General features: G+C 62.7%; 57 protein-coding genes and 1 tRNA gene (1 of these 58 cut by a window edge). 39 read left to right on the forward strand and 19 right to left on the reverse strand.

Annotated elements, in window-relative coordinates:
- From G3574_RS11985 to G3574_RS12020, 8 genes are all read left to right on the forward strand, one after another.
- On the forward strand, positions 1-786 hold a 786-nt coding region (locus tag G3574_RS11985; protein WP_328804781.1), incomplete at its 5' end, for a DNA polymerase III subunit gamma/tau C-terminal domain-containing protein.
- Between the two features lie 48 nt (positions 787-834).
- Positions 835-1,161 carry a YbaB/EbfC family nucleoid-associated protein gene (locus tag G3574_RS11990; protein WP_163963392.1) on the forward strand — a complete coding sequence of 109 codons (327 nt, stop codon included), beginning with the start codon at positions 835-837 and terminating at the stop codon, positions 1,159-1,161.
- 9 nt (positions 1,162-1,170) lie between these two features.
- Positions 1,171-1,767 (forward strand): recombination mediator RecR, encoded by a 597-nt coding sequence (recR, locus tag G3574_RS11995; RefSeq protein WP_163963394.1) that lies wholly within the window; start codon positions 1,171-1,173, stop codon positions 1,765-1,767.
- Positions 1,768-1,809: 42 nt separating this feature from the next.
- Positions 1,810-3,048: a CaiB/BaiF CoA transferase family protein gene (locus G3574_RS12000; protein WP_163963396.1), complete on the forward strand. Its 1,239-nt coding sequence runs from the start codon at positions 1,810-1,812 to the stop codon at positions 3,046-3,048.
- Positions 3,049-3,105: 57 nt separating this feature from the next.
- Positions 3,106-4,146 (forward strand): ABC transporter substrate-binding protein, encoded by a 1,041-nt coding sequence (locus G3574_RS12005; RefSeq protein ID WP_163963398.1) that lies wholly within the window; start codon positions 3,106-3,108, stop codon positions 4,144-4,146.
- An 82-nt stretch (positions 4,147-4,228) separates the two neighbouring features.
- On the forward strand, positions 4,229-5,038 hold the full coding sequence (locus G3574_RS12010) for an ABC transporter ATP-binding protein (protein WP_163963401.1): 810 nt from the start codon (positions 4,229-4,231) through the stop codon (positions 5,036-5,038).
- Between the two features lie 26 nt (positions 5,039-5,064).
- Positions 5,065-5,916 carry an ABC transporter permease gene (locus G3574_RS12015; protein ID WP_163963403.1) on the forward strand — a complete coding sequence of 284 codons (852 nt, stop codon included), beginning with the start codon at positions 5,065-5,067 and terminating at the stop codon, positions 5,914-5,916.
- 184 nt (positions 5,917-6,100) lie between these two features.
- Entirely contained in the window at positions 6,101-6,691 is a 591-nt protein-coding gene (locus G3574_RS12020; protein WP_163963405.1) for a HupE/UreJ family protein, read from the forward strand.
- Positions 6,692-6,786: 95 nt separating this feature from the next.
- Here the strand turns inward: G3574_RS12020 and tal are convergent, their stop codons facing one another.
- From tal to G3574_RS12035, 3 genes are all read right to left on the reverse strand, one after another.
- Entirely contained in the window at positions 6,787-7,722 is a 936-nt protein-coding gene (tal, locus tag G3574_RS12025) for a transaldolase (RefSeq protein WP_163963407.1), read from the reverse strand.
- Between the two features lie 100 nt (positions 7,723-7,822).
- Positions 7,823-11,203 carry an EAL domain-containing protein gene (locus G3574_RS12030; protein ID WP_163963409.1) on the reverse strand — a complete coding sequence of 1,127 codons (3,381 nt, stop codon included), beginning with the start codon at positions 11,201-11,203 and terminating at the stop codon, positions 7,823-7,825.
- Complete coding sequence (locus G3574_RS12035) at positions 11,181-11,582, reverse strand: response regulator (RefSeq protein ID WP_163963411.1); 402 nt, start codon at positions 11,580-11,582, stop codon at positions 11,181-11,183. The genes G3574_RS12030 and G3574_RS12035 overlap by 23 nt, the downstream gene beginning before the upstream one ends.
- A 591-nt stretch (positions 11,583-12,173) precedes the next feature.
- On the opposite strand from G3574_RS12035, the gene G3574_RS12040 reads away from it, so the two are divergent.
- Entirely contained in the window at positions 12,174-13,415 is a 1,242-nt protein-coding gene (locus G3574_RS12040) for a cystathionine gamma-synthase family protein (protein ID WP_163963413.1), read from the forward strand.
- 37 nt (positions 13,416-13,452) lie between these two features.
- On the opposite strand, the gene G3574_RS12045 is transcribed toward G3574_RS12040, so the two are convergent.
- The 5 genes from G3574_RS12045 to G3574_RS12065 all read right to left on the reverse strand — a co-directional run bounded on the left by G3574_RS12045 (position 13,453) and on the right by G3574_RS12065 (position 17,572).
- On the reverse strand, positions 13,453-14,043 hold the full coding sequence (locus G3574_RS12045) for an LOG family protein (RefSeq protein WP_163963415.1): 591 nt from the start codon (positions 14,041-14,043) through the stop codon (positions 13,453-13,455).
- A gap of 55 nt (positions 14,044-14,098) precedes the next feature.
- Positions 14,099-14,872, reverse strand: a complete 774-nt coding sequence (locus G3574_RS12050) for a tetratricopeptide repeat protein (protein WP_163963417.1) — start codon at positions 14,870-14,872, stop codon at positions 14,099-14,101.
- Between the two features lie 4 nt (positions 14,873-14,876).
- The gene (locus tag G3574_RS12055) at positions 14,877-15,548 is read right to left on the reverse strand and encodes a TetR/AcrR family transcriptional regulator (protein ID WP_163963419.1); all 672 of its coding nucleotides are present in this window, start codon (positions 15,546-15,548) and stop codon (positions 14,877-14,879) included.
- Between the two features lie 95 nt (positions 15,549-15,643).
- Positions 15,644-16,867 (reverse strand): patatin-like phospholipase family protein, encoded by a 1,224-nt coding sequence (locus G3574_RS12060; protein ID WP_163963421.1) that lies wholly within the window; start codon positions 16,865-16,867, stop codon positions 15,644-15,646.
- A gap of 120 nt (positions 16,868-16,987) precedes the next feature.
- Positions 16,988-17,572: a phasin family protein gene (locus G3574_RS12065; RefSeq protein ID WP_163963423.1), complete on the reverse strand. Its 585-nt coding sequence runs from the start codon at positions 17,570-17,572 to the stop codon at positions 16,988-16,990.
- Between the two features lie 328 nt (positions 17,573-17,900).
- Here G3574_RS12065 and G3574_RS12070 point away from each other — a divergent pair, with 328 nt between their 5' ends.
- Positions 17,901-19,889 carry an SDR family oxidoreductase gene (locus G3574_RS12070; RefSeq protein WP_163963425.1) on the forward strand — a complete coding sequence of 663 codons (1,989 nt, stop codon included), beginning with the start codon at positions 17,901-17,903 and terminating at the stop codon, positions 19,887-19,889.
- Positions 19,890-19,936: 47 nt separating this feature from the next.
- On the opposite strand, the gene G3574_RS12075 is transcribed toward G3574_RS12070, so the two are convergent.
- The gene (locus G3574_RS12075; protein WP_163963427.1) at positions 19,937-20,419 is read right to left on the reverse strand and encodes a fasciclin domain-containing protein; all 483 of its coding nucleotides are present in this window, start codon (positions 20,417-20,419) and stop codon (positions 19,937-19,939) included.
- A 107-nt stretch (positions 20,420-20,526) separates the two neighbouring features.
- On the opposite strand from G3574_RS12075, the gene G3574_RS12080 reads away from it, so the two are divergent.
- Together G3574_RS12080 and corA are read left to right on the forward strand one after the other, a co-directional pair.
- Positions 20,527-21,186 (forward strand): VOC family protein, encoded by a 660-nt coding sequence (locus tag G3574_RS12080; protein ID WP_163963429.1) that lies wholly within the window; start codon positions 20,527-20,529, stop codon positions 21,184-21,186.
- Positions 21,187-21,257: 71 nt separating this feature from the next.
- On the forward strand, positions 21,258-22,223 hold the full coding sequence (gene corA / locus G3574_RS12085) for a magnesium/cobalt transporter CorA (RefSeq protein WP_163963431.1): 966 nt from the start codon (positions 21,258-21,260) through the stop codon (positions 22,221-22,223).
- Here corA and G3574_RS12090 read toward each other — a convergent pair.
- The 3 genes from G3574_RS12090 to G3574_RS12100 are packed head-to-tail and all read right to left on the reverse strand — an operon-like array spanning position 22,220 to position 25,410.
- Positions 22,220-23,188 carry an esterase/lipase family protein gene (locus G3574_RS12090; protein ID WP_163963433.1) on the reverse strand — a complete coding sequence of 323 codons (969 nt, stop codon included), beginning with the start codon at positions 23,186-23,188 and terminating at the stop codon, positions 22,220-22,222. The genes corA and G3574_RS12090 overlap by 4 nt on opposite strands.
- 24 nt (positions 23,189-23,212) lie before the next feature.
- Entirely contained in the window at positions 23,213-24,862 is a 1,650-nt protein-coding gene (locus G3574_RS12095; protein ID WP_163963436.1) for a GMC family oxidoreductase, read from the reverse strand.
- 17 nt (positions 24,863-24,879) lie between these two features.
- Positions 24,880-25,410 carry a twin-arginine translocation signal domain-containing protein gene (locus G3574_RS12100; RefSeq protein WP_163963438.1) on the reverse strand — a complete coding sequence of 177 codons (531 nt, stop codon included), beginning with the start codon at positions 25,408-25,410 and terminating at the stop codon, positions 24,880-24,882.
- Positions 25,411-25,560: 150 nt separating this feature from the next.
- Here G3574_RS12100 and G3574_RS12105 point away from each other — a divergent pair, with 150 nt between their 5' ends.
- Positions 25,561-26,265, forward strand: coding sequence for an FFLEELY motif protein (locus tag G3574_RS12105; protein ID WP_163963440.1), 705 nt, complete (start codon positions 25,561-25,563; stop codon positions 26,263-26,265).
- 26 nt (positions 26,266-26,291) lie between these two features.
- Here G3574_RS12105 and G3574_RS12110 read toward each other — a convergent pair whose 3' ends face one another.
- The 4 genes from G3574_RS12110 to G3574_RS12125 are packed head-to-tail and all read right to left on the reverse strand — an operon-like array spanning position 26,292 to position 28,455.
- On the reverse strand, positions 26,292-26,786 hold the full coding sequence (locus G3574_RS12110) for an RDD family protein (RefSeq protein ID WP_268958881.1): 495 nt from the start codon (positions 26,784-26,786) through the stop codon (positions 26,292-26,294).
- A gap of 10 nt (positions 26,787-26,796) precedes the next feature.
- Complete coding sequence (locus G3574_RS12115) at positions 26,797-27,483, reverse strand: DUF3106 domain-containing protein (RefSeq protein WP_163963442.1); 687 nt, start codon at positions 27,481-27,483, stop codon at positions 26,797-26,799.
- Position 27,484: 1 nt separating this feature from the next.
- Positions 27,485-27,889, reverse strand: a complete 405-nt coding sequence (locus G3574_RS12120) for a DUF3619 family protein (protein WP_163963444.1) — start codon at positions 27,887-27,889, stop codon at positions 27,485-27,487.
- Positions 27,886-28,455 (reverse strand): RNA polymerase sigma factor, encoded by a 570-nt coding sequence (locus G3574_RS12125; protein ID WP_163963445.1) that lies wholly within the window; start codon positions 28,453-28,455, stop codon positions 27,886-27,888. Before G3574_RS12125 ends, G3574_RS12120 begins: the two co-directional genes overlap by 4 nt.
- Positions 28,456-29,003: 548 nt before the next feature.
- Between G3574_RS12125 and G3574_RS12130 the strand changes: the two genes are divergently transcribed.
- From G3574_RS12130 to G3574_RS12160, 8 genes are all read left to right on the forward strand, one after another.
- On the forward strand, positions 29,004-30,728 hold the full coding sequence (locus G3574_RS12130; RefSeq protein ID WP_163963447.1) for an acetolactate synthase 3 catalytic subunit: 1,725 nt from the start codon (positions 29,004-29,006) through the stop codon (positions 30,726-30,728).
- A complete protein-coding gene (gene ilvN / locus G3574_RS12135; protein WP_163963449.1) occupies positions 30,728-31,219 on the forward strand; it encodes an acetolactate synthase small subunit in 492 nt (163 codons plus the stop codon). The genes G3574_RS12130 and ilvN overlap by 1 nt, the downstream gene beginning before the upstream one ends.
- Before the next feature lie 83 nt (positions 31,220-31,302).
- Positions 31,303-32,319, forward strand: a complete 1,017-nt coding sequence (gene ilvC / locus G3574_RS12140; protein ID WP_163963451.1) for a ketol-acid reductoisomerase — start codon at positions 31,303-31,305, stop codon at positions 32,317-32,319.
- 118 nt (positions 32,320-32,437) lie between these two features.
- Positions 32,438-33,193, forward strand: a complete 756-nt coding sequence (locus G3574_RS12145; RefSeq protein ID WP_163963548.1) for an SIMPL domain-containing protein — start codon at positions 32,438-32,440, stop codon at positions 33,191-33,193.
- Positions 33,194-33,301: 108 nt separating this feature from the next.
- Complete coding sequence (locus G3574_RS28690) at positions 33,302-33,433, forward strand: hypothetical protein (protein WP_268958882.1); 132 nt, start codon at positions 33,302-33,304, stop codon at positions 33,431-33,433.
- 28 nt (positions 33,434-33,461) lie between these two features.
- Entirely contained in the window at positions 33,462-34,343 is an 882-nt protein-coding gene (gene pssA, locus G3574_RS12150) for a CDP-diacylglycerol--serine O-phosphatidyltransferase (protein WP_163963453.1), read from the forward strand.
- Positions 34,344-34,451: 108 nt separating this feature from the next.
- Entirely contained in the window at positions 34,452-34,958 is a 507-nt protein-coding gene (lysM, locus tag G3574_RS12155) for a peptidoglycan-binding protein LysM (protein WP_163963455.1), read from the forward strand.
- 319 nt (positions 34,959-35,277) lie between these two features.
- The gene (locus G3574_RS12160; RefSeq protein WP_163963457.1) at positions 35,278-36,816 is read left to right on the forward strand and encodes a 2-isopropylmalate synthase; all 1,539 of its coding nucleotides are present in this window, start codon (positions 35,278-35,280) and stop codon (positions 36,814-36,816) included.
- Positions 36,817-36,949: 133 nt separating this feature from the next.
- On the opposite strand, the gene G3574_RS12165 is transcribed toward G3574_RS12160, so the two are convergent.
- A complete protein-coding gene (locus tag G3574_RS12165) occupies positions 36,950-37,420 on the reverse strand; it encodes an Hsp20/alpha crystallin family protein (RefSeq protein ID WP_163963459.1) in 471 nt (156 codons plus the stop codon).
- Between the two features lie 95 nt (positions 37,421-37,515).
- Entirely contained in the window at positions 37,516-38,031 is a 516-nt protein-coding gene (gene bamE / locus G3574_RS12170) for an outer membrane protein assembly factor BamE domain-containing protein (protein WP_163963461.1), read from the reverse strand.
- 184 nt (positions 38,032-38,215) lie between these two features.
- Here bamE and rpsO point away from each other — a divergent pair, with 184 nt between their 5' ends.
- Both rpsO and pnp read left to right on the forward strand, forming a co-directional pair.
- The gene (gene rpsO, locus G3574_RS12175) at positions 38,216-38,485 is read left to right on the forward strand and encodes a 30S ribosomal protein S15 (RefSeq protein WP_136418149.1); all 270 of its coding nucleotides are present in this window, start codon (positions 38,216-38,218) and stop codon (positions 38,483-38,485) included.
- Positions 38,486-38,686: 201 nt separating this feature from the next.
- Positions 38,687-40,828, forward strand: a complete 2,142-nt coding sequence (gene pnp / locus G3574_RS12180; protein WP_163963463.1) for a polyribonucleotide nucleotidyltransferase — start codon at positions 38,687-38,689, stop codon at positions 40,826-40,828.
- A 123-nt stretch (positions 40,829-40,951) separates the two neighbouring features.
- Here pnp and G3574_RS12185 read toward each other — a convergent pair whose 3' ends face one another.
- Entirely contained in the window at positions 40,952-42,874 is a 1,923-nt protein-coding gene (locus G3574_RS12185) for a diguanylate cyclase domain-containing protein (RefSeq protein ID WP_163963466.1), read from the reverse strand.
- Between the two features lie 270 nt (positions 42,875-43,144).
- On the opposite strand from G3574_RS12185, the gene G3574_RS12190 reads away from it, so the two are divergent.
- The 16 genes from G3574_RS12190 to nuoL all read left to right on the forward strand — a co-directional run.
- Positions 43,145-44,128, forward strand: a complete 984-nt coding sequence (locus G3574_RS12190) for an NAD(P)H-quinone oxidoreductase (protein ID WP_163963468.1) — start codon at positions 43,145-43,147, stop codon at positions 44,126-44,128.
- A 147-nt stretch (positions 44,129-44,275) separates the two neighbouring features.
- Complete coding sequence (gene tpiA / locus G3574_RS12195) at positions 44,276-45,025, forward strand: triose-phosphate isomerase (protein WP_163963470.1); 750 nt, start codon at positions 44,276-44,278, stop codon at positions 45,023-45,025.
- Between the two features lie 45 nt (positions 45,026-45,070).
- A complete protein-coding gene (secG, locus tag G3574_RS12200; protein ID WP_163963472.1) occupies positions 45,071-45,466 on the forward strand; it encodes a preprotein translocase subunit SecG in 396 nt (131 codons plus the stop codon).
- An 85-nt stretch (positions 45,467-45,551) separates the two neighbouring features.
- A tRNA-Leu gene (locus G3574_RS12205) sits at positions 45,552-45,636 on the forward strand.
- A 100-nt stretch (positions 45,637-45,736) separates the two neighbouring features.
- Positions 45,737-46,096, forward strand: coding sequence for an NADH-quinone oxidoreductase subunit A (locus G3574_RS12210; protein WP_163963474.1), 360 nt, complete (start codon positions 45,737-45,739; stop codon positions 46,094-46,096).
- 3 nt (positions 46,097-46,099) lie between these two features.
- Complete coding sequence (locus G3574_RS12215; RefSeq protein ID WP_163963476.1) at positions 46,100-46,576, forward strand: NuoB/complex I 20 kDa subunit family protein; 477 nt, start codon at positions 46,100-46,102, stop codon at positions 46,574-46,576.
- Between the two features lie 17 nt (positions 46,577-46,593).
- Positions 46,594-47,190, forward strand: a complete 597-nt coding sequence (locus tag G3574_RS12220) for an NADH-quinone oxidoreductase subunit C (protein ID WP_163963478.1) — start codon at positions 46,594-46,596, stop codon at positions 47,188-47,190.
- A complete protein-coding gene (locus tag G3574_RS12225) occupies positions 47,190-48,443 on the forward strand; it encodes an NADH-quinone oxidoreductase subunit D (protein ID WP_205609759.1) in 1,254 nt (417 codons plus the stop codon). The genes G3574_RS12220 and G3574_RS12225 overlap by 1 nt, the downstream gene beginning before the upstream one ends.
- Before the next feature lie 54 nt (positions 48,444-48,497).
- Complete coding sequence (gene nuoE / locus G3574_RS12230; RefSeq protein ID WP_235953355.1) at positions 48,498-48,977, forward strand: NADH-quinone oxidoreductase subunit NuoE; 480 nt, start codon at positions 48,498-48,500, stop codon at positions 48,975-48,977.
- Complete coding sequence (nuoF, locus tag G3574_RS12235; protein ID WP_163963482.1) at positions 48,974-50,272, forward strand: NADH-quinone oxidoreductase subunit NuoF; 1,299 nt, start codon at positions 48,974-48,976, stop codon at positions 50,270-50,272. Before nuoE ends, nuoF begins: the two co-directional genes overlap by 4 nt.
- A 102-nt stretch (positions 50,273-50,374) precedes the next feature.
- On the forward strand, positions 50,375-52,711 hold the full coding sequence (gene nuoG / locus G3574_RS12240) for an NADH-quinone oxidoreductase subunit NuoG (RefSeq protein ID WP_163963484.1): 2,337 nt from the start codon (positions 50,375-50,377) through the stop codon (positions 52,709-52,711).
- The gene (nuoH, locus tag G3574_RS12245; RefSeq protein ID WP_163963552.1) at positions 52,711-53,775 is read left to right on the forward strand and encodes an NADH-quinone oxidoreductase subunit NuoH; all 1,065 of its coding nucleotides are present in this window, start codon (positions 52,711-52,713) and stop codon (positions 53,773-53,775) included. The genes nuoG and nuoH overlap by 1 nt, the downstream gene beginning before the upstream one ends.
- Before the next feature lie 17 nt (positions 53,776-53,792).
- Entirely contained in the window at positions 53,793-54,281 is a 489-nt protein-coding gene (gene nuoI / locus G3574_RS12250; RefSeq protein WP_163963486.1) for an NADH-quinone oxidoreductase subunit NuoI, read from the forward strand.
- Between the two features lie 62 nt (positions 54,282-54,343).
- On the forward strand, positions 54,344-54,994 hold the full coding sequence (locus G3574_RS12255; protein ID WP_163963488.1) for an NADH-quinone oxidoreductase subunit J: 651 nt from the start codon (positions 54,344-54,346) through the stop codon (positions 54,992-54,994).
- 11 nt (positions 54,995-55,005) lie between these two features.
- Entirely contained in the window at positions 55,006-55,314 is a 309-nt protein-coding gene (gene nuoK, locus G3574_RS12260; protein ID WP_163963490.1) for an NADH-quinone oxidoreductase subunit NuoK, read from the forward strand.
- 26 nt (positions 55,315-55,340) lie between these two features.
- Positions 55,341-56,584, forward strand: partial view of an NADH-quinone oxidoreductase subunit L gene (nuoL, locus tag G3574_RS12265; RefSeq protein WP_163963492.1) — the 5' portion only. 841 nt of this gene lie beyond the right edge of the window; the window shows 1,244 of its 2,085 coding nt (coding positions 1-1,244); its start codon is at positions 55,341-55,343; its stop codon lies off the right edge, out of view.

A 56,584-nucleotide genomic window follows, 5' to 3' on the forward strand; every position in this document is an offset into this window, starting at 1 on the left:
GCCCCGGCGCGCGCATCGACGGCGATGAGCCCGGCGCGCGCGGCGCTGGAAGCCGCCCGTTCCGGCAAGCCCATGCCCGCCATGCCAACCCGGAGCGCACCCGCCGCGACGCCTGCAAGCGCGGCGTCCGCGGAGGCGCCCCAGCCGGCCTCGGCCCATTCGTCCTCCGCCGTGCCTGACATGCCCGAGCCGCCGCTCGCGCCGCCGCCATGGGAAGACGATGAGTCCGCCGTGCCGGCCGTCCAGATCCGGCCCGCGGCTCAAAAAAAAACTGAACAGTCAGCCATGACGGCAGAGCCGGCGCATGCGCCCGCCTCGCCGGTCAAGGTCCATGAAGTCCTGGAGGTCCAGGCCGCCGCGCCGCGCGCGAAGCCGCGCCCGGCGGGCCCCGTCGCCGAACTCGGCTGGGATGGCGACTGGCCGGCGCTGGCGGCGGCCCTGCCGTTGCGCGGCGTGGTGCAGCAGCTCGCCCAGCAAAGCGAACTCCTCAACATCCAGGCCGAGCGCGAGGGCGCGCAATTCCACCTGCGTATCCCGCTTGAAACGCTGCGTTCCGCGGGTTCCGTCGACAAGCTCTCGTCCGCGCTCACCGAGCATTTCGGCAAGCCGGTGCGCGTGCATACCGAGATCGGCGCAGTGGAACTGACAGCCAATGCCGCCGCCGTGGCCGAGCGCGAGGCGCGCCAGCGCCGCGCCGAGGAAGACATGCAGCGCGATCCCTTCGTCCAGACCCTGATCCGCGAATTCGGCGCCACCATCGTGCCGGGTTCGATCAAGCCGGCCTGAGGCCGCGCCGGTTCAGCGATTACCCTAACCACCACACAGGAGTCCATCATGATGAAAGGCCAACTTGCCGGCTTGATGAAGCAAGCCCAGCAAATGCAGGAAAACATGAAGAAGATGCAGGACCAGCTGGCCCAGATCGAAGTCGAGGGCCAGTCGGGCGCAGGCATGGTCAAGGTCGTGATGACCTGCAAGAACGTGGTCAAGCGCATCACCATCGATCCGTCCCTGCTCGGCGACGACAAGGACATGCTCGAAGACCTGATCGTGGCCGCCTTCAACGACGCCTCCAAGCGCGCCGCCGAGACCTCGGAAGAGAAGATGTCCGGCATGACTGCCGGCCTGCCGCTGCCCCCCGGCTTCAAGATGCCGTTCTGACGCCGCACCGTGAAGACGCCGTCCAGCCTTTCCTTTCTCACCGAAGCCCTGCGCCGCCTTCCCGGCGTGGGACCGAAATCGGCGCAGCGCATGGTCTATCATCTGCTGCAGCATGACCGCGAAGGCGCGTCCATGCTCGGCCGCGCGCTGCTGCAGGCGGTGGAGAACATCCATCACTGCGCCATGTGCAACACCTTCACCGAAAACGAGATCTGCGATACCTGCGCCGATCCGGAACGGGACGCCGCCCTGCTGTGCGTGGTCGAGACGCCCGCCGACCAGCTCATGATCGAACAGACCCTGACGTACCGAGGCCTGTACTTCGTGCTGCTAGGGCATCTCTCGCCGCTGGACGGCATCGGCCCGAAGGATATCCACCTGGAAAAGCTGGTGCCGCGCGCGACCGACGGCATCGTGCACGAGGTGGTGCTGGCGACCAACTTCACCAACGAGGGCGAGGCGACCGCGCACTACATCAGCGAAAGCCTGAAGTCGCGCGGCCTCAAGGTGAGCCGGCTTGCGCGCGGGGTGCCGGTAGGCGGCGAACTGGAATACGTGGACGCCGGCACCATCGCCCGCGCCATGCTCGACAGGCGATCCACCTGATCCCGGTTCCTGCCTTCCGTCCAAGCTCACCTTTCCGCGCACATGACCCAAGACTTCCAGTCGCCATCCACATCCAAAACGCGCGGACCGCTCGCCGGCATCAAGGTCCTCGAACTCGGAACGCTGATCGCCGGCCCGTTCTGCTCGCGAATGCTGGCGGAGTTCGGCGCCGAGGTCATCAAGATCGAATCCCCGGACGGTGGCGACCCGATCCGGCAGTGGCGCATCCTGAAGGACGGCACCTCCCTCTGGTGGTACGTGCAGGCGCGCAACAAGAAGAGCGTCACGCTCAACATGAAGGAGCCGCGCGGCCAGGAAATCGCCCGCAAGCTCGCGCTGGAAGCAGACGTCATCATCGAGAACTACCGTCCCGGCGTGCTCGAGAAATGGGGCCTCGGCTACGAGGCGCTGAAGGCGCTCAACCCGGCCACGATCATGGTCAGGCTGTCCGGCTACGGCCAGAGCGGGCCGATGAAGGACTTGCCCGGCTTCGGCGCGGTCGGTGAATCGATGGGCGGCATGCGCTACATCTCCGGGCACCCGGACCGCCCGCCGGTGCGCATCGGCATTTCCATCGGCGATTCGCTTGCGGCGCTGCATGGCGTCATCGGCGCGATGATGGCGCTGCGCCACCGCGACGTCACCGGCGGACGCGGCAAGGGGCAGGGCCAGATGGTGGACGTCGCCCTGTATGAAGCGGTGTTCAACATGATGGAGTCGCTGGTGCCGGAATACGACCATGCCGGCGTGATCCGCGAGCGCACCGGCGGCGCCTTGCCGGGCATCGTTCCCTCCAACACCTACACCACCGGCGACGGGGAAAACATCGTGATCGCCGGCAACGGCGACGCGATCTTCCGGCGCCTCATGCTCGCCATCGGCCGCGATGACATGGCCAGCGATCCGCAGCTCGCCCGCAATGACGGCCGCGTGCCGCGCACCGCCGAGATCGATGGCGCGATCCAGGCCTGGTGCCATACCCAGACCATCGACCAGGCGCTGGCCGCGCTCAAGGCGGCCGACGTGCCGGTGTCCAAGATCTATTCCGTCAGGGACATGCTGAGCGATCCGCAATTCCTCGCACGCCGCATGTTCGAGCAGCATGCCTTCGCCGACGGCACTCCAATCAAGATGCCCGCGATCACGCCCAAGCTGTCCGAGACGCCGGGAGAAACCCGCTGGCTCGGTCCGGCGCTGGGCGAACACACGGATGAAGTGTTGAAAGAGCTCGGGTATGATGATGCTGAAATAATGCAGCTCAGGCAACAGCGGGTCGTCTGACCGATTGCGCTTCCGGCGCGCCGCGGCTCGGCCTGGGCCATCATCACAGGAGACAACATGAACAAGACATTCTGGAAGCAATTCGCGATCGCGCTCGGGCTCTTCCTGCTCGGCTACCTCACCTTCAACGGCAAGCTCTTCGCCCAGACCCTCGAGAAGCCCAAGGTGTCGATCGCGGTCGGCGGCAAGAACCTGTTCTACTACCTGCCGCTGACCATCGCCGAGCAGCTCGGCTACTTCAAGGACGAAGGGCTGCAGGTCGAGATCAGCGACTTCGCCGGCGGCGCCAAGGCGCTGCAGGCGCTGGTGGGCGGCAGCGCGGACGTGGTATCCGGCGCCTACGAGCACACCATCAACATGCAGGCCAAGGGGCAGATCATTACCGCCTTCGTGCTGCAGGGGAGGGCGCCGCAGATCGTGCTCGGCGTCTCCAACAAGACCATGCCGAACTACAAGGGCATCGGCGACCTCAAGGGCAAGAAGATCGGCGTCACCGCACCCGGCTCTTCCACCAACATGATGGCCAACTTCGTGCTGGCGAAGGGCGGCCTCAAGCCGACCGACGTGTCCTTCATCGGCGTCGGCACCTCGGCCGGCGCCTTGTCCGCCATGCGCTCCGGCCAGATCGACGCGATGGCGAACCTCGACCCGGTGGTCACCATGCTGCAGCAAAAGAACGAGATCCGCGTGGTGGCCGACACGCGCACGCTGAAAGACACCAACGACATCTTCGGCGGCCCGATGCCGGCGGCCACGCTCTACGCTTCCGAAGCCTTCCTCAAGAAGAACCCGAATACCGCGCAGGCCCTCGCCAACGCCATGGTGCGCGCGCTGAAGTGGCTGCAGAAGGCCGGGCCTTCCGACATCGTCAAGGTGGTTCCGGAAAGCTACCTTCTCGGCGACCGCGCTCTCTATCTCGAAGCCTTCATGAAGGTGCGCGAGGCCATCTCGCCCGACGGCGTCTTCCCCGCCGAGGGGCCGGCCACCGCGCTCAAGGCGCTGCAAGCGTTCGAGCCGGATCTCGCGGGCAAGCAGATCGACCTGAGCAGGACGTTCACCAACGATCTGGTCAAGAAGGCCAACGCCAAGTACAAGTAAAGGCATGCAGCGGCGTGAAAAGAGGCACGGCAAGGTGCCTCTTTTCACGTCCGCCAGACCAAACCCGCCTCACGGAAATTCCATGGTTCCAGCCCTTTCGCTCGACAACATCACCTGCACCTTCGTGTCGCGGGACGACCGCGCGCAGCGCTACACCGCCGTCGCCAACACCACGCTGGACATCGCGCCGGGCGAGTTCGTGTCAGTGGTAGGCCCCACCGGCTGCGGCAAGTCGACCCTGCTCAACGTCGGCGCCGGCCTGCTGCAGCCATCCTTCGGCAACGTCAATGTCTTTGGCACGCCGCTCTCCGGCATCAACCAGCGGGCGGGCTACATGTTCCAGGCGGAAGCGCTCATGCCCTGGCGCAGCGCCTTGCAGAACGTCGTTGCCGGATTGCAGTTCCGCGGCATGGACGAGGCGCAGGCGAGGCGCCTGGGCGAGGAATGGCTGACGCGCGTCGGCCTGCAGGGCTTCGGCGACCGCTATCCGCACCAGCTATCGGGCGGCATGCGCAAGCGGGTCGCGCTGGCGCAGACCCTGGTGCTCGACCCGGACATCATCCTGATGGATGAACCGTTCTCGGCGCTGGACATCCAGACCCGCCAGCTCATGGAGAACGAGGTGCTCGACCTGTGGAGCGCGAAGAAAAAGGCGGTGCTGTTCATCACCCATGACCTCGACGAAGCCATCGCCATGTCGGACCGCGTGGTGGTGCTGTCGGCCGGACCGGGCACCCATCCGATCGGCGAATTCGTCATCGACCTGCCGCGGCCGCGCGACGTCGCCGAGATCCGCGCCCATCCGCGCTTCGTCGAGCTGCACGCCCAGATCTGGGGCGTGCTGCGCGAGGAAGTGCTGAAGGGCTACCAGCAGCAGAAACACCAGGCATGAGAAGGCAAGAAAGGGTGGCAATGAGCATGTGGAAGGCAATCAAACCGAGCTACCGAACGCTGCGCTTCTGGCAGGCGCTGGTCCTGGTCGTGGTGTTCGCGGTCTGGCACCTCGCCACGCGCGATCCCCAGGTGGCTTTCTTCTTCGGCGAGCCGGTGAAGGTCATGGTACGCGTCTGGCAATGGTTCACCGTCGGCGCGGGATCGCTGGAAGTGGGAACGGGCGACAGCACCTGGTTCACCCTGCATTTTCCCGCAGAAATCTATCCTCACCTGCTGGTCACGCTGACCGAGACGCTGATGGCCTTCGCCATCGGCACGCTGCTCGGCCTGGCGGTTGGCCTGTGGCTGGCACTGTCGCCGATGGCGTCGGCGATCTTCGACCCCTACATCAAGGCGGCCAATTCCATGCCGCGCGTGATCCTCGCGCCCATCTTCGCCATGTGGTTCGGCCTGGGCATCTGGTCCAAGGTGGCGCTGGCGGTGACCCTGGTGTTCTTCATCGTCTTCTTCAACGTCTACCAGGGCGTCAAGGAAGTCAGTCCGGTGGTGCTGGCCAATGCCCGCATGCTAGGCGCGAACAGCCGCCAGCTGCTGCGACAGGTCTATTTGCCTTCCGCCACCTCCTGGGTGTTTTCCAGCCTGCATACTTCGGTGGGCCTGGCCTTTGTCGGCGCGATCGTCGGCGAGTATCTCGGTTCGGCGCGTGGCGTCGGCTATCTCATCCTCCAGGCCGAAGGCAGCTTCGACATTAACACGGTGTTCGCCGGCATCCTGGTGCTGACCGCGTTTGCCCTCGTGCTCGACACGCTCGTCGGCAGCATCGAACGCCGGCTGATGAAATGGCAGCCGAAGTCCGGGGAGACCGAAAAGCTCTGAGTTCCAGCTCCGGGTTCCGCGGCAGCCTGCCGTCCCGGCAGGCCCGGCTCTTGCTCCTATCGCCTGGCATGCATTTCCTGCACTCGCCGGGGGCAAATCGGACCATTGGCCGTTCATGCGGCGCCCTCGCGCGGTGCGGATTGCATCAACCCGATGCATCAGCAACCTCGACCCCGGAGCCCGCATGTTTCGTCATTCCCTCCTTCTTCTGGCCGGTCTCGCAGCCGGCCTGTCCGCGCTGCCTGCCATGGCGCATCCCGGCGTGCCGCATGTCCATGACCTGGCGAGCGGTTTGCTGCATCCCCTGACCGGCTGGGACCACCTGCTTGCCTTCGTCGCCATCGGCATGTGGTCGGCCCAGCAAAGCCGGTCCGCCGCCTGGACGCTGCCCCTGCTCTTCCTGGGGTGCATGGCGGGCAGCGCGATGTTGCCTTCGTTGGGCATGCACCTGCCTGGCCTCGAACCTGGCGTGGCCGCATCCGTGGCGCTTCTCGGCCTGATGATCGCCAATGGCTTTCGCTTCGCCTCCGGCCTCAGCGCCGCCATCGTGGCCGTCTTCGCGGTGCTTCACGGCTACACCCATGGCGTGGAGGTGCCCGCCGATGCGATGGGCGCGTGGTTCGGTGCGGGTTTCATAGCGGCGACCATGCTGCTGGTGGCGGGCGGGCTGTTGCTGGGCAAGCTTGCCGAATGGCGTGCCGCTGGCAGGCTGGTGCGGGTGACCGGGTCGATGATCGCGATGTCGGGCGTCGTGCTGCTGTCTTCCGCGATGTGAGGGAGGGTGTGGGGCGGAATGGCATTCCCGCCTTCGCGGGAATGCCGGGGTAGAGGCGGCGATCACTCATCGACCGCCGCCGAACCCGCGCCAGGTCAGCGCAGGCCGTCGATCATCTTTTCAAGCTTGACCGCATCCGCGCAGAACAGGCGGATGCCTTCGGCGAGTTTTTCCGTGCCCATGGCATCGTCGTTGAGCATGAAGCGGAAGCTCTTTTCGTCGAGCGTCAATTTCTCCATGGCGGCCTGCTGCGCCGCCTCGGGGCTGAGCTTGCGCGTCACCGGGGCTTCGGATTCCGAGAGCTTCTGCAGCAGTTCCGGGCTGATGGTCAGCAGGTCGCAGCCGGCGAGCTCGGTGATCTGCGAGGTGTTGCGGAAGCTCGCGCCCATGACTTCGGTCTTGTAGCCGAACTTGCGGTAATAGCTGTAGATGCGCTGCACCGACTGCACGCCGGGGTCGTCGGCGCCGGCATAGTCCTGGCCGGTGGATTTCTTGTACCAGTCATAGATGCGGCCGACGAACGGGGAGATCAGCTGCACGCCGGCTTCGGCGCAGGCGATGGCCTGGGGCAGGGCGAACAGCAGCGTCATGTTGCAGCGGATGCCGTCCTTCTCCAGCACCTCGGCGGCGCGGATGCCTTCCCAGGTGGAGGCGATCTTGATCAGCACCCGTTCGCGCGCGATGCCGGCGGCTTCGTACAAGCCGATCAGCGCGCGGCCCTTGTCGATGGTGCCGGCGGTATCGAAGGAGAGCCGGGCATCGGTCTCGGTGGACACCCGGCCGGGAATCAGCTTCAGGATTTCCAGTCCGAATGCCACCAGCAGCCGGTCGGTGATCTCGCCCATCGACTTGCCGCCGTGGTCCCGCACCGCCTGCTCGAGCAGGTGGCGGTACTCTTCCTTCTGCACTGCCTTGAGAATGAGCGAAGGGTTGGTGGTGGCGTCGCGCGGCGCGAAGGCCTTCATCGCCTGGAAATCTCCGGTGTCGGCGACGATGGTGGTGAATTGCTTGAGTTGTTCGAGCTGGTTCATGGGGAAAGGAGCGGCAAGGGTGGCAAGAATGAATTAAGGGACGGCATATGATAACCAAATGCGCCGGGTGCACGGAAAATGCCGGTCATCGCTTGCCGCATCAATGCGTCTGCAGGAGGTGGAAGAAGTCATCGGCCGGCAGCGGCTTGCTGAAGAAGTTGCCCTGCATTTCATCGCACTTGTGCCGCCGCAGGAATTCGACCTGTTCCGCCGTTTCCACGCCTTCCGCAATGACCTTCAGGTTCAGGCTGTGGCCGAGCGAGATCACCGAACTCGTGATGGTCGCGTCATCCAGGTCGTTGGCGATGTCGCGCACGAAGGACTGGTCGATCTTGAGGTGGTGGAGCGGAAAGCGCTTCAGGTAGGACAAGCTCGAATAACCCGTGCCGAAGTCGTCGATGGACAGCTGCACGCCCATGCTTTCGAGCGCGCGCAGCTTGCTGATGAAAAGCTCGGCGCCATTCATGACCATGCTCTCCGTCAGTTCCAGTTCGAGGTGGCGGGCATCGAGCCCCATCGAATCGAGGGCGTCGGCCACCGAATCGACCAGGTGTTCATCGCGGAACTGGCGCGCCGACAGGTTGACCGACACGCAGATCGGGTCGAGCCCGGCATCCTGCCAAGCCTTGTTCTGGGCGCAGGCGGTCCGCAGCACCCAGTCGCCGATGGGAACGATGAGCCCGAGTTCTTCCGCCATCGGAATGAAACGGGTCGGTGACACGAGGCCGATTTCAGGATGCCGCCAGCGGATCAGCGCTTCCGCGCCGATGATGCGCCCGGACTGGAGCTGCACCTTGGGCTGATAGAACAGCTCGAATTCCTTGCGCTCGATCGCGCGCCGCAGCGCGCCTTCCAGCTCGGCCCGCTCCACCGCGCGCACGCTCATTTCCCGCGAATAGAATTGCAGCGCATTGCCGCGCTCTTCCTTTGCCCGGTACATGGCAATGTCGGCGTTGCGCAGCAGGACCTGGATGTCTTCGCCATCTTCCGGGAACAGCGTGATGCCGATGCTCGTCGTGACGAACAGGTCGCGTCCCTGCACCTGGATCGGCGACGCGAAGGAATGGAAGATCTTGTCGGCCACCGCGGTGGCATCCTCCGGCCCGTGCACGTCCGTCAGCAGGATGGTGAATTCGTCGCCGCCCTGGCGCGCGACCGTATCGCCGTCGCGTATCACCCGCTTCAGTCGAGCCGCCACTTCGAGCAGCAGCAGGTCGCCCATCTGGTGGCCGAAGCTGTCGTTGACGCCCTTGAAGCGGTCGAGGTCGAGGAACATCAGGGCCAGCTTGCCGCCGTTGCGGCGCGCGTGCGCCATGGCTTGCGACACCCGGTCGGACAGCAGGTTGCGGTTGGCGAGCCCGGTCAGGGCGTCGTGGTCGGCGAGATACTCGATGCGCGCTTCATAGGCCTTGCGCTCGCTGATGTCGATCGCCACGCCGTCGAAGCGCAGCAGCTTCTGGTCCTCGTCACGGATCGCGCGCGCTCTTTCCTCCACCCAGCGTACTTCGCCATCGGGCCGCACCACGCGGTATTCGTGACGGATGGACGGCGCCCGGACGAGCGAGGCGTGCGCCTGGCGGGCAGCGGCGCGGTCCTGGGGATGGATGGCGTCGAACCAGAGTTCCCGGTCGCGGTAGAACGCGTCCAGCGGCCGTCCGAACACGGTTTCCACCTTGGAGTTGAGATAGAGGAAGCGGTCCTGGGTCGCCGACCAGACCACGTTGTCGATCGAGTCGAGGATGCTGGACAGCTTTTCCTCGGTTGCCAGCAAGGCCGCCTCGGCGGCTTCGCGCGCCGCCTTCGTGCGCAGGCTGATGACGCCGTAGGAGATGTCGTCGGCGAGCTCCTCGAGCATGGCGAGATGCTCGCTGTCGAAAGGCTGCGGCTCCGATTCATAGATGGTCAGCACACCGAAGGTCTTGCCATCGTTCTTGAGCGGCAGGGAGACGGCGAAGTCGTCGGCGCCGCGCACCGCGGTGCCGTCGCCGTTCGCGGCGCCGGTGTCCGCGGTGACATCCATGACCACCCAGGGACGGGCGCTGCCTTGCCTGCCGCCGGTCGCTTCCGCCTGGGAGCGCAGCATGGCCGCAGCCGCCTGGTCCGATGCGCCCGCCGGGGGCGTCCCGGCCTGGGCCACGCGCGTGACCACGCCGGTCGACGGGTTGGTGTAGCCGATCCACGCCATGCGGTAGCCGCCCGATTCGACGACGGCGCGGCACATGTCCTGCAGCAGCGTCGCTTCATCCGTCGCATGCACCATCACATGGTTGCATTCGGCCATCACGGTGCGCGCGCGCAGGGTGCGGCGCAAGGTTTCCTGCGCCTTCTTGCGGTCGGCCACTTCCATCTTGACCTGCACGTGCTGCTGCTGGATCTCGCCGTAGAGCAGGAGGTTGTCGTAGACCACCGCCAGCTGCGACGCCACGGTGGAGGCGGCGCGTTCGTCGACCTCGGAGAACTCCCCGCCGCCCAGCTTGTCGGCGAGGTAGATCCAGCCGAAGGTCTGTTCCTGGGACGCCACCGGGACCACCATCAGGGAACGCACCGGCGGATGCGATGCCGGCAAGCCCAGCGTTGCGGGATCTGCGCCGCGCGGGTTGGGTTGGCCAAGCTGGCCTAACCTGAGGGGCCGGCGCTGGCGCAGGACTTCGCCGAACACGCCAGCATCCGGCGCCGGCCTGCCCAGCCGGGCCAGCGTGCCCTCATCCATGCCGCGCGTGAGGAAACGCTCCAGCGTCGGCGCGCCGTGCCCGTCATGACCAAGCAGCCCGACGCCGGCAAACCTCGCCGCGCAGATGTCCTGCACCACGCGGCAGCACGTCTCCAGCAGGTGCTGCGGATCGCGTTCCGAGGTGAGTTCGATGCCGAGGTCGATCAGCGCCGTCAGGCGCAGGCTTACGCCCTGCAGCGACGACAGCGCGTCAGAGAGCTGCTGCACGACCTTCTGGAATTCTTCGCCATGCTGGGCCGCCGGCGAGCCGGCGAGCCGGGAGATGAGGTCGCGGCTGGCTTCCAGTTCGGCGAAATAGGCGCTCAGCCGGCTCTCGCCATCCATGACCTGCCGGTTCTCCCCCCGCATCGCCGCAGCGGGATTGCCGGTGCCGGTCGGATCGGGAAGCCCGAGCGCCTCGTGCACGATGCGCAGGATGGTCTCCGGACCGGAAGGCTTCGGCAAGATCCAGCGCACGCCGCAGGTGGCCGCCATGGCCCGTGCTTCGTGCTCGTGGTAGGCGGCGGTGTAGAACATGACCGGCGTGTCGGCGATGGTCGGCATGTCGCGCAGGCGTGCCACGAATTCGTAGCCGTCCATGTGCGGCATGAGGATGTCCGAGATGATCAGGTCGGGCTTGTGCGTGCCGGCCGCCTGCAATCCTTCGGCGCCATCCGCAGCCTCGATGAGGCTGTGTCCGCTGTGACCGAGAAGCACCATCAGAAATTGCCGATTCAGCACATGATCGTCAACGATCAGGATGGTTGCCATTCTCTCTCCTGAGTTGACGGGGCGGGCGAACTGCGCACAGCCGCTCGACGGCGTCGATCAGCGCATCGGGAACGATGGGGTGGGGCAGGGTGGCATCGAAGCCGGCGTCATTCCCCTCGCCGCGTTCGCCCGCGAGGGCAATGACCGGCACCGCGCGGCGCGGCGCATCGCTGCGGACCAAGGCAAGGAGGTCCCGGGCGGGCCTGCGCGGCAGTCCGGTCTTGGTGATCACCAGGTCGGGGTGTTCGCGGCGGAAAACGTCGACGGCTTCGTCGCCATCGTGGGCACAGAGCGTGTCGTAACCTGCGGCTTGCAACGTGTACATCAATAATTCCATGTCGGCGGGGTCGTCTTCGACAATCAGGACGCGGACCATCATTCATTCTCCTTCATTCGCGCCGGGCGGAAGGACTTGGAAAGGATGTTTCCTTCTGGCCATAATTGTGTCCTGATAACATCACCGGGGCTTTGCGGAATATTCAATGTAGGGCACCTTTTTTCGCGGCGTCTACTGAGCGCAGAAGTGGCGGGGACAACGGGCGAGCAACCGGGACACGACAGATGCGAATATGGGTTGGGCGGGACGTGGCGCGCCAGGATATTCGAACGACTTTCATCAAAGACAAGTCGCGATGGAAAAGGTTTCCTCGTCCGTCGCCCGGGGGCGCTTTATGAAGCTGACAAATTGCGCTACGATGTCGGAAGCGCCGATTTGCTACCGCTTGCGGGCGCTGGAAACCGAGTTTCGCTCATTATGAGCGGTTGTCGGTCCATCCGAAAAAATGCCGCTAAACTGGGATGAACATGCAACGAACCCGTTTAGGCGAACGCCGGACGGGTTTTTTCATTTGATCGCGATGCTGCGCACCTTGCCCGCACGGGCGGGCCATCGATCCGGCGCGGCGCGCATGCTACTGATGCCACTGATGCCACTGATGCCACTGATGCCACTGATGCTACAGGTCCTGCCATGACAGACACGAGGAAGTTCGGATTCACCACCACCATCCTGCACAACGACCGGCAGAAGCCGATCGAGCATGGTTCCTTGCACAAGCCCATCCACACATCGGTGACCTTCGGTTACCGCGATGCCCGGCAACTGGCCGAGGTCTTCCAGGGCAAGCAGCCGGGATTCCGTTACGGCCGCCAGGGCAATCCCACGGTCGCCTCCCTCGAGGACAAGGTCAACCGCATGGAAGACGGCATGGCGACGATCTGCTTCGCGACCGGCATGGCGGCGATCGGCGCGCTGGCCCAGGCCCTCCTGCGCGAGGGCGACCACGTCGTGTCTTCCGCCTTCTTGTTCGGCAATACGAACAGCCTCTGGCAGACCGTCGACATGCAGGGCGTGGACGTCACGATGGTCGATGCCACCGACGTGGCGCAGGTCGAGGCCGCGCTGGCGCCCAATACCCGCATGGTGTTCGTCGAAACCATCGCCAATCCGCGCACGCAGATCGCCGACCTGCGCCGCATCGGCGAACTTTGCCGTGACCGCGGCATCCTTTACGTGGTCGACAACACCATGACTTCGCCTTACCTGTTCCGTCCCAAGTCGGTAGGCGCCGGCCTGGTCGTGAATGCGCTCACGAAGTCCATCGCCGGACACGGCATCGCGCTCGGCGGCAGCCTGACCGACACCGGCCTGTTCGACTGGAACCGCTATCCGAACATCCTCGACACCTACAAGCGCTTCGCCACGCCGCAGTGGGGCATGGCCCAGATCCGCGCCAAGAGCCTGCGCGACTTCGGCGCCTCCCTCGGGCCGGAAGCGGCGCACCACATCGCCGTCGGCGCCGAGACGCTGTCGCTGCGCATGGAGCGGGCCTGCGCCAATGCCATGGCCCTGGCGCGCATGCTCGATGCCGACGACCGCGTCGCCGCCGTGTATTACCCGGGACTGGAATCCCATCCGCAGCATGCCATCGCGCGCGAACTGTTCGCCGGCTTCGGCAGCCTGCTCAGCTTCGAGCTCCGCGATGACATCGATTGCTTCGATTATCTGAACCGCTTGCAGCTCGCGATCCCGACCAGCAATCTCGGCGATACCCGCACGCTGGTCATTCCCGTCGCGCATACCATCTTCTACGAGATGGGCAGGGAGCGGCGCGCCAGCATGGGCATCGCGGAATCGCTGATTCGCGTCTCGGTCGGGATCGAGGATGCCGCCGACCTGGTGGCGGACTTCCAGGAAGCGCTGGCTGGATGACGGGCCCGGCCCGCGAGGGCCGGCGCCGGCCGCGGCATCAGATGATCTTTGCCGCTTCTTCCGGCGGCAGCAGGCCGCCGTCGCCGCCGCGGAAGGCATGCATGCGCGAGACCAGCGCATCGGGCGAGGCGTCGCTGAGCAACAGGGTTGCCTGCTTCTCCTTCAGGAAGCCTTCGTCCACCACGTGCTTGAGGAAGGCGAGCAGGGCATCGTAGAAGCCGGCCGCATTCAGCAGGCCGATCGGCTTGGCGTGGAAGCCGAGCTGGGCCCAGGTAAAAATCTCGAACAGTTCTTCCAGGGTGCCGATGCCGCCCGGCATGGCGATGAAGCCGTCCGCCAGGTCGGCCATCATTGCCTTGCGCTCGTGCATGTCCTTGACGACGTGCAGCCGCGTCAGGCCGGCATGGCCGACCTCCTTGTCCATGAGCGCCCTCGGGATCACGCCCGTGGCGCGTCCCCCGAGCCGCATCACCTCGTCGGCAATCACGCCCATCAGGCCGACGTTGCCGCCGCCATAGACCAGTTCAATGCCGTTGTTCACCATCGTCGCAGCCAGGCCGCGCGCGGCATCGGCATAGCGCGGGGAATGGCCGGGCGAGGCCCCGCAATATACGCAAATCGCTTTCATCGTGTGCATCCGGCGAACGCCGCCCGGTCGGAGCGCGGCGCCGCGTCGTAAGTGTTCAGTCTTCCAGTTCTTCCCTGGCGAGTTCGACGTCGAGCCGTTCCATCGCATCCAGGGCTTCGCAGGCGGCCGCTTCTTCGTACAGCTTGACCGCCTCGTTCATCTTCTTTTTCCCTTCGAGCATCACCAGGCCATTGGCGTATTCGACGCGCGCAATCGCGGAATGCGGGTTCAGCTTGAGGGCCGCCTGGAACATCTTCAGGCCTTCTTCCTTCTTCGCGCCATAGGTCAGTCCTCCGATCATCGCGCCCACCTTGTCGATAATCTCGGCGTGATAGGTTCCGAGGCCGATGTGCGCGTCCGCGTGCTTGGGCGCGAGCTTGACCGCCATGTCGAGGCTGGCCTTGACCTTGCTGCCTATCCCCTGGGACAGCGCCTTCACGATGGAGATTCCCTGCGCATAACGGCCGAGCGCGTAGGCGTGCCAGTAGTAGGCAGCGGCATTCTTCGGCTGCTCCTTCTGCTGTTCCTCGCAGCGTGCGGCAACCTCCTCGAACAAGGCAAGCTTCTTCTTCTCCGATTTTTCCAGGTAGTTGGCATAGATGCTCGTGGCCTTGTTGGCGACGGCGTAGCCATCGATGCCGTGCCCCAGGCCCAGCTTCGCGGCCTTCTCGAATTCGCCGGCGTGAAAGGCGATCCAGGCTTCCACCAATCCCGCATCCTTGGGGAATGGTTCAGCGTCGCCGGCATGCAAACGCGCCCATGCCTTCTTCAGGCTGGCGGCGGTATAAACGTATTGGTCCTCAGCATAGGGAAATTTTGTCCAGGCCATGCGCTCACCCTTGTTTCAGTTTCTTGAGATATTCCTCCGCCAGCTTGTCGAACAGCAGCCGGGTTTCGCCGCGGAGGTAGGGACCGATCAGGGACAGCACCTGGTAGCAGCCGCGCGCAAGCGCTTCGGCCATGGCTTCCTGTTCGGAATACTTGCGTGGGTTGCGCACATACTCGTAGGAGAGCCAGTATGTGGCAACGACCACCATGTTGGTCGCGAGCGCGTCGATCTCGCGGTCGTTCGCTTCCAGCGCGTTGTCGGCCCGCAGGCCGAGGCAATGCTGCTTCGCGATCTTCACGCAGTGCGCAAGGATCTGCTTGAAATGCAGTTCCAGCTTGCGGTTGCGCGACAGCAGGTCATTGAGGTCGCGGTAGAAGAAGCGGTAGCGCCAGATGAGCTCGAAGCTCAGGTGCAGGTAGAGCCAGACGTCTTCCATGTTGGGGCGGCGTCCCTCGGGCAGCGCCAGCATCCGTGTGATCTCCGCCTCGAACTGCGTGAACAGCGAATTGACGATGTCGTCCTTGTTGCGGAAGTGGTAGTACAGGTTGCCGGGCGAGATGTTCATCTCCTCGGCGATGACGGTGGTGGTGATGTTGGGCTCACCGAATTCATTGAACAGCCGCAGGGATAACTCCAGGATTCGTTCGCGCGTGCGCCGCGGAGCCTTGTGTTGCATGCTAGCTGCCTCCCGTTTGTGCTTTGGTTTGGTTGCTAGCATAACATCGTTGATTGAAGCTGCAAGCGGGTTCTCGCGCCGCCGTGGCTTGCCGGTCATCCCGCGGCGATCTTCAGGTGCCGCTCCAGCGCATCGAGGCTGTCTTCCAGGGCGGACAAGCCAAAAAGGTCTTCCTTGCGGGGCGATTTCACCAGCGTCAGGCTGGTGTCGCGCAGCACCGGCAGGCGCAGGCGCAGGCCATGCGCGGCAAGCGTTTCCTGCAGCGGGCGGCGCTGCTCCCAAAGCATCATGCGGGTGTTCTGGTAGGCGCTTTCGCAGAGGCGCCGCCTGTTGTTGTAGCTGAACAGGTTGGTGAAAAACATGTCGGCATCCCGCTGGTTCGGTTCTACCAGCAGGATGTCGGTGCCCGGATAAGTCACGCTGTAGTTCGCCATTCCGATTTCCACCCGGGAGTGGATGATGGCGCGCAGCGTCTGAGACAGCACGGAAGGCAGGCCGCCCTGGGCCACCTTGCCCGACGGGTGCGCCGGACGCGCGCGATAAGGCACCAGCGGGTTCAGGCAGATCAGGAGGTCCACGCCGCGTTCCAGCGCGATAGATGCGTGCAGCGTCTTTCGCAGCGCACCATCAACGTAATAGTTGCCGTCGATTTCCACCGGCGGGAACAGACCCGGCACGGCCGCGCTCGCCTGCGCCGCCCTGGAGATCGGCACGTGGCTGTATCCGCTCCGGCCGAAGGGGACCGATTCGCCGGTATCGAGGTCGGTGGCCACGATGACCAGGTCTTTCTGGAGTTTGCGGAAGTCATTGGTGCGGCCCGGCGCGGAAAAGATCCTGCGCACGAAATGCTCGATTCCCGCACTGGAGAAAATGCCGTTCGGCAGCACCGCCTTCAGCCGTTCCAGCGACTGCGCGGCGCTCGTCCTGCCGCGGCGGCGCACATAATGCACCAGGGCTTCCGCCAGCAGCACGGGAAGCGCCGCGCCGCGGATCGCGAACTCGTCCCAGGCCGGCCGCAGCAGCATCGCGGGATCGAAGTGTTCCTCTCCCGCGGAATCGACATCGCTCTCGATGAACATCCTGCACATCTCGTGTGGCGTAATGCCGTTCGCGAGGCCCGCCGCGATCAGGCCGCCGGCGCTGATGCCGACGTAGACATCCGCCTGGTTCAAGTCGAGGCCTTCGACGGCTTCCTGCAGTGCCGCCAGGGCGCCGATCTCATACATTGCCCCCAGGGGGCCCCCGCCTGCCAGCGCAATGCCGATGCGCGGCGTTCGTTGCGCCACAGCGGCGGATGTATAAGAGCGGGATGCGGCCATGGGCAAATGCGTTTCCTGTGTCTGCTTGTGCGATGCGATAAAAAAATGCCTGTGGGTTGCACAGGCAGGGTGGCGTCAAGATGCGGCCGGCGGACGTCGTCCGCCTTCGGTCGCGAAATCTTACTCTGCCGTTGCGGCAGTCGTTGCCGCCTTCTTGGCCGCCGTCTTCTTCACGGTGGTCTTCTTCACCGTGGTCTTCTTCGGCGCTGCGGGACGGGAAGCGGCCTTCTTCGCCGTGCTTGCCTTGGCTGCGGGCTTGGCAGCCTTTGCCGTCTTCACCGCCTTGGCCGGAGCCTTCTTGCCGTTTAGGCCGGCGACCGCCTTGCTCAGGTCCTCGACGCGTTTGGTGAGGGCTTGGATGTCTTTCTGGGTCGGTACGCCGAGGCTCTTGAGGGAGCGGGAAACGCGGTCTTCGAAGACCTGCTCCAGCTTGTCCCAGGAACCGGCGGCCTGCTTGCTCACGCTGTCGGCGACCCGGCTGACGGTGCCGGTGACGTCGGACACCTTGCCTCCGGCGAGTTGCTGGGTGCGCTTCTGCAGGTCGGTGCCTTCCTTGACCAGCTTGGCGAAGACGCGGCCGCCTTCTTCCTGCGCCTTGGCGAAGGCGCCGAGCCCGGCTTGCCAGATCTGCTGGGCGGATGCGCGCACGGCATCGGCGAGCTGCTTGTCATCGGACTTCGACAGGGCTTTCAATTTCTTGACCATGGTGTTCTCCAGTGAGGTAACAGTGAGGTGATGCTGTTGATTCGATCGAAGCGCCAGCGAACATGGCGCGCTTTTTGATGAATGCAGTTTAGGCATCTTCGCTAGAGACGGCATTCTAAAGCCATAGAGCAAGCGTTCTAATCCAGCCCGGACGGCCGGTTGCGCCGCCGGCAGCGCTTGCCAATCAAGTCATGTCCTGCAATGATTGCCATGCGGGACACAAGTTGATTACCGAGCCCTCCGGCCGTGCGCGCGATCATGCACCGCCCTGCCGCTCCGAGCCGTTTCCGTCATGGGTCATAACAGGATGTCTAATCAGGGAGAAAGCATGCAGTATTTCGTTACTGGGGCGACCGGTTTCATCGGCAAGCGGCTGGTCAAGAAGCTCCTGTCCCGCAAGGGCAGCGTCGTATATTTCCTCATGCGGGAAGAAAGCAAGGACAAGGTTGCTGGCTTGCTCGAGTACTGGGGGGCGACCAGGAACCGCGCGATCCCGATCTACGGCGATCTGCGCAGCCCCAAGCTGGGCGTGAGCAAGGAAGACACCAAGGCGCTTTCCAAGCACGTTGATCACTTCTTTCACCTGGCGGCCATCTACGACCTGAAGGCGGATGCCGAGTCGCAGATGGAAGTCAACATCGAAGGTACCCGTAATACTGTGGCGTTCGCCAATGCGATCGGCGCGGGCTGCTTCCACCACGTCAGTTCGATCGCCGCGGCCGGCCTGTTCGAAGGGATATTCCGGGAAGACATGTTCGACGAAGCGGAAAACCTCGATCATCCGTATTTCGCCAGCAAGCATGAATCCGAAAAGGTGGTGCGCAAGGAATGCAAGGGCACCTTCCGCGTGTACCGGCCGGGCATGGTGGTCGGCGACTCCCGCACCGGGGAAATGGACAAGATCGATGGTCCCTACTACTTCTTCAAGCTGATCCAGCGCATCCGCCAGCTGCTTCCTCCCTGGATGCCGACCGTCGGGCTGGAAGGCGGGCGCATCAACATCGTGCCGGTCGACTACGTGGTCGATGCCATGGACTACATAGCCCACCTCCCGAAGCTGGACGGCAAGTGCTTCCACCTGACCGACCCCGAACCGATGCGCGTGGGCGATGTGCTCAATACCTTCGCGCGCGCGGCCCACGCGCCCACGATGAGCCTGCGTATCAATGCGGCCCTGCTCGGCTTCATACCGAAATCGGTAAAGAAAGGCATGATGGCGCTGACCCCGGTCCGCCGCGTGCGCCATGCCATCATGAAGGACCTCGGGTTGCCGGATGACATGATGCAATTCGTCAATTACCCGACGCGCTTCGATAACCGGGACACGGCTTCTGCGCTCAAGGGAAGCGGCATCAGCTGCCCGCGGCTGGAGGACTACGCGCCCAAGATCTGGGATTACTGGGAACGCAACCTCGATCCCGATCTCTTCATCGACCGGACCCTGCGCGGCCAGGTCGCCGGCAAGGTGGTGCTGATCACCGGCGGCTCCTCCGGCATCGGCCTCGCGGCCGCCCACAAGATCGCGGAAGCCGGCGCCGTCACCATCATCTGCGGCCGCGATGAAGACAAGCTGGCAGAAGCGAAAAAGGAGATCAAGGAGCGCGGACACGATGTCATCACCTATGCGGTCGACGTCGCCGACATGGCCGACTGCGACCGCTTCGTCGAGCTGCTCATTCAAAACCACGGCGGCGTGGATGTGCTGGTCAACAATGCGGGCCGGTCCATCCGGCGCGGCATCGAGTCCAGCTACGACCGCTTCCATGACTTCGAGCGTACCATGCAGCTGAATTACTTCGGCGCCCTGCGGCTCACCATGGGCCTGCTGCCCAAGATGTCCGAGCGTCGCGGCGGGCAGGTGATCAACATCTCGTCGATCGGCGTGCTCACCAATGCGCCGCGCTTCTCCGCGTATGTCGCTTCCAAGGCGGCGCTCGACGCATGGACGCGGTGTGCCGCTTCGGAATTCGCGGACCTGAACATCAAGTTTACGACCATCAACATGCCGCTGGTGCGTACGCCCATGATCGCGCCCACCAAGATCTACCAGAACGTGCCGACGCTGTCGCCGGACGATGCGGCCGATCTCATCGCCCAGGCCATCGTCTACAAGCCGGTGCGCATCGCGACGCGCCTCGGCATCCTTGGCGAGGTCATGCATGCGCTGATGCCCCGCGTGGCGCAGATCGTGATGAATACCAGCTTCCGCATGTTCCCCGACTCCGATGCGGCGCGCACTACAGGAGAGAAGAAGGCCATGCAGATGTCTGCCGACCAGATGGCCCTGCAACAGCTCCTGCGCGGCGTGCATTTCTGAGCGGGGTGCACCGCGGCAATGAACGGGACCCTGGCGGGTCCCGTTTTTCATTTGGGCATGATGACGGTGTCGATTTCGTGGATCACGCCATTGTCCGCCTGGATGTCGCTCTGCGTGATGTTTGCCTCGTCGTTCAGGGTGATCTTGCCATTGTCGGACTTGAGCACGACCGGGTCGCCCTCCATGGTTTTCACTTTTCCGGGCTTGACGTCGGACACCAGTACCTTGCCCGGGATGACATGGTAGGCGATGATCTGTGCCAGCTTGGCCTTGTCGTGCATCAAGGCTTCCCGGGTATCGACGGGGAGCTTGTCGAAGGCAGAATTTGCCGGCACGAACACCGTATATGGGCCGCCTGACTTCAAGGTGTCGGTCAGGCCGGCCGTCTTTGCCGCGGCAAGGAAGGTCTTGAAGGTGGAGGTGGCCGATGCGGTATCGACGATGTCCGCCGCACCGGCGTTCGTTGCCGTCGACAGGCCTGTGCCAAGGCTTGCCAGAACACCGATCGTTGCTGCAAGTCGCGAAGTCATGACGGACTCCTTGTATGATGGAAAGATGGATTGCAAGACGTTCGCAGTTCAGGCGGCGCGTTCCCGGAAAAGTTCCTGGCCGGCTGCCTTGATGAAAGGAAATGACCATGGCGACGACTTCCTGCAGGCTCGACCATCTCGTGATCATTGCCGCTTCCCTTGAGCAGGGCGCGGCATGGTGCGAAGAAAAGCTCGGCGTGGCGCCTGGACCCGGCGGACAGCATGGCCGCATGGGTACGCACAACCGCCTGCTCTCGCTCGGACCAGAGTGTTATCTGGAGGTGATTGCAATCGATCCGGCCGGCGCGCGGCCCGACATGCCGAGGTGGTTCGGCATGGATTCCCCGGAAGGCCGTCAGGCGATGGCCGAAGGACCGCGCCTCGCGACCTTCGTTGCCAACACGAATGACATCGCCGATTGCGCGGCCCGTGTGCCGGCGCTGGGCAAGGTGCATTCCATGCAGCGCGGCGCGCTGGAATGGCTGATCACCATCCCCGGGCATGGCGGCTTGAACATGGAAGGTGCCTTGCCCGCCATCATCCAGTGGCCGCGCGACGTTCATCCGAGCTCGACGCTTCCGGACTCGGGATGCCGCCTCGCGCGGTTCGAGGTGTTTCATCCTGCCGCCGACAGCGTCGGGCGCGCCTGGCGCATGCTCAACCTGTCCGATGACAAGATGACGCTGCATGAGGCGGCGGGCGGGCCGAGATTCGAGGCAAGTATCATCACGCCATCCGGCTTGAAGAAGCTTGGGATGGACGCTTAGTTCGCTTGGTTCGCTTGGTTCGATCGATCCGTCGGGCGGACGGCCAGTAAAGATAAATGTGAGGGCAAGGCATGCTGATCAATTGTGTAGCCTACCAGGACGGCAAGCGCCTCTGCGACGTGCCGGTGGAACGCATTTCCGACTTCATCGCCAGGGAGGACTGCTTTGTCTGGGTCGCGCTGAAGGATCCCACGCCGGAGGAACTCGATCTGATGCAGGCAGAATTCAACCTGCACGAACTCGCGGTGGAGGACGCGCACCACGGGCAGCAGCGCCCCAAGATCGAGGAATACGGCGACTCCCTGTTCGCGGTGTTGCACATGGTCGAGTTCCGGGATGGAGAGCTGGTGGTGGGGGAGCTCGACATCTTTGTCGAGGAAAGCTATGTGCTTTCCATGCGCAACCGGAACCAGCAGGATTTTCTCGGCGTGCGCGCCCGCTGCGAGCGCGAGCCGCAGATGCTGAGGCAGGGCTCGGCCTTCGTCTTCTACGCCCTGATGGACGCGGTTGTGGATCGTTATTTCCCCGTGCTGGAGATCCTGGAGACCGAACTGGAAACCGTCGAGGAACAGATCTTCACGCAAGGCTCGGCGCGGGCCAACATCCAGCGACTGTACGAACTCAAGCGCAAGGTGATGGTCCTCAAGCACGCGGTCGCGCCGCTGATGGAGGCATCGACAAAGTTGTATGGCGGCCGCGTACCTCGCATCTGCGCCAGCACGCAGGAATACTTCCGCGACGTGTATGACCATCTCATCCGGATCAATACTTCGATCGACGGCATCCGTGACACGATCGGCACCGCCATCCAGGTCAACCTATCGATGGTGGCGATCGAAGAGGGCGAGGTGAACAAGCGTCTTGCCGCCTGGGCCGCGATCTTTGCCGTGGCCACCGCGTTCTGCGGCATCTGGGGCATGAACTTCCAGGAGATGCCGGAGCTGAAATGGAAATACGGGTATCCCGCGGCGCTCGCCATCATTGCCGTGGTGTGCGGCTACATGCATCACCGCTTCCGCAAGGCTGGCTGGCTTTAGTTTTCGGTTCGGCTGGCGCGAGCCTGGGTGGCGCTGATTTCCTGGATCACCCGCGACTGGATCGCCGGGTGACCGGCCAGCGCGACGTGGCCGATGCCACCGAAAGCGATGTTTGCCGCGCCTTCCAGCACGGATGAGGTTTGCGGGGCGATGATGTTGTCGTGATGCGAGTACAGCGACACGACGAGGCGCCGCGCAGCCGTGTCTTCTCGCGCGGCTAGATGGCGCAGCCATTCGCTTGCCAGGCCTTCCTGTTCGTTTTCCTTCCACAACATCTCCTGGGTGTTCAATCCCAGGCCGAACATGGCCAGCGCGGTGCCATGATGCGGCGTGCCGAGGGTGATGACCTTGGCCAGCCGCGCGGTTCCATGCTTGCGCATGTAGGCGCGTGCCGCGAGGCCGCCCATGCTGTGCGCGACGATGATGACTTGCTCGCTGCTGCAGGTCTTGCTTAGCAATGCCGCGCCATCGTCGATGATGTCCGCGTATTCGTCGATGCTGCCGCCGACCGGCTCGAGGTTGACCGCGAGGTGGGTGATGCCTGCGCGCGTCAAAGCCTTGCTCATGCCGTGCCAGTAGCCGCTGTTGCAGCCGTATCCGTGGACCAGCAGGACGGGCAGGCGATCCCTGCCATCGGTGCCGCCCTTGCCGACCTTGCGTAGCGAGAACGGCATGAAAGGCATGGTCAAGGAAGAAGCGGTCATCGTCGCCGCATACTCCCGAAGGAACATGCGCAGGGCCTGCCAAGCATCGAGCTCGAATTCCTTCGGCGTCGCGCTGCGGAAGCGCCAGGCAAGGAAGAAGTTGTTGGCGGTGATCGCGAGCCGGAACAGCGCGACGCAGGCGAGGCCGGCCAGCAACGCCCATCCCGCCGAAAGCATCGTGCCGTGCATGAAAGCGGCCGCGATCAACAGTGCCGCGCCAAGCTGGAGCAGCAGGAGAAGCCGGGCGATGCGGACCACCATGGCGATTGCCTCGTCTGCCCCGTGTCAGGCCGTGGCCGCCGAGCCCGACAGGCTTGGCGCAGGCTTCCCGGTCAGTGACGTCGACAGTCCGCTCGCCAGCCGTGCGGTGAGGCCATAGATCGACAGCTGAGGGTTGGCGCCGATCGAGGTCGGAAAGAGGGACCCATCGTGGACCGATACATTGCGCAGGCCATGGTATCGGCCGGTCGAGGACACCACACCCAGCTTTTCGTCATCGGACATCGCGCAGCCTCCCATGACATGCGCGGATACCACGCGCGTCAGGAGCGGCTTGTATGGCAGGGCTTCGATCGCCGCGCGGGCAGCGGGCCAGCTGCCATAGCCCTCTGCCATTTCATGCACGGGATAAACGCGCTTCGCGCCCGCGGCGAACTGAATCTCGGCCATGGAGAGCAGGGCGCGTCGGGCACCATCCCAGATGAAATCGGTGAGCGGGTAATCGAGTACCGGATAACCATCGTCGCGCAACTGCACGGTGCCGCCTTGCGATTGATCGTGGAAGCCGTCACGCAGCAGCGCAAGCAATGCATGCGCGTGCGGAAATTCCCGCATCATTGCCGCGTGCTGCGCGCCGAAGCCGTTCATCGTCGATGAAAAGAGGAGCGGATGAAGGGGCGGTGCTTCCAGCTTGTAGCCGATCGGCCCGTCGATGGCCTGGGTTTCCAGGAAGTGGTCGGAATAGATGGTTTGCGGAGCACCAGCATATCCCTCGACCTTCTGATCGAATACGCCGGAAGACACGACCGTCGGATGCAGGAAGGTGCGCTTGCCAAGCAGGTTGTGCGGATCGGGCGCCTTGGAGCGCATCAGCAGGGCAGGGGAGTTGATGGCGCCACCGGCAACGACGAAATGTTTGGCGCGGACGGTGATCGTCTGGCCGGTGGTCGCCAGTCCGCTCGCATCCATGGCCAGGCATTGCAGGCTTTCCGCCTGGTCGCCCTTGAAGGTGAAACGGTCGGCCCGTGCCCGCGTGAGCAGTTGGGCGCCGTGTGAGAGCGCCGAGGGTATGGTGGTGACCAGCATCGACTGCTTGGCATTGGTAGGGCAACCCATGCCGCAGTAACCCAGGTTCCAGCAGCCTTTCACATTGCGCAGGATGGCCGCGGCGGGAATGCCAAGCTTGGCGGCACCGCGGCGGAGCAGATCGTTGTTCTCGTTGGGCGGCGTGAGCCAGACGCCGATGTTAAGGCGCTGCTCCATCATCGTGAACCATGGCGCCATCGCATCGGCGTCGAGCTCCTTCAGGCCGTAATGCTGCTGCCAGTACGCGAGGGTGGTGCGCGGCGTGCGGAAGCTCGAGGTCCAGTTGACCGTTGTCGAGCCGCCGACGCTGCGGCCCTGAAGGATGTTGATTGCCTTGTCCCGGGTCTTTCGTGCCGCCGATTCCTGGTAGAGCGCCGGATAGGCTTGCGCTTCCCGCATCTTGAAGTCGCTGGACGATTTCAGCGGCCCTTCTTCGATGAGCAGGACCCGCAGTCCGGCAAGCGCCAGGATCTCGGCGGTCACGCCGCCCCCGGCGCCGGTGCCGATGATGGCGACATCGGCATCGAGCGCCAGCTTGTCCGTCAGCGTGGAAGCATCCGTGACCCGCCAGCCCGATGCCAGGCCGGCCTTGATCGGGTCGGGAACGATGCGTTGCGTCTGCTTGTCCATGAGCGCCTTGTCCTGTACTAACTGAGTTCTTTCAGCGGACCCGGATAGCCAATCGAGGCCCAGGTGGATTCATCCGCATACCACGCGCCGGCAACGAGATCATGCAGGGCATGATAGGCCGACTGGAAGAGGCCGAGACGGTGGGTGCGCCAGCGCTGGAGGAAGGCGGCGACGTCCTCCGGCTTCGCTTCGGACCAGTCATCGCCCAGTCCGGCGAGGAAGCGCCTGGATGGGGCAAGGGTGAGCAATGCGAACAGGTCCTGGATTTCCTTTTGCGTGGCGAGCGGCAAGCCGGCGATTGCGCCCAGCGTGCGTTCCGTGGCGGCCCTGATGTCGGCTGGCGTGCGCTGAATCGCGTCGCCGAGAATGGCGGGAATGATCGCCGACAAGGCATCGCGGCCGGCGGGATCGAGCACGAACGGCGTGGGCATGGGCACGGGCCTGCTCATGCGGTGTACGCCGCCAGCCGTCGCCAAGGCAAGCGCCCCGATCAGGCCCGTCTTGAGAAATGACCGTCTGGAAATGGGAAGCGCCGCGGTAGCTGCCATGTCTCGATCTCGGAAGTGTTTGTTCGAGTGTAACCCATGGCTTTCCCCATGGCGCGCGCCAGCCTAGAGGCTGGGCTCTAGAGGATGGCCTGCATGGTCAAGATTCTTCGGGTGACAATACCGTACCGTCATGAGAATCGATGCAAGAACATGGATAAATCCGTCCTGGTGGAACGCCTTCGCGGCGACTTGAGGAACGTCATGGTCGAACGCCAGCGCTCGGCTGCCGATCCTGCGCTGCAGGAAGCGCGTCATGCGCTCAAGCGCTTTCAGGTCGAGCGCATGACACGCACCCATGCCGACCTGCTTGCGTCGCCCGCCACCCATGATGCCGCGCGGTTTTTCCTCGATGACCTGTATGGTCCGGTCGACATGTCGCAACGGGATGCCAATCTGGAACGCATCGTGCCGACGATGGAGCGCCTGCTTCCGCCGGCCGCGCTGGAAACCATCGCGGAAGCCATCGCCCTCGATGCCTTGTCGGAGCGTCTCGATGGCGACATGGCTGCCGCCTTGGGCGCCAATTTTTCCGGTGAGGATTATCTTCGTGCCTACCTGAACGTCACGAGCCATGCGGATCGCGTTCAGCAGATCGACTACATCGAGAAGCTGGGCACGGCACTATGCCAATTGATTCGCGTACCCATGATCGGCACGCTGCTCGGGATGATGCGCCGGCCGGCGAAGATGGCCAACCTGGCCGAACTGCATCTATTCCTGGAGCGGGGCTGGAAGGCTTTCAAGGGCATGCGAGATCCGGCCGGCTTCGTCGACACGATCGTGCAGCGCGAACGGCGTCTTCTCGAAAAAATCTGCGCGGGCGGTGCGAGCCCGGCAGACCTTGGCATGGAGTGATTGTTTGGTCGGACTGATGGGGGTGTTTACTTGATGCTGACGACCTGTGTGCGCAACAGGCGGTCGTGCAGGAATTGCCGCTTCGGATCGAGGTAGGCCGTCATCGCCCAGAGAACAATGTTGATTGCGGGAATCAGTACCAGCAGCCAGCCTTTCGCGCCGGCCAGCCAGGCCACGAAGAAACCCGGGAGTATCCAGAGCCACGAGAGCAGATAACGGGCGAGGGCGCGCTGCCATGGCAAGCTGCCGCCGTTCTCGGTGATGAGGCGAATGCGCCAGGTCTTCATGGCGAGTGTCTGTCCGCCATGGGTCCAGAACCAGACGAAATACAGACCGATGACCAGGAACAGCCAGTACTGCATGACGTGGCGCAGATACAGCGCGTGGCGCTGCTGCAGCAAGGTCGAAAACAGCCAGCCGGAAATGAAGACGACGCCGAACATCAGCATCGCCTCGTAGACCATGCTTGCGAGGCGACGCTTCAGGGATGGCGTCGGCAAGGAAGAGACGGGTTGATTCAAGACAATCGGATTATTTGTTCGCGGACGCAGCGTCCTGGGTTTGCAGCGGCGCCTGCGTCGTTGCCTGCGGCGTCACCGACTGTTCGATCACCGGCTTGGGGGCCGACTTGATGGGTGGCACCGGCGTACCAGTTTTTGCCTGCGAGTGAGCGGATGGCAACGTCGCGACCTTCTTGCGCGCCGCCGCGTTTTCCGCAAGACGTTTCTTTTGCTCTTCGGGCAATTGCTGATATTGCTGCCACTGCTCGGTCTTCTGGTTCGAGTCGAGCTTTTTCGCCCTCACGTAGCTCTCCCGGGCGATCTTGCGCTGCTCGGGAGTCAGACGTACCCAGTCACGCATGCGCTCCTGCATCCGCGCCTGCTCGTCGGGTTTCATGGAATGGTATTTATTGCCGATGGCCAGCCACTTGTTTTTCCTGAACGAGTCAAGCTGATCCCATTCGCCGGCGAGGGGAGCGAGCGCCTGTTGCTGTATGGGATTCAGTTCGGACCAGAGAGGATGGGCGAGGGGCTGCCCGGGCCGGGCATGCTGGGCAGGAGGCGTTGCAGTAATGGCCGGTGCAGCCGTCGCGGGAGGTGAATTGGTTTGCGCCATGAGCAACGCGCCGCCGGACAAGCCGAAGACGAGCAGCGACGCCCCCAAAATGAACGCCGCCCGCGGACGGCGGGCGGCGTTGGCTGCAAGGATTGCAGTCATGTTACTCGCCTCGATTCGCCAGGAAGGCATTGAAGCCATGGTCAACGTAAGCGGAAAGGGGCAGGTCGTCCGACAGAACCGCCGTGTCGATTTCAGCCAGGTCGTTGATGCGGCGCTGCTGCTCGAACTGGTAGATGCCCGCAATGCCGAGCGCGACGACCACGAGGGGAAGTGCAAGGCCCATCTTGCTGAGCCAGGTCAAGGGCGCTTCGAGGAAGCTTCCGGCTTCGCCCGCAAGGGCGCGCTGGGGAATCAGGGCACGCAAAGGGGATTCTTTTTTCCGGCGCGACAAAGCCGCCTTGCGGGCGGCAGCCAAGCGGTCCACTGTGGCGGTGGGCAGATTCTCTGCGGATTCATTCAGTGCATGGCGCACTTTGTAGGCGAAGTTGAGTTCTCTGGTGTTCATAAGGTGATTCCCTTGGCACGCAGTGCCTGAGCGAGAGTGTGGGTGGCGCGTGAGCAGTGCGTCTTTACGCTGCCTTCCGAACACCCCATCGCTGCGGCCGTTTCGGCGACGTCCATGTCCTGCCAGTAACGCATCAGGAACGCTTCCCGTTGACGCGTCGGGAGCTTTTGAACCTCTTCTTCTATGATTGCCAGAACCTGTTCCCGTTCGACCTTGTCCGCGCTCGATTCTGCCGCTTGCGTGCCTTCTTCCGCCTCGAAGGTTTCCAATATGTCAAAGCCGTCGCCGTCCTCGTCGTTGCCGGCCAGTCCGGAGAACAGGCTGACCCAGGTATTGCGCACCTTTTCGCGACGGAAGAAGTCGTGGATGGTGTTCTGCAGGATGCGCTGGAACAGGAGGGGCAGTTCCGCCGCCGGCTTGTCCGCATACTTCTCGGCCAGCTTGATCATCGCGTCCTGCACGATGTCGAGCGCGGCTTCGTCCCGCCGGACGGCATAGACCGCCTGCTTGAAGGCCCGACGTTCCACGTTTTCCAGGAAATCGGAAAGTTCTTTGTCAGTTGCCATGGGTTGCGGCGGATTCAGTCACGGACGGTCGGAGGGGAAATGAGGGGATTTGAACGGGTGAAGATGGTTGATGCTTTCGGGTAGTGTTTCCAAACAGTGCGCAATCCTAGCAAAAATGGGGATGTTTGTCCCGATTTCGAGTGGAAACTGCTTGATTTTCAAGGGTTTCAAACCGGCTGGCGCCGAATTTAGCTTGACCAAAATGGTGCGACGCATTAACTTATGCAGTCCTTCGCATCCTGAAGGACTGTCTCATCGCGCGGCGCATGATGCCGCTTCTCCGATCAGACGCGCTTTACAAAAAAACCTGTTCAGGTTTTAAAGCTGTTTGCTCTAACCCACGCCACAAGCGTGAGAAATTCGCAAGGGCCTTCGGGTACCTGGGTTGAACGAGTCGCGCTCAGCGCCGCTTTGAAACGCATCTACGGGTGCGCGACGAACCGGCGTCACCGCACAAAAAAGGGAAACCCTCCGCCCCGATGTTCCTGCCGATTTCGCCAGGAGAGAGCATCCGATCAATCTCCTATGGACCTTGAAAGGAACGAAGCATGACTTCAGAAATCACGGGCGCAGAAATCGTCGTGCGCTGCCTGGCCGAGGAAGGCGTCGAACACGTGTTCGGCTATCCCGGCGGCGCGGTGCTGTACATCTACGACGCCATCTTCAACCAAGACAAATTCCAGCATATCCTGGTACGCCACGAGCAGGCGGCGATCCACGCCGCGGATGCCTATTCCCGCAGTTCGAACAAGGTAGGCGTCGCCATCGTGACCTCCGGCCCCGGCGTCACCAATGCGGTGACCGGCCTGGCCACCGCTTACATGGATTCGATTCCGATGGTGGTGATCTCCGGCCAGGTGCCCTCCCACGCGATCGGCCAGGATGCATTCCAGGAATGCGACACCGTCGGCATCACCCGGCCGTGCGTCAAGCACAACTTCCTCGTCAAGGACGTCAAGGACCTCGCCGAGACGATGAAGAAGGCTTTCTTCATCGCCACCACGGGCCGTCCCGGCCCGGTGCTGGTCGATATTCCCAAAGACATCTCGATGCACAAGTGCGCCTTCGCCTACCCGAAGGAGCTCGACATGCGTTCGTACAAGCCGGTGGACAAAGGCCATGCCGGCCAGATCCGCAAGGCGGTGGCGTTGCTCCTGTCGGCCGAGCGCCCGATGATCTACACCGGCGGCGGCGTGATCCTTGCCAATGCGGCACCGGAACTGAACAAGCTGGTCGACAAGCTCGGCTTTCCCTGCACGAACACCTTGATGGGCCTGGGCGGATATCGTTCCACCAGCGACAAGTTCGTGGGCATGCCCGGCATGCACGGCACCTACGAAGCCAACATGGCCATGCAGCACTGCGACGTGCTGATCGCCATCGGCGCGCGCTTCGACGACCGCGTGATCGGCAACCCGAAGCACTTCGCCACCCACCCGCGCAAGATCATCCACATCGACATCGACCCGTCGTCGATTTCCAAGCGCGTCAAGGTGGACATTCCCATCGTCGGCAACGTCAAGGACGTGCTGGTCGAATTGCTGTCCCAGCTCGATGCTGCCGACGGCAGCGCCGGCAAGCCGAACCAGCAGGCGCTGGCCTCTTGGTGGCGCCAGATCAACGAATGGCGCGGCCGCGAGTGCCTGAAATTCACCGATTCGAAGGAAGTCATCAAGCCGCAGGCCGTGGTCCAGAAAGTCTGGGAAGTTACCGGCGGCGATGCCTTCATCACTTCGGACGTGGGCCAGCACCAGATGTGGGCGGCGCAGTATTACGGCTTCGACAAGCCGCGGCGCTGGATCAATTCCGGCGGCCTGGGCACGATGGGCGTCGGCCTGCCGTACGCCATGGGCGTGCAGATGGCCAATCCTGGATCGACGGTGGCCTGCATCACCGGCGAAGCCTCGATACAGATGTGCATCCAGGAACTCGCCACCTGCAAGCAGTATCACCTGACCCCGAAGATCATCCTGCTGAACAACCGATTCCTCGGCATGGTTCGCCAGTGGCAACAGATTGACTACGGTTCGCGTTATTCCGAGTCCTACATGGATTCCCTGCCTGACTTCATGAAGCTCGCCGAAGCCTTCGGCCATGTCGGCATGACGATCGACAATCCGGCCGACGTGGAAGGCTCGCTCAAGGACGCCTTTGCCATGAAGGACCGCTTGGTATTCATGAATTTCATTACCGACCAGACCGAAAACGTTTGGCCGATGGTGAAGGCCGGCAAGGGCCTGACTGAAATGCTGTTGGGTTCGGAGGATCTGTAATGCGTCACATCATTTCCGTATTGCTTGAAAACGAAGCGGGCGCGCTTTCGCGCGTGGTGGGGCTGTTCTCCGCGCGCGGCTACAACATCGAAACCCTGACGGTGGCGCCGACCGAGGATGCGACGCTCTCGCGCATGACCATCGTCACCAGCGGCTCGGACGACGTGATCGAGCAGATCACCAAGCACCTCAACCGCCTGATCGAGGTCGTGAAGGTGGTCGACCTGACCGAAGGTTCGCACATCGAGCGTGAACTCATGCTGATCAAGGTCCGCGCCGTCGGCAAGGAGCGCGAGGAAATGAAGCGCACCGCCGACATTTTCCGCGGCCGCATCATCGATGTCACCGAAAAGACTTACACCATCGAACTGACCGGCAACAAATCGAAGCTCGACGCCTTCATCGAATCGATCGACCGTGCCGCCATCCTGGAAACCGTGCGCACCGGCGGCTCCGGCATCGGCCGCGGCGAGCGCATCCTCAAGGTGTAAGCCCGCCGGAACAGCATTCGCATCACCGCCAAGCATCACCGCCTTAAGCGACCCATAACACAATTTACCTCTTAGGAAGATTCATGAAAGTTTTCTACGATAAAGACTGCGACCTGTCCCTCATCAAAGGCAAGACCGTCACCATCATCGGCTACGGCTCCCAGGGCCACGCCCACGCCCAGAACCTGAATGATTCCGGCGTGAACGTGACCGTCGGCCTGCGCAAGGGCGGCGCCTCGTGGGAAAAGGCAAAGAACGCCGGCCTGAAGGTCGCGGAAGTCAATGAAGCCGTGGCCGCAGCCGACGTCATCATGATCCTGCTGCCGGACGAGAACATCGCCCAGGTCTACAACGAGAACGTCGCTCCCCATGCCAAGCAGGGCGCCGTGCTGGCATTCGCCCACGGCTTCAACGTGCATTACGGCCAAGTCGTGCCGCGCGCAGACCTCGACGTCATCATGGTCGCGCCGAAGGCTCCCGGCCACACCGTGCGCAACACCTACAGCCAGGGCGGCGGCGTGCCCCACCTGGTCGCCGTGTACCAGGACAAGTCCGGCAGCGCCCGTGATATCGCCCTGTCCTACGCGATGGCAAACGGCGGCGGCCGTGCCGGCATCATCGAAACCAACTTCCGCGAAGAAACCGAGACCGACCTCTTCGGCGAGCAGGCCGTGCTGTGCGGCGGTACCGTCGAACTGATCAAGGCTGGTTTCGAAACGCTGGTGGAAGCCGGCTACGCGCCCGAGATGGCCTACTTCGAGTGCCTGCACGAACTCAAGCTGATCGTCGACCTGATCTATGAAGGCGGCATCGCCAACATGAACTACTCGATCTCCAACAACGCGGAGTATGGCGAGTACGTTACCGGCCCGCGCGTCGTGACCGAAGACACCAAGAACGCGATGCGCCAGTGCCTGAAGGACATCCAGACCGGCGAATACGCCAAGAGCTTCATCCTGGAAAACCGCGCAGGCGCACCGACCCTGACCTCGCGCCGCCGCATCACCGCCGAGCACCAGATCGAGCAGGTAGGCGAGAAGCTGCGCGCCATGATGCCCTGGATTAAGAAGAACAAGCTGGTCGACCAGTCCAAGAACTGATTGCCGCTCCAGTCCGTGCCCGATGCCCTGCCGTTGCGAGACGGCAGGGCATTTTTCATTGCGGGGCTCGGTACAATACGGATGCGCTTCGCAAGGTCACACAAGGAGAAGAAGAATGATGAAATGGATAGTCGCATGCCTGCTTGCCGCCGTCGCCACGCAACTTCCCGCGTCTGCCCAGGCGCAATCCGGCGCCGCCGCCGTGCAGACCAGCGGCACCGTGGTGATCGTCTCCGCGGTTGGCGAAGTGAAGCAGGCCAATGACGAGGCAATTGCGACCCTGACGGTCGAAGAGCAGGACAAGGACAGGGCGCTCGCGGCCTCCCGCGTCAACCAGAAAATGAAGCAGGGCATGGAGACGATCAGGAAGGAGGACCCCACCGCCGTACTGCAGACCCGCGGCTACTTCACCTACCCGGTCTATGGCGACGAGGGGCAACCCCGTCCGCAGTCGAACCGCAACCGGCAGATCGTCGGCTGGCGCGTCGGCCAGTCTCTCGAAGTCAAGACCTCGAACCTGGACAACCTGCCGCGCACCGTCGCCGCCGCACAGCGCATCCTGGCCTTGAGCGGACTGCATTTCGGCCTGGCCGAGAAAACCGCGAAAGCGCTGGAGGAACAGCGCATCGCGGCGGCCTACCGCAATCTCATGGAACGTATCGGGGCCGTTGCCCGTGCCATGGGCAGGAATCCCGCAGACGCCATGCTCGACACCGTGGACTTCGAAGCCTCGGGAAACTACGCTCCGATGGAGGCCACCATGCCCAAGGCCATGCGCGCCGCCGCCGCGCCGGCCAATGTCGAAGAACCGAGTTTCGAACCCGGCGAAACAACCCTCGTGAGCCGGGTGGTCGGCAAGGTACGCTTTCGCTGATAAGGGAAACCGGCCGGCCGTGGATAGCTGGCGAAGCCGGGGGTTACATTTGATTGCCTCTCGTCTAGAATAGCCACGCTTTGGCATTTCCATATCGATGGAGCAAACTTGAACACGATTCCCCAACCCGTCGTCGCTCCGGAAACGCGAGCGTTTTCCGGCGCCGCCGTTGCCCCGGCTCCGGCCTTGGCGGCGGCCGGCGGGGCATCCGCCATCCCCACCATCCCCGCCGAACTGTAACGCGGCATTGACCAGACACGGACCCGGCATGGCCAGTTTCAATCGCCGTAAGGCGCCCCGCAAGGCGGGAATGTTTCCCAAGGTTGGCCGCATCAACAAGCGGATGCAGCAGGCGCAGCTTCCCCCGGGAGAGCAGGGTGTTGCCGCGGCAGCGCCGCGGCGGCGAGGCATCTACCTGCTGCCCAACGCTTTCACCACCGCCAATCTATTCTGCGGTTTCTTCGCCATCGTGATGGCGATGAACCTGAAATTTGATTACGCCTCGGTGGCCATTTTCGCCGCCATGGTCCTCGACAGCGTCGATGGACGGGTGGCGCGCCTGACCAATACCCAGAGCGAGTTCGGCGCGCAGTATGACAGCCTGTCCGACATGCTGTCCTTCGGCGCGGCGCCCGCGCTCATCGTCTACGAATGGTCGCTGCGCGGCATGGGCAAGCTGGGCTGGCTGGCTGCCTTCGTGTACTGTGCCGGCGCGGCCTTGCGGCTTGCCCGCTTCAATACGAACATCGGGGTGGTCGACAAGCGTTATTTCCAGGGCTTGCCGAGCCCGGCTTCCGCCGCCCTCGTTACCGGCTTCGTCTGGCTGATGGACGACCTGCGATTCACCGGCCCCGAGTTGAGCTGGTATGCCTGGACCATCACCTTGTATGCCGGCCTGACCATGGTCACCAACGTGCCCTTCTACAGCTTCAAGGAAATCAACTTCAAGAAGTCGGTGCCCTTCATCGCGGTCTTCGTGATCGTGCTGATCTTCGTGCTGATTTCCAGCGATCCGCCAAAAGTGCTGTTCGGCATGTTCGTGCTCTATGGCTTGTCGGGTTACGTGATCTACTTCTGGCGGCTGGCGAAGGGCAGGCCGGTAAGCATCGTGCAGACCACCGAAAACGACCCGCCCGAAGCCAAGGAATAGGCAAAGAAGAAAACGGTTTGTCCTGTGTCATGCCGCTTGGGCAAGACAGGGCGAACAGATGGATTCCTTTCCGGATCAAACCGGTTTTGACATGCAAAGGAGTCCAGCGTGAGTCTCATTTCCTTCCTGAAAGACGCCGGCGAGAAGCTCCTGCACCCGGGGCAGGCGCGCCGCAATGCCGAAGAACAAGATATCCAACCCAGCGATTCCGAAGTCCGCAGCCGCGAACAGGAGATGGAAAGGGCGATCCTCGACTACATCTCCATGCAGGGCATGAGCAACAACGGCATCACGGTGAAGTTCGACCACGAGGCCGCGTCGGTGACGATCAGCGGCCAGGTGCCCGACCAGCCCACGCGCGAAAAGATGGTGCTCTGCTGCGGCAACGTGCAGGGCGTGGCGAGCGTCAACGACCAGCTTACCGTTGCCCAGTCGGGCGAGCCGGAATCGCAGTGGTATGAGGTCAAGGCGGGCGACAACCTGTCCAAGATTTCCCGCGAGGTGTATGGCGATGCGAACAAGTACAGCGCGATCTTCGAGGCCAACAAGCCGATGCTGACCAATCCCGACAAGATCTATCCGGGACAGAAATTGCGCATTCCCAAGCTGCATTGAGCACACCGCGCCGCGTCCCCCGCGGCGCACCGGGACCTGAGCACGCGCGCCGGCCCTTGTCAATCGGTCGGTTGCGCTTTTTCACGTTTGCGCTTATAGTCCTCCGCATGTTCCGCGAAATCCACATTTCCGCATCCAATCGCAGCCCCGCCGCACTGGCCGGGCTGCTGCCGCTATTCCTGCTAGTGCGTCTGCTAGCACGCTAACGCGCGCTAACTCCATTCCCCACAATTTGAGAATTCAGTCACTCATGCCCAGGCGGCAAGGGGTGGCGAAAAACCGTTCCGATCCGAATCCACACATCCACCAGGAGTCCAGCATGGCCGACAAATTGATTATCTTCGACACCACCTTGCGAGATGGCGAGCAATCCCCGGGCGCATCGATGACCAAGGATGAAAAGATCCGCATCGCCAAGCAGCTGGAGCGCCTGCGTGTCGACGTGATCGAAGCCGGCTTCGCGGCCGCATCGCCGGGTGACTTCGAATCCATCAAGGCGATCGCCGGCGTGATCAAGGACTCGACGGTGTGCTCGCTGTCGCGCGCCAACGACCGCGACATCGCGCGTGCCGCCGAGGCGCTGGAATCGGCCCAGCGCAAGCGCATCCATACCTTCATCGCCACCTCGCCGCTGCACATGGAAAAGAAGCTGCGGATGACACCCGACCAGGTGTTCGAGCAGGCGAAGCTGGCGGTGCGCTTCGCGCGCCAGTTCACCGACGACGTGGAATTCAGCCCGGAAGACGGCAGCCGCTCCGACATGGATTTCCTGTGCCGCGTGATCGAGGCCGTGATCAGCGAAGGCGCCCGCACCATCAATTTCGCCGATACCGTCGGCTACGGCGTGCCGGAAATGTACGGCAACATGATCAAGACCCTGCGCGAGCGTATTCCTAACTCGGACAAGGCGGTCTGGTCCGTGCATTGCCACAACGACCTCGGCATGGCGGTGGCCAACTCGCTGGCCGGCGTGATGATCGGCGGCGCGCGCCAGGTGGAGTGCACCATCAACGGCCTCGGCGAGCGGGCGGGCAATACGGCACTCGAGGAAATCGTCATGGCCGTGCGCACCCGCAAGGATTACTTCGACCTCGAACTCGGCATCGACACGTCCCAGATCGTGCCGGCTTCCAAGCTGGTGTCCCAGATCACCGGCTTCGCGGTGCAGCCGAACAAGGCCGTGGTCGGCGCGAATGCCTTCGCGCATGCCTCGGGCATCCACCAGGATGGCGTGCTCAAGGCGCGCGACACCTATGAAATCATGCGCGCCGAAGACGTGGGCTGGACCGCCAACAAGATCGTGCTCGGCAAGCTTTCCGGCCGCAACGCCTTCAAGCAGCGGCTCGAGGAACTCGGCATCGAGCTCGAGTCGGAGGCGGAAGTCAATGCCGCGTTCGCGCGCTTCAAGGAACTCGCCGACCGCAAGGCGGAAATCTTCGATGAAGACATCATCGCCGTGGTGTCCGACGAGCAGCATTCCCACGAAAACGAGTTCTATCGCTTCGTGTCGCTGTCCCAGCAGTCCGAGACCGGCGAACGGCCGCGCGCCAAGGTGGTGTTTTCCATCGATGGCAAGGAACACGCTTGCCAGGGCGAGGGCAACGGTCCCGTGGATGCCACGGTCAACGCCATCGAATCGCAGACCCAAAGCGGCTCGGAACTGATTCTCTTCTCCGTGAATGCGATCACCAATGGCACGCAATCGCAGGGCGAAGTGACGATGCGCCTGTCCAAGGCCGGCCGCATCGTAAATGGCGTCGGGGCCGACCCCGACATCGTGGTGGCATCCGCGAAGGCCTACCTGTCCGCGCTCAACAAGCTGCATTCCAAGCTCGAACGGCTCAACCCGCAGCTTTGATCAGCCTTGCAGCCCCAAGGATGCGCATGCGTCCGGCGGGGCAAATAAAAACGGGATCCCGGCACGGCCGTGGATCCCGTTTTTTCAATCCGCTTCCTGGCGCCGGATACCGGTGCCAGCTATCACTGAATCATTACTGAATCGCGATCTGCTTCGCCTGGACCGGCGCCTTCTTGGGCAGCGTCAGCGTCAGCACGCCATTCTCCAGCCTGGCTTCGGCGGCAGATTCATCCACCTCGGCGGGAAGCGCGAAGCTGCGGGCGAACTTGCGCGATGCACGCTCGGCATAGACGAGGTTCTCGCCTTCCTTCTTTTCCTCGGTGCGCTTCACCTCTGCTTCGATGGTCAGGCGCCGATCCTGTACGTTGATGGCGACGTCTTCCTTCTTCACGCCAGGCAGTTCGGCTTGCAGTTCAAAGGCCTTGTCGGTTTCCACGACATTGATGCGCGGCGAAACGGTCTGCGCACTGGCGGGACGCGACGCCGGCGAGAAGAGATCATTCAGCACGTTCTCCATCAGTCGCTCGAAACGCGCATCGAAGGCAGGAGCGGGACGACGGAAGGCAAACAGTTGCGGATAAGGACGGCGCACGACGAGATTCATTCGAGACTCCTGTGTTCGTTTCGGGGAGGGCCTCATGCCCTGCTTGAGTCGTATATAAAGCCCCCGCCAATGATTTCAAGAGTCCATGCAATTCATCAGCGCCGCGGCATTCCCATCGGAACCCGCAGGTCAGGATCGAAGCGCGGGTCGGGGCCGTTCATCAGTTTGCGCACCACGCCGGATTTGTCGAAGTGGATGTGCATGAGCGAATTCCAGACGTTGCTCTCCTTGTAGGGGTAGGTCCAGACTTCGAGATCGCTCAGGTTGAGATAGGAAGTTTCGCTGGGCGCGCCGACGGTACGCAGCACGTCATCCTTGGTGGCGGTGCCGACCTGCAGCGTGCCGAACTTCTGGCTGGTCAGCACCTGTTCGAAGGAGACCACCTTGCCGTCCGGTCCGATGCGCGCCATCCAGGTCTTCTGGCCCCAGGGGCCGGTGGCGTACTCGAGCAGGCGCTGGTTGCCGTCCTGGTAACGATGGGTGGGTTCGCCGCGCTTGGCGATCACGCTGGATTCGGATTCGCCGACGGCGACGTCCGGAGGGAACATCGTCGCGCAAGCAGTCAAAGTTGCGCACAGGAAAGCAATTGTGGCGGGGATCCAGCGTTTCATCTCGTCTTCTCCATGGCGCTCGCAATAATGCAGCCAAGTGTTTGAATCATCAGGCTAATTCCGTTATACTGCCCGACTTGGTCAATTTGGCCAAGTTCCATTGTGATTAATTCACGATGTTTGGGGTTGCCGGTCCGGGGAAACGGCAAAGCGACTCCTTCCATCGCATGTGAAAGGTAAATTCATGTCAGTCGAAAACATCAACAAGGCCGCCATCATCGCGGACAACGCCCGCGGCACCAACGATACCGGGTCTCCCGAAGTCCAGGTCGCTCTCCTGACCGCCCGCATCAACGAACTCAACAACCACTTCAAGGCACACGCCAAGGACCACCACTCCCGCCGCGGCCTGATCATGATGGTTAACCGCCGCAAGCGCCTGCTGTCCTACCTGAAGGACAAGGACGCCAACCGCTATCGTGCACTGATCGAAAAGCTCGGTCTGCGCAAGTAAGCCAGAAGTCAGCGCGTTGCGCCATCCGGTTCATTCCTGAAGAAATGCCTGCGTCAGTATCTGACGCGGGCATTTTGTCATTCTGCGGTTTGTCAGCAGTGCATGCAGCAAGCAAGATCCGGCCCCGCGAGGTTGCCGGCACCGTGGTGAGGTGAACGACAGCGCCTGAAAATCTGTCGGCAAAAATAGAAAGGAAACACCGTGTTCAACAAAGTTACCAAGACCTTCCAGTACGGCCAGCATACCGTCACCCTGGAGACAGGTGAAATTGCCCGCCAGGCGTCCGGCGCCGTCGTCGTCTCGATCGAAGACACTGTCGTTCTGGCCACCGTCGTCGCCAGGAAGGAAGCCAAGCCCGGCCAGGATTTCTTCCCGCTGACCGTCGACTACGTCGAGAAAAGCTACGCCGCGGGCCGCATTCCCGGCGGCTTCTTCAAGCGCGAAGGCCGCCCTTCGGAAAAGGAAACGCTGACGTCCCGCCTGATCGACCGCCCGATCCGTCCGCTCTTCCCGGAAGGCTACCTGAATGAAGTCCAGGTCATCATCCACGTCCTGTCCGTCAATCCCGAAATCGATCCCGACATCGCCTCGATGATCGGCGCCTCCGCAGCCCTCTGCGTCGCAGGCATTCCCTTCAATGGCCCGATCGGCGCCGCGCGCGTCGGTTACGTCGACGGCCAGTACGTCCTCAACCCCACCACGTCGCAGATGGCCAAGACCCAGCTCGACCTCGTCGTTGCCGGCACCGAGCAGGCCGTCCTGATGGTGGAGTCCGAGGCAAACCAGCTGTCCGAAGAAATCATGCTCGGCGCAGTGGTCTTTGGCCACGACCAGATGAAGGCGGTCATCGATGCGATACACGACCTGGTCCGCGATGGCGGCAAGCCGGAAGTCCAGTGGGCGCCGCCCGCCAAGAACGAGGCCCTGATCGCCTGGGTCACCGAGTTCGCCGAAGGCAAGTTGCGCCAGGCCTACCAGATCAAGGACAAGCAGGCCCGCACCGCCCAGCTCAACACCATTTCCTCCGAGGTCAATGCGGCCCTGGCCAACGAGGCCGCCGCGGCCGGCGCCGTCGCTCCTGATTCCTCGGAAGTCGGCAGCATCCTGTTCGACCTCGAGGCACGCATCGTGCGCTCGCAGATCCTCGAAGGCGAGCCGCGCATCGACGGCCGCGACACCCGCACCGTGCGTCCCATCACCATCCGCAACAGCGTGCTGCCGCGTACCCACGGCTCGGCGCTGTTCACCCGCGGCGAAACCCAGGCGCTGGTCATTGCCACGCTGGGCACCGCGCGCGACGAGCAGAAGATCGACGCCTTGATGGGCGAATATTCCGATCGCTTCATGCTCCACTACAACATGCCGCCGTTCGCCACCGGCGAAACCGGCCGCGTCGGTTCGCCGAAGCGCCGCGAGATCGGCCACGGCCGCCTCGCCAAGCGCGCGTTGCAAGCGGCGCTGCCGTCGGCGGAAGAGTTTTCCTACTCGGTGCGCCTCGTGTCCGAAATCACCGAGTCCAACGGTTCTTCGTCGATGGCATCGGTGTGCGGCGGCTGCCTCGCGCTGATGGACGCCGGCGTGCCGATGAAGGCGCACGTCGCCGGCATCGCCATGGGCCTGATCAAGGAAGGCAACAAGTTCGCCGTGCTGACCGACATCCTGGGCGATGAAGATCACCTCGGCGACATGGACTTCAAGGTGGCCGGCACCGCCAACGGCATCACGGCGCTGCAGATGGACATCAAGATCCAGGGCATCACCAAGGAAATCATGCAGGTCGCGCTGGCCCAGGCCAAGGAAGGCCGCATGCACATCCTCGCCAAGATGCAGGAAGCCATGCCGAACGGCAAGGCCGAGCTGTCCAACTTCGCGCCGCGCCTCATCACCATCAAGATCAATCCCGAAAAGATCCGCGACGTGATCGGCAAGGGCGGCGCTGTGATCCGCGCCCTGACCGAAGAGACCGGTACCCAGATCGACATCACCGACGAAGGCATCGTCACGATCGCCTCTGTGGACGCCGCCGCCGGCCAGGAAGCCAAGCGCCGCATCGAAGAGCTGACGGCATCCGTCGAAGTGGGCAAGACCTACAACGGCACCGTGCTGAAGCTGCTGGATTTCGGCGCGATCGTCCAGGTCATTCCCGGCAAGGACGGCCTGCTGCACATCAGCCAGATCGCCAACGAGCGCGTCAATGCCGTGGCCGACTACCTGAAGGAAGGCCAGCAGGTACGCGTCAAGGTGCTCGAAGCCGACGACCGCGGCCGTCTCAAGCTGTCGATGAAGGCCGCCGAGCCGGAAGAGGCGGGCGCCTCCCAGCAACAGCAGCAACAGCAGCAGTAATTGCAGTAACACCATGCGTCCGGCCATCCGGCCGGAGCAGCGTGAATGAAAAAGCCCGGTCGTTGACCGGGCTTTTTTTCTGTTGTGCGCTTGTCCGGCGCAACGCTCCGGCAAGCGCGCCGTTCAGCCTGCGTCTTGCGTCGCCGTGGCTGCCTTCCTGGTGGCGCCGGTCTTGCCATGGATGCGGTAACCGTTTCGTCCCGTCTGCTTCGCCTGGTACATCGCCGCGTCGGCATTGCCGATCAGCGATGCTGCCGTCACGCCATGGTCGGGATACAGGCTGATGCCGATGCTCACGCCGACCTGGCATTCATGCGTGCCAAACAGGATGGGACGGGCCGCCGCGTCCAGCAGCTTCTCGGCGACGTCGGCGGCATGCCTGCCATCTTCCAGGTCTTCGATCAAAACGTAGAACTCGTCGCCGCCCATGCGCGCGATCTTGTCCGAATGGCGCAGGCAGGCCTTGAGCCGCCTGGCGACTTCGCGCAGCACGGCATCGCCGGCATCATGGCCGTGCGTGTCGTTGATTTCCTTGAACTTGTCGAGATCGAGGAACAGCACCGCGAACTTCTTGTGATGCCGCTTAGCGCTGCGCAGCGCGAGTTCGAAGTATTCCTTGAAGAGAAAGCGGTTCGGCAGGCCGGTCAGGCCATCGTAGTGCGCGAGGAAGCGGATGCGCTCTTCGGTCACCCGTCCTTCGATCGCAATGCTGGCCAGCCGGAGGGCGATGGCGATTGCTTCGCGTTCCTTGCCTAGCAGCGTGCCTGGTACCTTGAAATGCAGGTTGAGCTCGCCATGCTGCTTTCCATCGTGTCCGAGGATGGGCCAGGTGCTGTCCGGTTGGCGGCGGATCGGCGTGACGCGTGCCGATGGCGCGCCCTTGAACCTGATCGGCCATCTTGCGAGGCCGGCATCGGGAAAGGCCTGCGGAAGGCCGGGCTCTTCCTCGGCATGGAGATCGACGATGCGGCAATCGACGCGGCCGGAACGTTCTTCGACGAACCGGGAAAGCTGCAAGAGGATGTCATGCAGCGGCGCGCCGGTGGCTATGAGGTTCAGGATGTGGTTCTGTCCGCGTTGCAGGCTCTCCTGCTCCAGTTGCTGGACGGCGCACGAAAGATTCGTCGCAAGTTCCTGCAGCACGCTTTTGCGGTCGTCGTCATCGCCGAAATAGTCTTCCTGGCCGGCGCACAGGTTCAGGGTCCCAGTCGGATGCTCTCCGGCGAAGATGGGAAGGCTGGCAAGCGACATGGTGGCAGAATGATGGCCGATGCAATCGCCCGATGTCTGCACGCATTTCCTGCGCATGGCGGCGGCTGCCATGCGCCGGGCGACGCAAAGAAGGGAAGGGGAGAGGATGCTCGCGTCCTCGTCGCGCGGGCCCCGCTGGTGCTCGGCCGCAAGCGTGAACACATCATCACCGCCTTGCATGAGGTCGATCCATGCGGCCTGGAAACCGCCATGCTCCACCGCGATGCGGCAGATCTCGGAAAACAGCGCGCTGCGGTCCTTGATGCGGACGATGGCCTGGTTCGACATCCGCAAGACTTCTTGCAGACGATGCTCCCAGAGCCGGCTTTCTTCCTTGCCGCGCTTTTCGTGAATGTTCGAAAAATTGCCGGCCATGCGGCGCGCCCGTCCCGAGGCGTCGCGTTCCACCACGCGTGCGCGCAGCGCGATCCATTGCCAGCGGCCGTCCGCGGTTCGCAGCCGGACTTCGGTGCGATGAAAAATGTTGGAGCGATCGTCGCGCTCCTTGAGTGCCGCGTGCAGGTCTGCAAGATAGCGGACGCGGTCACCCTGGTGAATGCAGTCCAGGAGGGCCACGGTGGTGTCGCATGCCCGGCTCTGCGTCCCGACCTGCCGGAGTCTGAGCACATTGCACAATCCGCCGATGAGCATGAGTTCGTCTTCGTCGATTCTCCATTCGAACGCGAGCTGGCCTGCGTTTTTCAGCGCGGAGATGATGCGCGCGCTCAGGAGATGCGGGGATATTTCCATTATCTTGTCATCGGCATTCGTGGTGGTAAGGCAGGCTTGGGACATGGTTATTTCCTCGAGATAACTTGCTCGTTGGAAATTGAATTTCTTTATTTAGTTCCCGGCAATTTTGTAAGTGGAAATGACAAGCTTGATATGCATCAGAAACAATGATGCGTCGGGGGCGCTGCTGCTTGAGTGGCGAAAACTGGGCCGGGGTTTCGCGTGCCGCCTTAAAGCTTCGCTAACGCACGACGCGGGGAGGACTCGCCGAACGCGGTGTCGGCGCCTCGCGTACAATGGTTTCCCTTTCAACATTACAGCCACGAGGCGACCATGCGCGCGATCGAAATCACCCGTCCCGGGCCACCCGACGTCCTGCAGTTGTGCGAACGGCCTATGCCCGTGCCCAAGCCCGGGGAATTGCTGATCAAGGTCCATGCCGCGGGCATCAACAGGCCTGACGTCATCCAGCGGCTCGGGCATTACCCCGTGCCTCCCGGAGCATCGGACCTGCCTGGCCTCGAGGTCGCGGGCGAAGTGGTCGACGGCGATTTTGCCGCGTCGGGCTTTGCCAAGGGCGACATGGTTTGCGCGCTGGTGCAAGGCGGCGGATATGCCGAGTACTGCACTGCGCCGGCCCAGCAGTGCCTGCCCGTCCCCAAGGGACTGAGCGCGGTCGAGGCGGCTTCCCTGCCCGAGACCTTCTTTACCGTCTGGAGCAACGTGTTCGATCGCGCCCGGTTGTCAAGGGGGGAAACGCTGCTGGTCCAGGGCGGCAGTTCCGGCATCGGCGTCACCGCCATCCAGCTTGCCACGGCGCTCGGCCATCGCGTGTTCGCCACCGCGGGCACGGACGACAAATGCCGGGCCTGCGCGGACCTCGGCGCGGCCAGGGCGATCAACTACCGGACTGAGGACTTCGTTGAAGTCATCAAGGCCGAAACGGGCGGCAAGGGCGTCGATGTCATCCTCGACATGGTGGCGGGCCATTACGTCTCCCGCGAGCTTTCCTGCCTCGCCGACGATGGCCGCCTTGCCATCATCGCCGTGCTTGGCGGGGCGAAGGCCAACGAGGTCGACGTCGGCCAGGTGCTGCGCCGCCGTTTGACCATCACCGGTTCCACGCTGCGTCCGCGCTCGATCGAATTCAAGGCCGCCATCGCGTCCAAGCTGCGGGAGCACGTGTGGCCGCTGCTCGAAAGCGGAAAGATAAGACCCGTCATCTACCGCACGTTCGCGCTTGAAGATGCGGTACAGGCCCATACGTTGATGGAGTCGAGCGAGCATGTCGGCAAGATCGTCCTGACGCTTGCCTGAAACGCATCGGGCCGCCGCCAAACGTTCGGAATTTGTCATAGCCGGCTGGAACCTTTGCGGTGGCCCAAAGTCGAAATGTGCTGCGCAGGTTTGACCTCCTTCGCTGCGGCGCGATAGAATCAAGGGTTATTGAATTTCTGAAACCCTATGCGACGCAAACTCATCGCCGGCAACTGGAAGATGAATGGCAGCCTCACTGCCAACGAAATCCTCCTTGCAGGCATCAAAGCCGATATTGGCCGTCCTGATTGCGCAGTGGCCGTATGCGTTCCGGCCCCCTATCTGGCACAGTGCCAGTCCCTCCTGAACGGTTCGCCGGTGGCATGGGGCGGCCAGGACATTTCGGTCCATGCTTCCGGCGCGTACACCGGCGAAGTGGCAGGCGCGATGCTCGCGGATTTCAGGAGTACCTACGTGATCGTGGGACATTCGGAAAGGCGTTCCTGCCACGGCGAGAGCAACGAGGTCGTGGCGCGCAAGGCCGCAAGCGCGCTGGCTTCGGGATTGACGCCGATCGTCTGCGTCGGCGAAACCCTCGAGGAACGCGAGGCGGGCCGCACGGGGGACGTGGTCGCGGCGCAGCTCGATGCGGTGCTCGATGGCCTGCAAGCCGAGCAGATCGCGAAGCTGGTCATTGCATACGAGCCGGTCTGGGCAATCGGTACGGGCAAGACGGCAACGCCGCAGATGGCTGAAGAGGTGCATGCCCTACTGCGCTCCAGGCTCATCGCCCGCAACCCCGGCGCGGCGGAAGTCGTGCAAATCCTGTACGGCGGCAGCATGAAGCCGGACAATGCGGCCGAGCTGATGGCCATGCCGAACATCGACGGCGGTCTGATCGGCGGAGCCTCCCTCAAGGCGTCCGACTTTCTGGCCATCGTCCGGGCCGCATGCTGAAATGCAATGCAGGCCACTGAATTCAACTAATCGGAATTACATTCAATGAACGCTTTGTTCACCGTCGTCGTCATCGTTCAGGTTATCTCGGCCCTGGCCATCATCGGACTCGTGCTGCTGCAGCATGGCAAGGGCGCTGACATGGGAGCCGCTTTCGGTTCCGGTGCATCGGGAAGCCTTTTCGGTGCAACTGGATCCTCGAATTTTTTGTCAAAGTCGACAGCCGTTGCGGCTGCCGTCTTTTTCGCCGCAACGCTGGCGCTCGCCTTCATCGGCAACAAGCGCGGAAGCACCGTCGGCGGTGGTGTCATGGACAGCATCCCCACGGTTCCGGCCGCCCCGGCAGCTCCCGCCGGCAAGGCGCCTGAAGCAGCTCCTGCAGCACCTGCGACAGATGCGCCTGCCCAGGGAGCTGGACAAGCCAAAGAGATTCCGAAGTAAGGCTGCAAGTTTTACGAATTCTGCTTGTTTTGGGGCAATTGTGCGTTGAACAAAACCCATAAAGCAGGGTACAATAGCAGTCTCAGCCGACGTGGTGAAATTGGTAGACACGCTATCTTGAGGGGGTAGTGGCGAAAGCTGTGCGAGTTCGAGTCTCGCCGTCGGCACCAGTTACAAAAGGCCAGCAAAGGGATTCCCTGAGCTGGCTTTTTATCGAGGAATCTTGGTTTGATTTGCTAACCCTTCAACTAACCAACATCCGTCTCCATCGTGAACCTCGAAAATTATTTCCCCATTCTTCTTTTTATTCTGGTCGGTGTTGGTGTCGGCATCGTGCCGCAAGTTCTCGGCCGGCTGCTTGCTCCGCACAAGCCTGACGCACAGAAGCTGTCTCCCTACGAGTGCGGCTTCGAAGCGTTCGAAGACGCGCGCATGAAGTTTGATGTGCGCTATTACCTCATCGCAATTCTGTTCATCTTGTTCGATCTGGAAACCGCTTTCTTCTTCCCTTGGGGCGTCGCCATGCGCGACCTCGGATGGCAGGGCTACGTGACAATGATGGTGTTCATTGCCGAATTCGTCGTCGGCTTCTGGTACATCTGGAAGAAGGGTGCCCTGGATTGGGAGTAACTCATGTCTATTGAAGGCGTATTGAACGAAGGCTTCGTCACGACCACCGCTGACAAGCTGATCAACTGGACGCGCACGGGCTCGCTCTGGCCCATGACCTTCGGCCTGGCGTGCTGCGCGGTGGAAATGATGCATGCCGGCGCATCCCGCTATGACCTTGACCGTTTCGGCATCGTCTTCCGTCCTTCCCCGCGCCAGTCCGACGTGATGATTGTCGCCGGCACACTGTGCAACAAGATGGCGCCAGCCTTGCGCAAGGTATACGACCAGATGGCCGAGCCGCGCTGGGTGATCTCCATGGGCACCTGCGCCAATGGCGGCGGTTACTACCATTATTCCTACTCGGTCGTCCGGGGTTGTGATCGCATCGTGCCTGTGGACGTCTACGTGCCTGGCTGCCCGCCGACGGCAGAAGCGCTGCTGTACGGCATCATGCAGCTGCAAAACAAGATCAAGCGCACCAACACGATCGCTCGCTGAGAGGGCGCTGAACGGTTATGACAACGAAAATTGAAAGCCTCGAAGCGGCGCTGAAGAACGCGCTCGGCGACCAGATCCGCAACCTCAAGGTGGCGCTCGGCGAGGTCACCGTCGAAGTGGCTTCGTCGAACTATCTCTCCGCGATGCGCGCCATGCGCGATCATGCGGACCTGCGTTTCGAGGAAATGATCGACCTTTGCGGCGTGGACTACTCGACCTACGGCGATGGCGCCTGGGACGGGTCGCGCTTCGCCGTGACGGTTCACCTATTGTCGGTCGCTCACAACTGGCGCGTGCGGGTGCGTACCTTCGCGCCGGATGACGACCTGCCGGTCGTGCCCTCCATCGTCGACATCTGGAATGCAGCCAACTGGTACGAGCGCGAAGCCTTCGACCTGCTCGGCATCCTGTTCGACGGCCACAATGACCTGCGCCGCATCCTTACCGACTATGGCTTCATCGGCCATCCCTTCCGCAAGGATTTCCCGGTGTCCGGATACGTGGAAATGCGCTACGACCCCGAGCAGAAGCGCGTCATCTATCAACCCGTCACCATCGAGCCCCGTGAAATCGTGCCCCGCGTGATTCGCGAAGACAAATACGGGATCAAATAATGGCTGAGATCAAGAACTACACCCTGAACTTCGGTCCGCAGCATCCGGCAGCGCACGGCGTGCTGCGTCTCGTGCTTGAACTGGATGGCGAGGTCATCCAGCGTGCCGACCCGCATATCGGACTTCTCCACCGCGCGACCGAAAAGCTGGCGGAACAAAAGACCTTCCTGCAGTCCGTACCCTACATGGACCGGCTCGACTACGTGTCGATGATGTGCAACGAGCACGCCTACGTCATGGCGATCGAGAAGCTGCTCGGCATCGACGTGCCGCTGCGCGCGCAGTACATCCGCGTGATGTTCGACGAGATCACCCGCATCCTGAACCACCTGCTGTGGATCGGCGCACACGGACTCGACGTCGGCGCGATGGCGGTGTTCCTGTACGCCTTCCGCGAGCGCGAAGACCTCATGGACTGCTACGAGGCGGTGTCCGGCGCACGCATGCACGCGGCCTACTACCGTCCCGGCGGCGTCTACCGCGACCTGCCCGATCGCATGCCGCAATACCGGGCATCGGCCGTCCGCAACGAGAAGGCCATCAAGGAACTGAACGCAAACCGCCAGGGCTCGCTGCTCGATTTCATCGAAGACTTCACCAACCGCTTCCCGGGTTACGTGGATGAATACGAAACCCTGCTGACCGACAACCGCATCTGGAAGCAGCGCCTCGTCGGCATCGGCGTGGTGTCGCCCGAGCGCGCCATGGCAATGGGCTTTACCGGCCCCATGCTGCGTGGTTCCGGTATCGCCTGGGACCTTCGCAAGAAGCAGCCCTATGAAGTGTATGACCTGCTGGACTTCGATATCCCGATCGGCACCAACGGCGACTGCTACGACCGCTACCTCGTCCGCGTCGAGGAAATGCGCCAGTCGAACCGCATCATCAAGCAGTGCATCGAGTGGTTGCGCAACAATCCCGGCCCGGTCATGACGGACAACCACAAGGTGGCCCCGCCGTCCCGCGTCAACATGAAGTCAAACATGGAAGAGCTGATCCACCACTTCAAGCTGTTCACCGAAGGATTCCATGTGCCGGAAGGCGAAGTCTACAGCGCGATCGAACATCCGAAGGGCGAGTTCGGCATCTACCTGATGTCGGATGGCGCGAACAAGCCTTACCGCCTCAAGATCCGCGCACCCGGCTTCCCTCATCTCCAGGGCCTGGATGAAATGGCCAAGGGACACATGATCGCCGATGCGGTAACCATCATCGGCACGCAAGACATCGTGTTCGGTGAAATCGACCGATAACACTGGCAAGCAGTACTAACCGCGCGACATACTCGCGCAAGAATGGCTAAGCATATGCTGTTAAGTCAAGAAGCGTACAAGAAGATCGATCGCGAACTCGCGAAATTCCCTGCAGACCAGCGTCAGTCGGCCTGCATGGCTGCACTGGCGATTGCCCAGGTTGAAAAGGGCTGGCTGTCGCCGGAAGTGATGAAGGATGTCGCCGACTATATCGGAATGGCTCCCATCGCCGTGCAGGAAGTTGCAACCTTTTACAACATGTTCGATACCAAGCCGGTCGGCAAGCACAAGATCTCGGTCTGCACCAATCTGCCTTGCGCCCTGTCCGGCGGCGAACGCGCCGCGCACTACCTGAAAGAGAAGCTGGGCGTCGATTACAAGGAAACCACCGCGGACGGGCAGTTCACCCTGATCGAAGGCGAATGCATGGGTGCCTGCGGCGATGCACCGGTCCTGATCGTCAATAACAAGCGCATGTGCAGCCACATGTCGAACGACAAGATCGACGCGCTGGTTGAGGAACTGAAGAAATGACTACCTGCCTCCACGATCGCCACATCAAGCCGTTGATCCTGGCGGGACTCGACGGCGACAACTGGCACCTTGCCGACTACGTGAAACGCGGCGGCTACGAAGCGCTGCGCCGCATTCTCGACGAGAAGATCACGCCCGAACAGGTCATCGCCGAACTGAAGGCGTCTTCCCTGCGCGGACGGGGCGGCGCCGGCTTTCCGACCGGCCTGAAATGGAGTTTCATGCCGCGCCAGTTCCCTGGGCAAAAGTACCTCGTCTGCAACACGGACGAAGGCGAGCCGGGCACATTCAAGGATCGCGACATCATCCGCTACAATCCCCATGCCCTGATCGAAGGCATGGCCATCGGCGCCTACGCCATGGGCATCACCGTCGGCTACAACTACATCCACGGTGAAATCTGGGCGGAGTACGAGCGCTTCGAGGAAGCGCTCGAAGAGGCGCGCGCCGCCGGCTTCCTCGGCGACAACATCCTTGGCAGCAGCTTCAGCTTCCAGCTCCACGCCTTCCATGGCTATGGCGCCTACATCTGCGGCGAAGAGACCGCGCTGCTCGAATCCCTGGAAGGAAAGAAGGGTCAGCCGCGCTTCAAGCCGCCGTTCCCCGCCAGCTTCGGCCTGTATGGCAAGCCCACCACGATCAACAACACCGAGACCTTCGCCGCGGTGCCGTTCATCATGCGCATGGGCGGCGAAGCCTATGCTGCGCTGGGCAAGCCCAACAACGGCGGCACCAAGATCTTCTCGATTTCGGGTGACGTCGCCCGTCCCGGCAACTACGAGATCCCGCTGGGCACGCCGTTCGCTACCTTGCTCGAACTGGCCGGCGGCATGCGCGACGGCAAAAAGATCAAGGCCGTGATTCCCGGCGGTTCGTCCATGCCGGTGCTCACCGGCGAAGTGATGATGAACACCGACATGGATTACGATGCGATCGCCAAGGCCGGCTCCATGCTGGGCTCCGGCGCGGTCATCGTAATGGACGAAACACGCTGCATGGTGAAGTCGCTGCTGCGCCTGTCCTACTTCTATTTCGAAGAGTCCTGCGGACAATGCACCCCCTGCCGCGAAGGAACGGGCTGGCTCTATCGCATGGTTCACCGCATCGAACACGGGCAGGGCAGGGCAGACGACCTGGACATGCTGAACTCCATCGCCGACAACATCCAGGGCCGCACCATTTGCGCCCTGGGCGACGCGGCCGCGATGCCGGTGCGAGCGTTCGTGAAGAATTTCCGCGAAGAGTTCGAGTACCACATCGAAAACAAGCGCTGCCTCGTCCCGACCTACGTTTGACGGGTGGGTGGGTTGGCTGCGGCTTGAAAGCAGCCGCCGGAAGTCCGAAACAGATTACTCCTGGGCGCAATGTCGCCCATCAAAAATACTTAGGCAATCGCCATGGTTGAAATTGAAATTGACGGCAAAAAGGTAGAGGTGCAGGAAGGCAGCATGGTCATGGATGCCGCTAACAAGCTCGGCACCTACATTCCGCATTTTTGCTATCACAAGAAGCTGTCCATCGCGGCGAACTGCCGCATGTGCCTGGTCGAGGTAGAAAAGGCGCCCAAGCCCTTGCCGGCATGCGCCACGCCCGTGACCAACGGCATGATCGTCCGCACCGCAAGCGACAAGGCGATCAAGGCGCAGAAGAGCGTCATGGAATTCCTCCTGATCAACCATCCCCTGGATTGCCCGATCTGCGACCAGGGCGGAGAATGCCAGTTGCAGGACTTGGCGGTTGGTTACGGTCCGGCTGCGTCCCGCTACGAAGAAGAGAAGCGCGTCGTCGAACCCAAGGATGCCGGCCCGCTGATTTCGATGAAGGAAATGGCGCGCTGCATCCATTGCACGCGCTGCGTGCGCTTCGGCCAGGAAGTCGCCGGCGTCATGGAATTCGGCATGCTGAACCGCGGCGAACACTCCGAGATCACCACCTTCGTCGGCAACTCGGTGGACTCCGAACTGTCCGGCAACATGATCGACCTGTGCCCGGTGGGCGCGCTGACGTCCAAGCCTTTCCGCTACAGCGCACGCACCTGGGAACTGTCCCGCCGCCGCTCGGTAAGCCCGCACGACGGTCTCGGTTCCAACCTGATCGTGCAGGTCAAGCAGAACAAGGTCATGCGCGTCCTGCCGCTGGAAAACGAAGCCGTCAACGAATGCTGGCTGTCAGACAAGGACCGGTTCTCGTACCTCGGCTTGAACAGCGAAGACCGCCTTACCCGGCCGATGCTGAAGCAGGATGGCAAGTGGATCGAAACCGACTGGCAGACCGCGCTGGAATATGTCGCCCACGGCTTGCGCAACATCCGCCACGAACATGGCGCGGATTCCATCGCCGCGCTGGCCGCCCCGCACTCGACGCTGGAAGAATTGTCGCTGTTCCAGCGCGTCGTCCGCGGCCTGGGTTCGGATAACGTCGACTTCCGCTTGCGCCAGTCCGACTTCGCGCTCGATGGCAAGGTTACGCCCTGGCTGGGCACGTCCATCGACGAGTTCGGCCAGATGAACCGCGTCTTCGTGATCGGTTCCTTCCTGCGCAAGGATCATCCCTTGCTGGCTGCGCGCATGCGCCACGCGACCAAGCGCGGCACCAAGCTGAGCGCGCTCGGCGCCACCAGCGAAGACTGGCTCATGCCGATCGCCAACCGCCTGGTGAAGGCGCCGTCGAACTGGCTGGCCGCGCTTTCCGAGATCGTGGTCGCTATTTCCGCTGAAAAGGGCATCGCAGCCCCGGCCGGATTCGACGGCATCGAAGCCGGCGACATCGCCAAGGCAATCGCGGCGAGCCTGCTGTCGGGTGACAAGAAGGGCGTCTTCCTCGGCAACGCGGCCGCCCAGCATCCGCAGGCGTCGCAGCTGCATGCCGCCGCGCAATGGATCGCCGAACAGACCGGTGCTGCCTTCGGTTACCTGACCGACGCCGCCAACGCCGTCGGCGGACACATCGCCAACGCCGTCCCGGGAAAGGGCGCGAATGCCGTGCAGATGTTCGAACAGCCGCGCAAGGCTTACCTCGTGCTGCATGCCGAGCCCGAATTCGACACGGCTAATCCCCAGGCTGCCGTGTCCGCCCTCAAGCAGGCGGAAATGGTCGTCATGATGACGCCGTACAAGCATGGCCTCGATTACGCCGACGTGCTCCTGCCGGTGTCGCCGTTCTCCGAAACCGCCGGCACCTTCGTTAACTGCGAAGGCCGCGCGCAAGGATTCAACGGTACGGTGAAGCCCCTGGGCGAGACCCGCCCGGCATGGAAAGTGCTGCGCGTGCTCGGCAACCTGCTGGACATCAGCGGCTTCAACTACGAAACCTCGGAAGAGATCCGCGCCGAGATCCTCGGCAGCAGGAAAGCCGAGGAAGCCGACCTGTCGCCGAAGCTGAACAACAAGGCTGGAATCGCGCCGCAGGCCGCGAAGGAAGCCGATCCGAGCGCCATCGAGCGCATCGCCGACGTGCCGATCTACTTTACCGACGCCATCGTGCGCCGTTCGGGCGCGCTGCAGGAAACCAGCGATGCCCGCGCTCCGAAGGCAGTGCTGTCCGCCTACATCGCCGAGCAGCTCGGCATTGGAGAAGGCGACCGGGTCAAGGTGACACAGGGGCAGGGCAGCGCCGTGCTGACCGCAGCCGTTGAGGCCGGCCTCCCGGTCAACGTGGTGCGCGTGTCGGCTGCACACCCGTCCACCGCCGGGCTGGGCAGCATGTTCGGCACGATCAATCTGGAGAAGGCGTGATGGATTTCATTTCGACCATTCAAGCAACCGGGCAGGGCATCTTCGGCGGTGTCTGGCCGCTCGTCTGGACGCTGGCCAAGATCGTGCTGGTCGTGCTGCCGCTCATGGGATGCGTGGCCTACCTGACGCTCTGGGAGCGCAAGATGATCGGATGGATGCACATCCGTCTCGGCCCGAACCGCGTCGGCCCCGCCGGCCTGCTGCAGCCGATCGCCGATGCGCTCAAGCTGCTGCTCAAGGAAATCGTGGTCCCGAGCAAGGCCAACAAGGCACTGTTCGTGATCGCGCCGATCATGACCATCATGCCTGCGCTCGCCGCCTGGGCGGTGGTGCCCTTCGGCCCGGAAACGGTGCTGGCCAACGTCAATGCGGGCCTGCTGTTCGTGATGGCGATCGCCTCGATGGAAGTCTATGGCGTGATCATCGCCGGCTGGGCGTCCAATTCGAAGTACGCCTTCCTCGGCGCCATGCGCGCATCCGCGCAGATGGTGTCCTATGAAATCGCCATGGGCTTCGCGCTGGTGATCGTGCTGATGGTGTCCGGCAGCCTGAACCTGACCGACATCGTGATGCTCCAGAACAAGGGACGCATGGCGGACATGGGCCTGACCTTCCTGTCCTGGAACTGGCTGCCGCTGCTGCCCATCTTCGTCATCTACGTCATTTCGGGCATCGCCGAGACCAACCGCCATCCCTTCGACGTGGTCGAGGGCGAGTCGGAGATCGTGGCCGGCCACATGGTGGAATATTCCGGCATGTCGTTCGCCATGTTCTTCCTGGCCGAATACGCCAACATGATCCTGATCTCGACACTGGCCTCCCTGATGTTCCTGGGCGGCTGGGGCGCTCCGGTTTCCTTCCTGGGCTTCATCCCCGGCTGGATCTGGCTCGGCATCAAGACCTTCTTCGTCGTGTCGCTCTTCATTTGGGCACGTGCCTCGTTCCCGCGTTACCGCTATGACCAGATCATGCGCCTGGGCTGGAAGGTATTCATTCCGCTGACTCTGGCCTACCTCGTCATCGTTGCGACCTGGATCCAGTCTCCCTGGAATATTTGGAAGTAAGGAAAAGGCTTATCACCATGGAAGCCATCAAAGACTTTTTCAGCAGCCTGATGCTGCGCGAGCTGCTCAAGGGCTTGGCCCTGACCGGCCGCTACATGTTCGCGCGCAAGATCACCGTGCAATTCCCGGAAGAAAAGACGCCGCTGTCGCCGCGCTTCCGGGGCCTGCATGCCTTGCGCCGGTATCCCAACGGCGAAGAGCGCTGCATCGCCTGCAAGCTTTGCGAAGCCGTCTGCCCGGCCATGGCCATCACCATCGAGTCCACGGAACGCGACGACGGCACCCGGCGCACGACGCGCTACGACATCGACCTCACTAAGTGCATCTTCTGCGGATTCTGCGAAGAGTCCTGCCCGGTCGATTCGATCGTCGAGACCAACATCCTCGAATACCACGGCGAAAAGCGCGGTGACCTGTACTTCACCAAGGAAATGCTGCTCGCGGTGGGTGACCGCTACGAAAAGGACATCGCAGCCGCACGTGCGACGGACGCACCGTATCGTTGATTCGCGCGCGCCCGGAAACACGATCGACGCGACCCGGGCCTTGCAGACTTATCTGGACCACTATGGAATTCAAAACCTTTCTGTTCTACGCGTTCTCGGCGATTCTGATCTTCGCCGCGCTGCGCGTCATCACCGACCGCAACCCGGTGCATGCGGCGCTGTTCCTCGTCCTGTCGTTCTTTTCGGCAGGCGGCATCTGGCTGCTCCTTAAGGCGGAATTCCTGGCGATCGTGCTGGTGCTGGTCTACGTCGGCGCCGTGATGGTGCTCTTCCTGTTCGTCGTGATGATGCTGGACATCAACCTCGACAAGTTGCGTGAAGGGTTCTGGCGCTACTTCCCGATTGCCGCCCTGATCGGCGTGGTGGTCGTGCTCGAGATGTCCGCCGTCCTGCTGCACGGCTTCTGGGGCGCATCCGAAACCGTCGTTCCCGCGGCTTCCGCGAACATCGGCAACACCAAGGAACTCGGCAAGCTGATCTACACGCAATACGTCTATGCCTTCGAAATCGCCGCCGTCGTGCTGCTGGTGGCGATCGTGGCCGCGGTGGCCCTGACGATGCGCCGCCGCAAGGACAGCAAGTACAACGACCCGGCCGCGGCAGTCAAGGTTCGCCGCAACGACCGCATCCGCATGGTGTCGATGAAGGCCGAATCGACCCGCGTGAACGGCGGCGCTGGCGCTGCGCCGGCCGCTTCGGCAGAAAAACAATAAGGGGTAGCACTGTGGCGCTTTCGCTCGCACATTATCTGATCCTTGGCGCGATCCTGTTCGCGATCTCGGTCGTCGGCATTTTCCTGAACCGCAAGAACATCATCATCCTGCTGATGGCCATCGAACTGATGCTGCTCGCAGTGAACATGAACTTCATCGCGTTTTCGTACTATCTCGGCGACGCGGCGGGTCAGATTTTCGTCTTCTTCATTTTGACCGTGGCTGCCGCGGAGTCCGCGATTGGTCTCGCCATTCTGGTGGTGCTGTTCCGTAACCTGGACACCATCAATGTCGAAGACCTCGACGCGCTCAAAGGTTAATCACGACAATAACGATAAGGTCCATCATGGCGGGGCAACTCAACCCTAACGTACTTCTGGCTGTGCCGCTGGCACCCTTGGCAGGTTCCGCGATCGCGGGCCTGTTCGGCACCAAGTTCTTCGGCAACAAGATCGGCCGGGCGGCATCGCATTCGGTCACGATCCTGGGCGTGCTGATCGCCTTCATCCTCTCCTTCCAGACGCTCATGGCGGTCATGGACGGCGCCACCTACAACGGCACCGTCTACAACTGGATGACCGTAATGGGGCTCAAGCTGGAGGTCGGCTTCATGGTCGACAGCCTCACCGCCATGATGATGTGCGTGGTGACCTTCGTGTCGCTCATGGTGCACATCTACACCATCGGCTACATGGCCGACGACGAAGGCTACAACCGCTTCTTCGCCTACATCTCCCTCTTTACCTTCTCCATGCTCATGCTCGTCATGAGCAACAACTTCCTCCAGCTCTTCTTCGGCTGGGAGGCGGTCGGCCTGGTGTCCTACCTGCTCATCGGCTTCTGGTTCACGCGCCCGTCGGCGATCTTCGCCAACATGAAGGCCTTCCTGGTCAATCGCGTGGGCGACTTCGGATTCATCCTGGGCATCGGCCTGCTGCTGGCCTATGCCGGTTCCATGAACTACACCGAAGTCTTCGCCAAGCGCGAGGAACTCGCCAAGCTGCTGCTGCCGGGCACCGACTGGATGCTGCTGTCCGTGGCCTGCATCTGCCTGTTCATCGGCGCCATGGGCAAGTCGGCGCAATTCCCGCTCCATGTCTGGCTGCCGGATTCCATGGAAGGTCCGACCCCGATCTCCGCGCTGATCCACGCCGCCACGATGGTAACCGCGGGCATCTTCATGGTTGCAAGGATGTCTCCGCTGTTCGAGCTGAGCGATACCGCCCTGTCGTTCGTGATCGTCATCGGCTCCATCACCGCGCTGTTCATGGGTTTCCTCGGCATCATCCAGAACGACATCAAGCGCGTAGTGGCCTACTCCACGCTTTCCCAGCTCGGCTACATGACCGTGGCGCTGGGCGCCTCGGCCTACTCGGTGGCAGTGTTCCACCTGATGACCCACGCCTTCTTCAAGGCCTTGCTGTTCCTTGGCGCCGGCGCGGTCATCATCGGCATGCACCATGACCAGGACATCCGCAACATGGGCGGTTTGCGCAAGTACATGCCCATCACCTGGATCACTTCGCTGCTCGGTTCGCTGGCGCTCATCGGCACGCCGTTCTTCTCCGGGTTCTACTCCAAGGACAGCAT

Source organism: Noviherbaspirillum galbum, from assembly GCF_010974945.1.
Lineage (GTDB): Bacteria > Pseudomonadota > Gammaproteobacteria > Burkholderiales > Burkholderiaceae_D > Noviherbaspirillum > Noviherbaspirillum galbum.

Excerpts from the sequence above, each read along its gene's own strand:
- G3574_RS11990 (WP_163963392.1), top strand. The coding sequence starts at position 835 with ATGATGAAAGGCCAACTTGCCGGCTTGATGAAGCAAGCCCAGCAAATG.
- G3574_RS12000 (WP_163963396.1), top strand. The coding sequence starts at position 1,810 with ATGACCCAAGACTTCCAGTCGCCATCCACATCCAAAACGCGCGGACCG.
- G3574_RS12005 (WP_163963398.1), top strand. The coding sequence starts at position 3,106 with ATGAACAAGACATTCTGGAAGCAATTCGCGATCGCGCTCGGGCTCTTC.
- G3574_RS12010 (WP_163963401.1), top strand. The coding sequence starts at position 4,229 with ATGGTTCCAGCCCTTTCGCTCGACAACATCACCTGCACCTTCGTGTCG.
- G3574_RS12015 (WP_163963403.1), top strand. The coding sequence starts at position 5,065 with ATGTGGAAGGCAATCAAACCGAGCTACCGAACGCTGCGCTTCTGGCAG.
- G3574_RS12020 (WP_163963405.1), top strand. The coding sequence starts at position 6,101 with ATGTTTCGTCATTCCCTCCTTCTTCTGGCCGGTCTCGCAGCCGGCCTG.
- tal (WP_163963407.1), bottom strand. The coding sequence starts at position 7,722 with ATGAACCAGCTCGAACAACTCAAGCAATTCACCACCATCGTCGCCGAC.
- G3574_RS12030 (WP_163963409.1), bottom strand. The coding sequence starts at position 11,203 with ATGGCAACCATCCTGATCGTTGACGATCATGTGCTGAATCGGCAATTT.
- G3574_RS12035 (WP_163963411.1), bottom strand. The coding sequence starts at position 11,582 with ATGATGGTCCGCGTCCTGATTGTCGAAGACGACCCCGCCGACATGGAA.
- G3574_RS12040 (WP_163963413.1), top strand. The coding sequence starts at position 12,174 with ATGACAGACACGAGGAAGTTCGGATTCACCACCACCATCCTGCACAAC.
- G3574_RS12045 (WP_163963415.1), bottom strand. The coding sequence starts at position 14,043 with ATGAAAGCGATTTGCGTATATTGCGGGGCCTCGCCCGGCCATTCCCCG.
- G3574_RS12050 (WP_163963417.1), bottom strand. The coding sequence starts at position 14,872 with ATGGCCTGGACAAAATTTCCCTATGCTGAGGACCAATACGTTTATACC.
- G3574_RS12055 (WP_163963419.1), bottom strand. The coding sequence starts at position 15,548 with ATGCAACACAAGGCTCCGCGGCGCACGCGCGAACGAATCCTGGAGTTA.
- G3574_RS12060 (WP_163963421.1), bottom strand. The coding sequence starts at position 16,867 with ATGGCCGCATCCCGCTCTTATACATCCGCCGCTGTGGCGCAACGAACG.
- G3574_RS12065 (WP_163963423.1), bottom strand. The coding sequence starts at position 17,572 with ATGGTCAAGAAATTGAAAGCCCTGTCGAAGTCCGATGACAAGCAGCTC.
- G3574_RS12070 (WP_163963425.1), top strand. The coding sequence starts at position 17,901 with ATGCAGTATTTCGTTACTGGGGCGACCGGTTTCATCGGCAAGCGGCTG.
- G3574_RS12075 (WP_163963427.1), bottom strand. The coding sequence starts at position 20,419 with ATGACTTCGCGACTTGCAGCAACGATCGGTGTTCTGGCAAGCCTTGGC.
- G3574_RS12080 (WP_163963429.1), top strand. The coding sequence starts at position 20,527 with ATGGCGACGACTTCCTGCAGGCTCGACCATCTCGTGATCATTGCCGCT.
- corA (WP_163963431.1), top strand. The coding sequence starts at position 21,258 with ATGCTGATCAATTGTGTAGCCTACCAGGACGGCAAGCGCCTCTGCGAC.
- G3574_RS12090 (WP_163963433.1), bottom strand. The coding sequence starts at position 23,188 with ATGGTGGTCCGCATCGCCCGGCTTCTCCTGCTGCTCCAGCTTGGCGCG.
- G3574_RS12095 (WP_163963436.1), bottom strand. The coding sequence starts at position 24,862 with ATGGACAAGCAGACGCAACGCATCGTTCCCGACCCGATCAAGGCCGGC.
- G3574_RS12100 (WP_163963438.1), bottom strand. The coding sequence starts at position 25,410 with ATGGCAGCTACCGCGGCGCTTCCCATTTCCAGACGGTCATTTCTCAAG.
- G3574_RS12105 (WP_163963440.1), top strand. The coding sequence starts at position 25,561 with ATGGATAAATCCGTCCTGGTGGAACGCCTTCGCGGCGACTTGAGGAAC.
- G3574_RS12115 (WP_163963442.1), bottom strand. The coding sequence starts at position 27,483 with ATGACTGCAATCCTTGCAGCCAACGCCGCCCGCCGTCCGCGGGCGGCG.
- G3574_RS12120 (WP_163963444.1), bottom strand. The coding sequence starts at position 27,889 with ATGAACACCAGAGAACTCAACTTCGCCTACAAAGTGCGCCATGCACTG.
- G3574_RS12125 (WP_163963445.1), bottom strand. The coding sequence starts at position 28,455 with ATGGCAACTGACAAAGAACTTTCCGATTTCCTGGAAAACGTGGAACGT.
- G3574_RS12130 (WP_163963447.1), top strand. The coding sequence starts at position 29,004 with ATGACTTCAGAAATCACGGGCGCAGAAATCGTCGTGCGCTGCCTGGCC.
- ilvN (WP_163963449.1), top strand. The coding sequence starts at position 30,728 with ATGCGTCACATCATTTCCGTATTGCTTGAAAACGAAGCGGGCGCGCTT.
- ilvC (WP_163963451.1), top strand. The coding sequence starts at position 31,303 with ATGAAAGTTTTCTACGATAAAGACTGCGACCTGTCCCTCATCAAAGGC.
- G3574_RS12145 (WP_163963548.1), top strand. The coding sequence starts at position 32,438 with ATGAAATGGATAGTCGCATGCCTGCTTGCCGCCGTCGCCACGCAACTT.
- pssA (WP_163963453.1), top strand. The coding sequence starts at position 33,462 with ATGGCCAGTTTCAATCGCCGTAAGGCGCCCCGCAAGGCGGGAATGTTT.
- G3574_RS12160 (WP_163963457.1), top strand. The coding sequence starts at position 35,278 with ATGGCCGACAAATTGATTATCTTCGACACCACCTTGCGAGATGGCGAG.
- G3574_RS12165 (WP_163963459.1), bottom strand. The coding sequence starts at position 37,420 with ATGAATCTCGTCGTGCGCCGTCCTTATCCGCAACTGTTTGCCTTCCGT.
- bamE (WP_163963461.1), bottom strand. The coding sequence starts at position 38,031 with ATGAAACGCTGGATCCCCGCCACAATTGCTTTCCTGTGCGCAACTTTG.
- rpsO (WP_136418149.1), top strand. The coding sequence starts at position 38,216 with ATGTCAGTCGAAAACATCAACAAGGCCGCCATCATCGCGGACAACGCC.
- G3574_RS12185 (WP_163963466.1), bottom strand. The coding sequence starts at position 42,874 with ATGTCCCAAGCCTGCCTTACCACCACGAATGCCGATGACAAGATAATG.
- G3574_RS12190 (WP_163963468.1), top strand. The coding sequence starts at position 43,145 with ATGCGCGCGATCGAAATCACCCGTCCCGGGCCACCCGACGTCCTGCAG.
- tpiA (WP_163963470.1), top strand. The coding sequence starts at position 44,276 with ATGCGACGCAAACTCATCGCCGGCAACTGGAAGATGAATGGCAGCCTC.
- secG (WP_163963472.1), top strand. The coding sequence starts at position 45,071 with ATGAACGCTTTGTTCACCGTCGTCGTCATCGTTCAGGTTATCTCGGCC.
- G3574_RS12215 (WP_163963476.1), top strand. The coding sequence starts at position 46,100 with ATGTCTATTGAAGGCGTATTGAACGAAGGCTTCGTCACGACCACCGCT.
- G3574_RS12220 (WP_163963478.1), top strand. The coding sequence starts at position 46,594 with ATGACAACGAAAATTGAAAGCCTCGAAGCGGCGCTGAAGAACGCGCTC.
- G3574_RS12225 (WP_205609759.1), top strand. The coding sequence starts at position 47,190 with ATGGCTGAGATCAAGAACTACACCCTGAACTTCGGTCCGCAGCATCCG.
- nuoE (WP_235953355.1), top strand. The coding sequence starts at position 48,498 with ATGCTGTTAAGTCAAGAAGCGTACAAGAAGATCGATCGCGAACTCGCG.
- nuoF (WP_163963482.1), top strand. The coding sequence starts at position 48,974 with ATGACTACCTGCCTCCACGATCGCCACATCAAGCCGTTGATCCTGGCG.
- nuoG (WP_163963484.1), top strand. The coding sequence starts at position 50,375 with ATGGTTGAAATTGAAATTGACGGCAAAAAGGTAGAGGTGCAGGAAGGC.
- nuoH (WP_163963552.1), top strand. The coding sequence starts at position 52,711 with ATGGATTTCATTTCGACCATTCAAGCAACCGGGCAGGGCATCTTCGGC.
- nuoI (WP_163963486.1), top strand. The coding sequence starts at position 53,793 with ATGGAAGCCATCAAAGACTTTTTCAGCAGCCTGATGCTGCGCGAGCTG.
- G3574_RS12255 (WP_163963488.1), top strand. The coding sequence starts at position 54,344 with ATGGAATTCAAAACCTTTCTGTTCTACGCGTTCTCGGCGATTCTGATC.